The organism is Amycolatopsis sp. 2-15 (assembly GCF_030285625.1).
Classification (GTDB): Bacteria; Actinomycetota; Actinomycetes; order Mycobacteriales; family Pseudonocardiaceae; genus Amycolatopsis; species Amycolatopsis carbonis.
In genome coordinates this window covers 7,867,969-7,922,245 of the sequence record NZ_CP127294.1, presented here as the reverse complement: position 1 = coordinate 7,922,245, position 54,277 = coordinate 7,867,969, and the positions used below count along the sequence as shown (strand labels likewise).

At 71.9% G+C, this 54,277-nt stretch carries 59 protein-coding genes and 1 pseudogene (2 of these 60 running past the window's edge); 43 read left to right on the top strand and 17 right to left on the bottom strand.

The window, feature by feature from the left end; genetic code table 11:
* Window positions 1–986 carry the 5' portion of a class I adenylate-forming enzyme family protein gene (locus tag QRX50_RS39240; protein WP_285968125.1) on the bottom strand. The gene continues 637 nt to the left of window position 1, outside the view, so 986 of the gene's 1,623 nt are visible here — the first part of the coding sequence; it begins with the start codon at window positions 984–986; the stop codon falls past the left edge of the window.
* 121 nt (window positions 987–1,107) lie between these two features.
* Here QRX50_RS39240 and QRX50_RS39235 point away from each other — a divergent pair, with 121 nt between their 5' ends.
* The 9 genes from QRX50_RS39235 (at window position 1,108) to QRX50_RS39195 (ending at window position 9,178) form a co-directional block, all read left to right on the top strand.
* Window positions 1,108–1,836, top strand: coding sequence for a DsbA family protein (locus tag QRX50_RS39235; protein WP_285968124.1), 729 nt, complete (start codon window positions 1,108–1,110; stop codon window positions 1,834–1,836).
* 118 nt (window positions 1,837–1,954) lie between these two features.
* Window positions 1,955–2,533: a TetR/AcrR family transcriptional regulator gene (locus tag QRX50_RS39230; protein WP_285968123.1), complete on the top strand. Its 579-nt coding sequence runs from the start codon at window positions 1,955–1,957 to the stop codon at window positions 2,531–2,533.
* A gap of 143 nt (window positions 2,534–2,676) precedes the next feature.
* Entirely contained in the window at window positions 2,677–3,855 is a 1,179-nt protein-coding gene (locus tag QRX50_RS39225) for a thiolase family protein (RefSeq protein WP_285968122.1), read from the top strand.
* Window positions 3,856–3,900: 45 nt separating this feature from the next.
* The gene (locus QRX50_RS39220; RefSeq protein ID WP_285968121.1) at window positions 3,901–4,647 is read left to right on the top strand and encodes an SDR family NAD(P)-dependent oxidoreductase; all 747 of its coding nucleotides are present in this window, start codon (window positions 3,901–3,903) and stop codon (window positions 4,645–4,647) included.
* 36 nt (window positions 4,648–4,683) lie between these two features.
* Window positions 4,684–5,841 (top strand): acyl-CoA dehydrogenase family protein, encoded by a 1,158-nt coding sequence (locus tag QRX50_RS39215; protein ID WP_285968120.1) that lies wholly within the window; start codon window positions 4,684–4,686, stop codon window positions 5,839–5,841.
* A gap of 76 nt (window positions 5,842–5,917) precedes the next feature.
* Entirely contained in the window at window positions 5,918–6,340 is a 423-nt protein-coding gene (locus tag QRX50_RS39210; protein ID WP_285968119.1) for an ester cyclase, read from the top strand.
* Between the two features lie 3 nt (window positions 6,341–6,343).
* On the top strand, window positions 6,344–7,582 hold the full coding sequence (locus QRX50_RS39205; protein WP_285968118.1) for a chloride channel protein: 1,239 nt from the start codon (window positions 6,344–6,346) through the stop codon (window positions 7,580–7,582).
* Between the two features lie 13 nt (window positions 7,583–7,595).
* Window positions 7,596–8,174, top strand: coding sequence for a TetR/AcrR family transcriptional regulator (locus QRX50_RS39200; protein WP_285968117.1), 579 nt, complete (start codon window positions 7,596–7,598; stop codon window positions 8,172–8,174).
* A gap of 431 nt (window positions 8,175–8,605) precedes the next feature.
* Complete coding sequence (locus QRX50_RS39195) at window positions 8,606–9,178, top strand: class I SAM-dependent methyltransferase (RefSeq protein ID WP_285968116.1); 573 nt, start codon at window positions 8,606–8,608, stop codon at window positions 9,176–9,178.
* Here QRX50_RS39195 and QRX50_RS39190 read toward each other — a convergent pair.
* Complete coding sequence (locus tag QRX50_RS39190; RefSeq protein ID WP_285968115.1) at window positions 9,135–10,427, bottom strand: MFS transporter; 1,293 nt, start codon at window positions 10,425–10,427, stop codon at window positions 9,135–9,137. The genes QRX50_RS39195 and QRX50_RS39190 overlap by 44 nt on opposite strands.
* A gap of 227 nt (window positions 10,428–10,654) precedes the next feature.
* Here QRX50_RS39190 and QRX50_RS39185 point away from each other — a divergent pair.
* The 4 genes and pseudogenes from QRX50_RS39185 to QRX50_RS39170 all read left to right on the top strand — a co-directional run bounded on the left by QRX50_RS39185 (window position 10,655) and on the right by QRX50_RS39170 (window position 14,963).
* Window positions 10,655–11,547 (top strand): annotated as a pseudogene (locus QRX50_RS39185) (LysR substrate-binding domain-containing protein).
* 74 nt (window positions 11,548–11,621) lie between these two features.
* Complete coding sequence (locus QRX50_RS39180; protein ID WP_285968114.1) at window positions 11,622–12,953, top strand: MmgE/PrpD family protein; 1,332 nt, start codon at window positions 11,622–11,624, stop codon at window positions 12,951–12,953.
* Entirely contained in the window at window positions 12,950–13,546 is a 597-nt protein-coding gene (locus tag QRX50_RS39175) for an MmgE/PrpD family protein (RefSeq protein ID WP_285968113.1), read from the top strand. Before QRX50_RS39180 ends, QRX50_RS39175 begins: the two co-directional genes overlap by 4 nt.
* A 283-nt stretch (window positions 13,547–13,829) precedes the next feature.
* Window positions 13,830–14,963 (top strand): hypothetical protein, encoded by a 1,134-nt coding sequence (locus QRX50_RS39170; protein ID WP_285968112.1) that lies wholly within the window; start codon window positions 13,830–13,832, stop codon window positions 14,961–14,963.
* 4 nt (window positions 14,964–14,967) lie between these two features.
* Here the strand turns inward: QRX50_RS39170 and QRX50_RS39165 are convergent, their stop codons facing one another.
* The 3 genes from QRX50_RS39165 to QRX50_RS39155 form a co-directional block, all read right to left on the bottom strand.
* Window positions 14,968–15,693: an alpha/beta fold hydrolase gene (locus tag QRX50_RS39165; protein WP_285968111.1), complete on the bottom strand. Its 726-nt coding sequence runs from the start codon at window positions 15,691–15,693 to the stop codon at window positions 14,968–14,970.
* A gap of 100 nt (window positions 15,694–15,793) precedes the next feature.
* Entirely contained in the window at window positions 15,794–16,699 is a 906-nt protein-coding gene (locus tag QRX50_RS39160) for an AraC family transcriptional regulator (RefSeq protein ID WP_285968110.1), read from the bottom strand.
* A gap of 89 nt (window positions 16,700–16,788) precedes the next feature.
* Window positions 16,789–17,580: a serine protease gene (locus QRX50_RS39155; RefSeq protein WP_285968109.1), complete on the bottom strand. Its 792-nt coding sequence runs from the start codon at window positions 17,578–17,580 to the stop codon at window positions 16,789–16,791.
* Between the two features lie 325 nt (window positions 17,581–17,905).
* Here QRX50_RS39155 and QRX50_RS39150 point away from each other — a divergent pair, with 325 nt between their 5' ends.
* Window positions 17,906–18,664, top strand: coding sequence for an enoyl-CoA hydratase/isomerase family protein (locus tag QRX50_RS39150; RefSeq protein WP_285968108.1), 759 nt, complete (start codon window positions 17,906–17,908; stop codon window positions 18,662–18,664).
* Window positions 18,665–18,670: 6 nt separating this feature from the next.
* On the opposite strand, the gene QRX50_RS39145 is transcribed toward QRX50_RS39150, so the two are convergent.
* Entirely contained in the window at window positions 18,671–19,783 is a 1,113-nt protein-coding gene (locus QRX50_RS39145; protein WP_285968107.1) for a 3-isopropylmalate dehydrogenase, read from the bottom strand.
* Window positions 19,784–19,839: 56 nt separating this feature from the next.
* The gene (locus QRX50_RS39140) at window positions 19,840–20,595 is read right to left on the bottom strand and encodes a FadR/GntR family transcriptional regulator (RefSeq protein ID WP_285968106.1); all 756 of its coding nucleotides are present in this window, start codon (window positions 20,593–20,595) and stop codon (window positions 19,840–19,842) included.
* A gap of 142 nt (window positions 20,596–20,737) precedes the next feature.
* On the opposite strand from QRX50_RS39140, the gene QRX50_RS39135 reads away from it, so the two are divergent.
* Genes QRX50_RS39135 through QRX50_RS39095 form a run of 9 tightly spaced genes read left to right on the top strand, consistent with a single transcriptional unit; the run spans window position 20,738 to window position 29,002 of the window.
* Complete coding sequence (locus QRX50_RS39135) at window positions 20,738–21,898, top strand: ABC transporter ATP-binding protein (RefSeq protein ID WP_285968105.1); 1,161 nt, start codon at window positions 20,738–20,740, stop codon at window positions 21,896–21,898.
* Window positions 21,895–22,791, top strand: a complete 897-nt coding sequence (locus QRX50_RS39130) for an ABC transporter permease (protein WP_285968104.1) — start codon at window positions 21,895–21,897, stop codon at window positions 22,789–22,791. Before QRX50_RS39135 ends, QRX50_RS39130 begins: the two co-directional genes overlap by 4 nt.
* On the top strand, window positions 22,775–23,575 hold the full coding sequence (locus tag QRX50_RS39125; RefSeq protein WP_285968103.1) for an ABC transporter permease: 801 nt from the start codon (window positions 22,775–22,777) through the stop codon (window positions 23,573–23,575). The genes QRX50_RS39130 and QRX50_RS39125 overlap by 17 nt, the downstream gene beginning before the upstream one ends.
* Window positions 23,565–24,335 (top strand): SDR family NAD(P)-dependent oxidoreductase, encoded by a 771-nt coding sequence (locus QRX50_RS39120; RefSeq protein ID WP_285968102.1) that lies wholly within the window; start codon window positions 23,565–23,567, stop codon window positions 24,333–24,335. Before QRX50_RS39125 ends, QRX50_RS39120 begins: the two co-directional genes overlap by 11 nt.
* Window positions 24,332–25,741, top strand: coding sequence for an amidase (locus tag QRX50_RS39115; protein ID WP_285968101.1), 1,410 nt, complete (start codon window positions 24,332–24,334; stop codon window positions 25,739–25,741). Before QRX50_RS39120 ends, QRX50_RS39115 begins: the two co-directional genes overlap by 4 nt.
* 11 nt (window positions 25,742–25,752) lie before the next feature.
* Window positions 25,753–26,571, top strand: a complete 819-nt coding sequence (locus tag QRX50_RS39110; RefSeq protein ID WP_285968100.1) for a polysaccharide deacetylase family protein — start codon at window positions 25,753–25,755, stop codon at window positions 26,569–26,571.
* Entirely contained in the window at window positions 26,568–27,254 is a 687-nt protein-coding gene (locus QRX50_RS39105; RefSeq protein ID WP_285968099.1) for an SDR family NAD(P)-dependent oxidoreductase, read from the top strand. Before QRX50_RS39110 ends, QRX50_RS39105 begins: the two co-directional genes overlap by 4 nt.
* 33 nt (window positions 27,255–27,287) lie before the next feature.
* The gene (locus QRX50_RS39100; RefSeq protein WP_285968098.1) at window positions 27,288–28,355 is read left to right on the top strand and encodes an ABC transporter substrate-binding protein; all 1,068 of its coding nucleotides are present in this window, start codon (window positions 27,288–27,290) and stop codon (window positions 28,353–28,355) included.
* 53 nt (window positions 28,356–28,408) lie between these two features.
* Window positions 28,409–29,002 carry a hypothetical protein gene (locus QRX50_RS39095; protein WP_285968097.1) on the top strand — a complete coding sequence of 198 codons (594 nt, stop codon included), beginning with the start codon at window positions 28,409–28,411 and terminating at the stop codon, window positions 29,000–29,002.
* Between the two features lie 9 nt (window positions 29,003–29,011).
* On the opposite strand, the gene QRX50_RS39090 is transcribed toward QRX50_RS39095, so the two are convergent.
* Window positions 29,012–29,221 (bottom strand): DUF1345 domain-containing protein, encoded by a 210-nt coding sequence (locus QRX50_RS39090; protein WP_285968096.1) that lies wholly within the window; start codon window positions 29,219–29,221, stop codon window positions 29,012–29,014.
* Window positions 29,222–29,269: 48 nt separating this feature from the next.
* Between QRX50_RS39090 and QRX50_RS39085 the strand changes: the two genes are divergently transcribed.
* Window positions 29,270–29,530 carry a hypothetical protein gene (locus QRX50_RS39085; RefSeq protein WP_285968095.1) on the top strand — a complete coding sequence of 87 codons (261 nt, stop codon included), beginning with the start codon at window positions 29,270–29,272 and terminating at the stop codon, window positions 29,528–29,530.
* On the opposite strand, the gene QRX50_RS39080 is transcribed toward QRX50_RS39085, so the two are convergent.
* Complete coding sequence (locus QRX50_RS39080) at window positions 29,488–30,270, bottom strand: methyltransferase domain-containing protein (protein WP_285968094.1); 783 nt, start codon at window positions 30,268–30,270, stop codon at window positions 29,488–29,490. The two genes, QRX50_RS39085 and QRX50_RS39080, sit on opposite strands and share 43 nt — an antisense overlap.
* Before the next feature lie 10 nt (window positions 30,271–30,280).
* The gene (locus QRX50_RS39075; protein ID WP_285968093.1) at window positions 30,281–30,901 is read right to left on the bottom strand and encodes a hypothetical protein; all 621 of its coding nucleotides are present in this window, start codon (window positions 30,899–30,901) and stop codon (window positions 30,281–30,283) included.
* 138 nt (window positions 30,902–31,039) lie between these two features.
* Here QRX50_RS39075 and QRX50_RS39070 point away from each other — a divergent pair, with 138 nt between their 5' ends.
* The 5 genes from QRX50_RS39070 to QRX50_RS39050 are packed head-to-tail and all read left to right on the top strand — an operon-like array spanning window position 31,040 to window position 35,772.
* Window positions 31,040–31,759, top strand: coding sequence for an SDR family NAD(P)-dependent oxidoreductase (locus QRX50_RS39070; RefSeq protein ID WP_285968092.1), 720 nt, complete (start codon window positions 31,040–31,042; stop codon window positions 31,757–31,759).
* A gap of 19 nt (window positions 31,760–31,778) precedes the next feature.
* The gene (locus QRX50_RS39065; protein ID WP_285968091.1) at window positions 31,779–33,080 is read left to right on the top strand and encodes an MFS transporter; all 1,302 of its coding nucleotides are present in this window, start codon (window positions 31,779–31,781) and stop codon (window positions 33,078–33,080) included.
* Window positions 33,081–33,088: 8 nt separating this feature from the next.
* Complete coding sequence (locus tag QRX50_RS39060) at window positions 33,089–34,237, top strand: C45 family autoproteolytic acyltransferase/hydrolase (RefSeq protein ID WP_285968090.1); 1,149 nt, start codon at window positions 33,089–33,091, stop codon at window positions 34,235–34,237.
* Complete coding sequence (locus QRX50_RS39055; RefSeq protein ID WP_285968089.1) at window positions 34,234–35,067, top strand: polysaccharide deacetylase family protein; 834 nt, start codon at window positions 34,234–34,236, stop codon at window positions 35,065–35,067. Before QRX50_RS39060 ends, QRX50_RS39055 begins: the two co-directional genes overlap by 4 nt.
* A gap of 3 nt (window positions 35,068–35,070) precedes the next feature.
* Window positions 35,071–35,772 carry an SDR family NAD(P)-dependent oxidoreductase gene (locus QRX50_RS39050; protein WP_285968088.1) on the top strand — a complete coding sequence of 234 codons (702 nt, stop codon included), beginning with the start codon at window positions 35,071–35,073 and terminating at the stop codon, window positions 35,770–35,772.
* Here QRX50_RS39050 and QRX50_RS39045 read toward each other — a convergent pair.
* A complete protein-coding gene (locus QRX50_RS39045; RefSeq protein WP_285968087.1) occupies window positions 35,765–37,417 on the bottom strand; it encodes an ABC transporter substrate-binding protein in 1,653 nt (550 codons plus the stop codon). The genes QRX50_RS39050 and QRX50_RS39045 overlap by 8 nt on opposite strands.
* An 83-nt stretch (window positions 37,418–37,500) precedes the next feature.
* Here QRX50_RS39045 and QRX50_RS39040 point away from each other — a divergent pair, with 83 nt between their 5' ends.
* The 3 genes from QRX50_RS39040 to QRX50_RS39030 are packed head-to-tail and all read left to right on the top strand — an operon-like array spanning window position 37,501 to window position 38,880.
* Window positions 37,501–37,968 carry a hypothetical protein gene (locus tag QRX50_RS39040; protein WP_285968086.1) on the top strand — a complete coding sequence of 156 codons (468 nt, stop codon included), beginning with the start codon at window positions 37,501–37,503 and terminating at the stop codon, window positions 37,966–37,968.
* Window positions 37,969–38,018: 50 nt separating this feature from the next.
* Window positions 38,019–38,240, top strand: a complete 222-nt coding sequence (locus tag QRX50_RS39035) for a hypothetical protein (protein ID WP_285968085.1) — start codon at window positions 38,019–38,021, stop codon at window positions 38,238–38,240.
* 22 nt (window positions 38,241–38,262) lie between these two features.
* On the top strand, window positions 38,263–38,880 hold the full coding sequence (locus tag QRX50_RS39030) for a class I SAM-dependent methyltransferase (protein ID WP_285968084.1): 618 nt from the start codon (window positions 38,263–38,265) through the stop codon (window positions 38,878–38,880).
* A gap of 49 nt (window positions 38,881–38,929) precedes the next feature.
* On the opposite strand, the gene QRX50_RS39025 is transcribed toward QRX50_RS39030, so the two are convergent.
* Both QRX50_RS39025 and QRX50_RS39020 read right to left on the bottom strand, forming a co-directional pair.
* Window positions 38,930–40,354: a lamin tail domain-containing protein gene (locus QRX50_RS39025; protein WP_285968083.1), complete on the bottom strand. Its 1,425-nt coding sequence runs from the start codon at window positions 40,352–40,354 to the stop codon at window positions 38,930–38,932.
* On the bottom strand, window positions 40,351–41,298 hold the full coding sequence (locus tag QRX50_RS39020; RefSeq protein ID WP_285968082.1) for a PucR family transcriptional regulator: 948 nt from the start codon (window positions 41,296–41,298) through the stop codon (window positions 40,351–40,353). Before QRX50_RS39020 ends, QRX50_RS39025 begins: the two co-directional genes overlap by 4 nt.
* A 96-nt stretch (window positions 41,299–41,394) precedes the next feature.
* Between QRX50_RS39020 and QRX50_RS39015 the strand changes: the two genes are divergently transcribed.
* Both QRX50_RS39015 and QRX50_RS39010 read left to right on the top strand, forming a co-directional pair.
* On the top strand, window positions 41,395–42,285 hold the full coding sequence (locus tag QRX50_RS39015) for an alpha/beta hydrolase (RefSeq protein WP_285968081.1): 891 nt from the start codon (window positions 41,395–41,397) through the stop codon (window positions 42,283–42,285).
* 25 nt (window positions 42,286–42,310) lie between these two features.
* Complete coding sequence (locus QRX50_RS39010; RefSeq protein ID WP_285968080.1) at window positions 42,311–42,571, top strand: cupin domain-containing protein; 261 nt, start codon at window positions 42,311–42,313, stop codon at window positions 42,569–42,571.
* On the opposite strand, the gene asnB is transcribed toward QRX50_RS39010, so the two are convergent.
* Entirely contained in the window at window positions 42,568–44,064 is a 1,497-nt protein-coding gene (gene asnB, locus QRX50_RS39005) for an asparagine synthase (glutamine-hydrolyzing) (RefSeq protein ID WP_285968079.1), read from the bottom strand. The genes QRX50_RS39010 and asnB overlap by 4 nt on opposite strands.
* A 78-nt stretch (window positions 44,065–44,142) precedes the next feature.
* Between asnB and QRX50_RS39000 the strand changes: the two genes are divergently transcribed.
* The 3 genes from QRX50_RS39000 (at window position 44,143) to QRX50_RS38990 (ending at window position 47,107) form a co-directional block, all read left to right on the top strand.
* On the top strand, window positions 44,143–44,898 hold the full coding sequence (locus QRX50_RS39000; RefSeq protein ID WP_285968078.1) for an IclR family transcriptional regulator: 756 nt from the start codon (window positions 44,143–44,145) through the stop codon (window positions 44,896–44,898).
* Between the two features lie 174 nt (window positions 44,899–45,072).
* Window positions 45,073–45,561: a nitroreductase family deazaflavin-dependent oxidoreductase gene (locus tag QRX50_RS38995; protein WP_285968077.1), complete on the top strand. Its 489-nt coding sequence runs from the start codon at window positions 45,073–45,075 to the stop codon at window positions 45,559–45,561.
* Window positions 45,562–46,054: 493 nt separating this feature from the next.
* Window positions 46,055–47,107, top strand: a complete 1,053-nt coding sequence (locus tag QRX50_RS38990; protein ID WP_285968076.1) for a ferritin-like domain-containing protein — start codon at window positions 46,055–46,057, stop codon at window positions 47,105–47,107.
* A 46-nt stretch (window positions 47,108–47,153) separates the two neighbouring features.
* Here the strand turns inward: QRX50_RS38990 and QRX50_RS38985 are convergent, their stop codons facing one another.
* The gene (locus tag QRX50_RS38985) at window positions 47,154–48,482 is read right to left on the bottom strand and encodes an aspartate aminotransferase family protein (RefSeq protein ID WP_285968075.1); all 1,329 of its coding nucleotides are present in this window, start codon (window positions 48,480–48,482) and stop codon (window positions 47,154–47,156) included.
* Window positions 48,483–48,579: 97 nt separating this feature from the next.
* Here QRX50_RS38985 and QRX50_RS38980 point away from each other — a divergent pair, with 97 nt between their 5' ends.
* Entirely contained in the window at window positions 48,580–49,497 is a 918-nt protein-coding gene (locus QRX50_RS38980; protein ID WP_285968074.1) for a LysR family transcriptional regulator, read from the top strand.
* A gap of 41 nt (window positions 49,498–49,538) precedes the next feature.
* On the top strand, window positions 49,539–49,904 hold the full coding sequence (locus QRX50_RS38975) for a PASTA domain-containing protein (RefSeq protein ID WP_285968073.1): 366 nt from the start codon (window positions 49,539–49,541) through the stop codon (window positions 49,902–49,904).
* A gap of 62 nt (window positions 49,905–49,966) precedes the next feature.
* On the opposite strand, the gene QRX50_RS38970 is transcribed toward QRX50_RS38975, so the two are convergent.
* Entirely contained in the window at window positions 49,967–50,161 is a 195-nt protein-coding gene (locus tag QRX50_RS38970; RefSeq protein ID WP_285968072.1) for a hypothetical protein, read from the bottom strand.
* A gap of 66 nt (window positions 50,162–50,227) precedes the next feature.
* On the bottom strand, window positions 50,228–50,506 hold the full coding sequence (locus QRX50_RS38965) for a hypothetical protein (RefSeq protein WP_285968071.1): 279 nt from the start codon (window positions 50,504–50,506) through the stop codon (window positions 50,228–50,230).
* Window positions 50,507–50,518: 12 nt separating this feature from the next.
* Here QRX50_RS38965 and QRX50_RS38960 point away from each other — a divergent pair, with 12 nt between their 5' ends.
* The 4 genes from QRX50_RS38960 to QRX50_RS38940 all read left to right on the top strand — a co-directional run.
* On the top strand, window positions 50,519–50,938 hold the full coding sequence (locus tag QRX50_RS38960; protein ID WP_285968070.1) for a type 2 periplasmic-binding domain-containing protein: 420 nt from the start codon (window positions 50,519–50,521) through the stop codon (window positions 50,936–50,938).
* A complete protein-coding gene (locus QRX50_RS38955; RefSeq protein ID WP_285968069.1) occupies window positions 50,935–51,594 on the top strand; it encodes an SDR family NAD(P)-dependent oxidoreductase in 660 nt (219 codons plus the stop codon). Before QRX50_RS38960 ends, QRX50_RS38955 begins: the two co-directional genes overlap by 4 nt.
* A gap of 77 nt (window positions 51,595–51,671) precedes the next feature.
* Window positions 51,672–53,537 carry a DUF4432 family protein gene (locus QRX50_RS50110; protein ID WP_353074045.1) on the top strand — a complete coding sequence of 622 codons (1,866 nt, stop codon included), beginning with the start codon at window positions 51,672–51,674 and terminating at the stop codon, window positions 53,535–53,537.
* A protein-coding gene (locus tag QRX50_RS38940) for a methyltransferase domain-containing protein (protein ID WP_285968068.1) crosses the window boundary here: on the top strand, window positions 53,534–54,277 show its 5' portion. Its footprint extends 54 nt past the window's final position; the window shows 744 of its 798 coding nt (coding positions 1–744); the start codon lies at window positions 53,534–53,536; its stop codon lies beyond the right edge, outside the window. The genes QRX50_RS50110 and QRX50_RS38940 overlap by 4 nt, the downstream gene beginning before the upstream one ends.

The following is a 54,277-nucleotide window of genomic DNA, read 5'->3' as shown; positions in this document are numbered from 1 at the left end:
GGCAGCTCGCTCAGCCCGTAGAACTGCACGAACACGTCGCCGAACACCGCGCGGGCGCGGGCGAGCCGGTCGGGGGCGATCGGCGAACCGGCGTACACCACGGTGTGCAGCGAGGAATAGTCCCCGGGCCGTTGCTCGGCGGCGAGGACAAGCAGGTTCAGCATCGTCGGCACCATCGGGAGGACCGTCACGTGGTGGGATTCGATCAGGTCCAGCACCACCGCGGGGTCGAACTTGGCGCACGTGAGGTGGGTCGCGCCGCGCACGAAGTACGCCGGCGCCACATATCCGCTCAGGTGGCTCAGCGGCGCGACGTGCAGCACGAGATCGTCGTCGGCCGCCGGGGGCAGTTCGAGGAGTTCGTTGCGCACCATGGCCGCCCAGGCGGCGTGGCTGAGCGTGGCGCCCTTGGGCAGGCCGGTCGTGCCGCTCGTGTAGAGGATCGCGGCGGGGTCGCCGGCGTCGGGCTTCACCGGTCGTGCGGGTTCGGCTGCGCGCAGTTCGTCCAGGGTCGTGTCGCCCGGGCCGCCGGCGACCGTGACGATGAACCGGAGGTGGGGGAGCTCCGCGCGGATCCCGGCGAGCTGCTCGGCCCACGCGGCATCGGCGAACACCACGGACGCGGCGCAGTCGTTGAGAATGTGGCCGACTTCGCGCACGTGCAGGCGCGTGCTGAGCGCGGTGCGCACGAGTCCGCTCGCGAACAGGGCGTGTTCGGATTCGAAGAACTCGAGTCCGTTCGCCACCAAGAGCACACCCCGGTCACCTCGGCGCAAGCCCAGCGCGGTGAGACCGCCGACGACGCGGTGAACCCGGTCGCCGAGCTCGCGGTAGGTGAGCGCGGTGTCGCCGTCGCGCACGGCGATGCGCGAGCCGAACTGGTGGTAGGCCCGATCGTAGAGCTCCGCGATCGTGACCCGCGCGCAGACCGGCCGGCGCACCAGGCCGTCTTCGCCGGGGGTTGCCATGGCTGTCCCGTCGAGCATCGTCGCCCAACCTCCTTCGCCGAGCCCGGTCGTTGGACCGATCGGTCTGAGCACTTCTCCTGGTTGGCAATTATGCTTGTACCGATCGGTATAAACAAGGGTCGTTGGGTACGCTCACCTCATGAGCGAGCCTGATCTGCACTTCTACTTCGACCCCGTCTGCCCCTTCGCCTGGATGACGAGCAAGTGGGTGCGCACCGTCGCGCGGCTGAAGCAGTACGACGTCGAGTGGCGGTTCATCTCCTTGCGCCTGCTCAACTCGCACATCGACTACGCGGCGCACTTCCCGCCGGAGTACGAGGAGTCGCACACATCGGGGCTGAAGCTGCTGCGCGTGGCCGCGCGGATCCGCCGTGACCACGGACCCGAGCCGATCGGCGCGTTCTACGAGAAGCTGGGGCAGGAGACCTTCGAGCAGGACGCCGTCCCCGGTGGCACGGCCGCGGCGGTGCACCGCGGCGTGCGTGACCTCGCGACCACGGCACTCGACGCCTGCGGCCTTCCGCACGAGTACGCCGACGCGCTCGAGGACGACACCTGGGACGCCGTGATCCAGGCGGAGACCGACGTCGCCCTGACGCTGACGGGCAAGGACGTCGGCACGCCGATCCTGCACTTCGAGCCGCCGCGCGGCACCGCGCTGTTCGGGCCGGTGATCAGCCGGCTGCCCGGCGACGACGAGGCGGTGGAGCTGTGGGACCACGTCGTGGCGCTGTCGCGCTTCCCGGGTTTCGCCGAGCTCAAGCGCAGCCTGCGTGAGCGGCCGCAGCTGCCGGCGTTCGGCGTCAGCGCGGACGAAGCCGGCAAGCAGGAAGACTGGCACGGCGGGAGCCGCCGGCAGAAGAAGTGAGGCCCCGGCCGCGCGGTCGTCCGACGTGCGGGGACCTCGCCCTGGTGCCGGGGTGGGGCCATCGGCGGATATCCTTGGATCGTTCGGTCCACGAGGGGTGAAGGCGGGCGTCGGCGAGATGACGGTGACGGGATTCGAGGCGAACCGGGCGCGCGTGATCGGCATCGCGGCCGAGCTGTTCGCGCGCAACGGTTACCACGGCACCGGGATCGCCGAGCTCGGCACCGCCGCCGGCCTCGGGCGGGGCGCGCTGTACCACTACATCGGCAGCAAAGAGGCCGTGCTCTACTCGATCAGCAAAGAGCAGGTCGACTCCATGAACGCCTACGCCGAGCAGCTGCTCGACGAGGACCTCGGTGCCGAAGAACTGGTGCGGCGCATGGCTCGCGGGTTGCTGCGCAACATTGCCGAGCACCGCGCGGAGTGGGCCGTGTTCTTCCGCGAGTACACGGCGCTGACCGGCGAGTGGCGCGACCACGTGATCACCGCGCGCGAGCGCTACGAGGGTTACTGGCGCCAGGCGCTGGACAACGGCGTGCGCGCCAAGGTGCTGCGCCAGACCCCGCGCCTGCTCGTGAAGGGGATCCTCGGCATGCTCAACTACACCTACCTCTGGTACGAGCCCGACGGTGAGCTGACGCCCGACGAGGTCGCCGACATGTTCCTCGACGCGTTGATCGAGGGCATCCGCGCCTGACCGGAGCGCCTTCGGTCTGCCTTCGGCTCGCGTTTCCCGATCGAATTCCGGTCGCGGGCCGTCGTGTGCCAGATTACTTGTACCGACCGGTCCATACAGGTATCGTCCTCGGTGATTCCAACGCCGGAAACCCGGGAGGACCCATGGCTTCACCACGCGACGCGGTGGTCGTCGACGTGCTGCGCACCCCCGTCGGCAAGGGGAAGCCGGGCGGCGCGCTCTCGCAGGTGCACCCCGTGCACCTGCTGGCCGACGTCCTCGCCGGCCTTGTCGCGCGCAACGACCTGGACCCCGCGCTCGTCGACGACGTGATCGCCGGCTGCGTGACCAAGGCGGGGGAGCAGGCCGTGAACCCGGCTCGCAGCGCTGTGCTCGCCGCCGGGTTCCCGTTGTCGGTGCCGGCGACCACGGTCGACCGCCAGTGCGGTTCGAGTCAGCAGGCGGTGCACTTCGCCGCGCACGCGATCCAGGCCGGCGCGGCCGACGTCGTGATCGCCTGCGGGGTGGAGTCGATGTCGCGCGTGTCCATGCACTCGGACGTCCAGGGCGCCGACCACCTCGGCTCGCGCGTGGCCGAGCGGTTCCCCGGCGGACTCGTGGGCCAGGGGATTTCCGCCGAGCTGATCTGCGCGCGGTGGGGGCTGAGCCGGGACGAGCTCGACGCCTTCGCCGTGGAATCCCATCGCCGGGCGGCCGAGTCGCAGTCGCTCTTCGCGGCCGACCTGGTGACGGTCGCCGAGGCGCCGGAGCTCACGGTCGACGAGACCGTCCGTCCGTCGACCACAGCGGACGGTCTGGCCGGGCTCCGGCCGTCTTTCGTGGACGAAGCCGCCGCGCGCCGATTCCCGGAGATCGGCTGGAAGATCACGCCGGGCAATTCGTCGCCGCTCTCCGACGGCGCGGCCGGGGTGCTGCTGATGAGTGCGGCCAAGGCCGCGGCGCTGGGGCTGACCCCGCGCGCCCGGATCCACACGACGGCCGTGGTCGGCGACGACCCGATCCTCATGCTCATGGGTGTCGTGCCCGCCACGCGCGCCGTGCTCGCGCGGGCCGGGCTGACCGTCGACGACATCGACTTGTTCGAGGTCAACGAGGCGTTCGCGCCGGTGTCCCTGGCCTGGCAGCGTGAGACCAAGGTGGAAGCCGAGCGGCTCAACGTCCACGGGGGAGCGATCGCGCTCGGCCACCCGTTGGGCGCGAGCGGGGCCCGGATCCTGACCACGCTCGTCGGCGCGCTGGAACACCGCGGCGCCCGGTTCGGGCTGCAGACGATGTGCGAATGGGGCGGCATGGCCAACGCCACGATCGTCGAACGGCTCTGACATTCGTCACAATTATCCGTACTGACCGATCGGTACAATTATTCCATGAATGCAGAAGAAGTCGGCACGAATGGCCGAGTCGCGCTGGTCACCGGTGCTTCGCGGGGTATCGGCGCCGGGATCGCGCGGCAACTGCTCGACCGGGGATTGCGGGTCGCGGGCACCTACCGCTCCGGCGGGGAGCTCGTCGGGAAGCTGGCCGCGGACGCGCCCGGCCGGGTGCTGCCGGTGGCGTTCGATCTCGCCGCGCCCGACACGGCCGAAGCTCTCGTCGAGCAGGTCGCCGGGCACTGGGGCAGGCTCGACTCGCTCGTGCTGAACGCCGCGGTGTGGCAGGGCGGCAAGCTCGTGCGCGCCGATCCCGGCGACTGGTGGCGGGTGATCGAGGAGAACCTGCGCAGCACGGCCGCGTTGGTGCGCGCGGCGATCCCTTGGCTGGCCGAGGGGGTGAATCCCAGCGTCGTGCTCGTCGGGTCCGCCGTCGGAACGGTCGGCTTCCCCGGCGACACCGCGTACGCGAGCGTGAAGGCCGCAGCGGTGGGTTTCGCCCGGTCGCTCGCGAAAGAGCTTGCGCCGCAAGGGGTGCGCGTGAACGTGCTGGCGCCCGGGTTCGTCGAGACCGACATGACAGCCGCGATCCCCGAGGGTGCGCGGCAGAAGATCGCCGACGCCACCGTGCTCGGGCGCTTCGGCACCGTCGAGGAGATCGCCCGCGCCGCGGTGTTCCTCGCCGAGGACGCCACGTTCTGCACGGGCGCGGTCCTCGCCGCCGACGGCGGCTGGACGTTGTGAAACACCGGCTTTGAACCGAACCACACGGAGGAACCGATGAGCACTGGCCTGCCCGCCGACGACTACCGCAAGCTGCGTGACGCCGTCTTCGCGACGATCTGGGACGAGCTCGACCCGCTGGAGCACCAGATCGAGGACACGGAGAAAATCCCGTACGACGTGGTGCTGCCGGCGCTGCGCGCGTGCGGTGCGTTCGGGCTGATCGTGCCGCGCGAGTACGGCGGCTCGGGACTGTCGATCGCGCAGTACCTGCCGATCCTCGCCGAGTTCGCCAAGATCCAGGGCGGGATCCGGGCGATCGTGCACGTCCACAACTCGTTCGCCCACGCGTTGTCGGAGATCGGGAACACCGCGCAGAAGAACGAGATCCTGCCGGGCGCGGCGACGGGGGAGAAGTCCTTGGCCTTCGCGCTCACCGAACCCGGCAACGGCACCGGTGCCGACCTGTCCACTGTGGCTCGCCGCGAAGGTGACGAGTACGTGCTGAACGGGCGCAAGTGGCTCATCACCAACTCCGACATCGCGTCGCACTTCCTGGTGTTCGCGAAGACGTCCGATGTGGACGTTTCCGCGCTGATCGTGCCGCGGGACGCGCCGGGGTTCACCATCGCGCCGCTGCCGGAGACCATGGGCTGCAAGGGTGCCGAGCACGGTGAGCTGACGTTCACCGACGTGCGGGTGCCGGCGTCATCGCTGGTCGGGGCGGAGGGCGAGGGTGGCGCGCATCTGGAGCGGGCCCTGGAGGTCAGCCGGGTGTTCATCGCGGCCTCTTCGCTCGGCACGGCGACGCGTGCGCTGGAGCTCTCGGTGAAGTACTCGCAGGAACGGGTGACGTTCGGCAAGCCGATCGCGTCGCGGCAGGCGATCCAGCGCTACCTCGCGGAGATGGCCGCGGACGTGTATGCGCTGCGCGGCATGCTGGCCGACGCCGCGGCCAAGTGGGACGCCGGCAAGCGGATCCCGGCCGAGTCGTCGCTGCTGAAGCAGTTCGGGCTGGAGGCTGTCGGGCGCGTGACCGACCGGGCGCTGCTGGTACACGGCGGCATCGGGTACACGCGCAAGTACCCGATCGAGCGGCTGTATCGCGACGCGCGCCTCAACTGGCTGGAGGAGGGCACTCCGACCATCCAGTACCTGGTCGCCGCGCGCGAACTGCTGGAGGGCTACCGGTTCGACGACGCGTTCGCCGGTTAGCCACGGGGGTGTGGTGCTGCTCGCAAAGAGGACCGGTGCGGCCGTCTCGGAGGTATCTTTGACAGCAATGTCAAACATGACTCGGGAGGTAACCGTGCCGAACTCGGCGGAGCTGGTCGAATCGTTCTGGAACGAGGTCTGGAACGCGCACAACGCGGACGCGGCCGACGACTTCGTGGTCGAGGACTTCGTGATCACGAACGCGGGCGTGCGCATCGAGGGCCGCGAGAACTTCAAGGCGTGGATCCGCGCGTTCCTCGAGCAGGTGCACGACCTGGAGCTGGAGATCGTCGAAACGTTCCAGAATCACGACGGCAGCCGCGTCGCCTCGCGGTGGAACGTGCACGGGCGCAACAACGGCGTGCTCGGGTCCGAACCGGACGGTCGCCCCATCTCCTTCAGCGGCACCGCCGTGTGGGAGATCGCGGGCGGCAAGCTGGTGCACAACCACGTCGAGCGGGCTTCGTACGAGCTGCACCAGCGTCTGAACGCGGCCTGACGCGTGCGCTCGGGCCCGCTGCTCCTCGCGGCTGCCCTGGCCGGCGCGGTCGCCGGGATCGCGGCTGTCGCGTTCGGACAGACGGTGGGTGCGCTCCGGTCGCTGGTGGCCGGTGCGCCGCCCGCCGTCGTCGTGCTCGCGCCGGTCGTGGGCGCGCTGCTGTGCGTCGCGATGGTGCGCTTCGTGCCGGACGCCGGTGGTGGCGGGATTCCCCAGGTGCGCCAGGCATTCGCGGGTTCGCCCCTGTGCGGACGCGTCGCGGGTGCCAAGGCGCTGGCGTCCGGCATGATGCTCGGCTCCGGCGGTTCGGGTGGCGCGGAGGGTCCGGTCGTCCACATCTCGGCCGCGCTGGGCTCCGCGTTGGCCCGCGCGGTGCGGCTGCCTCCGGCCTCGGTGCGTCCTGTCGCGGCGGCCGCCGTGGCCGGCGGCGTGGCGGCTTCGTTCGGCGCACCGCTGGCGGGCGTGGTGCTCGTGGCGGAGGTGCTGGTCGAGGGCCTCGGCGGGGTGGAGCTCGTCGGGGTGGCGATCGGCTCGGCCGCGGGCGCTCTCGCGGGCGTTGTCCTGCCGGGAGAACCGTTGCGGCTGCCGGATGCCGCGGTCGGCGGGTCTCCGTTCGGCGGTGTGGTGGCGGGGTTGTTCGGTGTGGTGCTGGCGTGGTCGTTGTTCGCCGGTGCGGCTTGGCCCGCGTGGGTTCGCGGTTTCGCCGGCTCGCGGCGGATCGAGCGCGAGAGCCGGCTGGTGGCCGGTTCGACGCGGGCTGTCTCGGGCCGGGTTCGTGATGTCGTGGCCTGGGCCTGTTCGGGCTGGGTCCGCGCTGTGGTCGGCGGGGTGGCTGTCGGGCTGCTCGTGCTCGCGGTGCCCGGTGTCGCCGGCGTCGGGCAGCCCGGGGCCGCGGCGGGCGGCCTGAGTGTGTTGCTGGTGCTGGCGGTGGTGAAGGTCGTCGCGACGGGAGTGACCGTCGGGGCGGGCGGGGTGGTCGGGACGATCGGGCCGGCGTTGTTCGTCGGGGCGACCGTGGGCTCGGCGTTGCCCATGGCGGGCGGTGCGGCGGCGGGAATGGCCGCGTGCCTGGCCGCGGCTTCGCGGGCGCCGGCGACCGCCGTCGTGCTCGCGGTCGAGCTGAGCGGGCTCGACCTGCTGCCACCGATCCTGCTGGCGGCGGCGCTGGGGTGGCTGGCCGGGCTGCTGACGCGGCACGGCGTCTTCGACGTTCCGGAGCCGACTAGGCTGGCCGGCGGGTAGGGAAAGGGGTTCCATGGCGGGCGTACGCCAGTTCGACGAGCGCGAGGCTCTCTCACGCGCCCTCGACGTCTTCACTGACCGCGGCTTCCGCGCCACGTCGATGCTCGACCTGGCCACCGGCACCGGCGTCCAGCGCGGCTCCCTGTACCACGCCTACGGCGGCAAGGAAGAAATCTTCCTGCGCGCCTTCGGCGCATACACGGCCGCCTTCCTCGCCGGCGCCTCCGCGGCACTGGACCGGCCGACGAAACGCGCGGCCCTCCTGTCGTTCTTCGACTACTGCGTCCAGACCTTCACCGCGGGCACCCCGGCCCACGGCTGCCTGTCCACCCGCACTGCCATCGAAGCGGCCACGGAGTCACCCCGCGCGGAATCCGCCGTGCGCGCCCTGCTGGACGAGCTGGAAACCCTGGTGTACACGAAACTGTCCACTCTGGACGACGGCGTCGAGTCCCCCGTGGACCTCCACGCCGCCGCCCGGCTCGTCGTCAGCACCACGCGTGGCCTCGCGGTGATGGAGCGGGTGCGGTACGAGCCGGGCGAGCTGCGGGAGATCGCGGAAACCTTGGTGACGTCACTGTTCGGTCGCTGAGGCCGAGTCGACGCGTTGCCCGTCACGGCGGAGTAGCGAGCCGAGGATCCCGCGGTTCAGCTCGGTAGCTGCCTGCACGGCGGCGGCACCGACCGTCGAGTTCGGTGATGTCCGTGACGCGGTGCGGTCGGTACTGGGCCGACTGGTGCACGGAGTCGTGCGAGAACACCGAGTTCCAATATTCGTTGCAGGCGCGCAGGACGTCGCGCACGAGTTGCGCGACCGGCCGCATCGGCGTCCAGCTGAATGCCCAGCACGTCGGCTCCCTGATCGCGGGCCCGGAGGCCGGATCGGGGCCGGATGGCTTTGCCATCTCGGCAACAACACTTGCCGCCACCGCCGCCCCCGGGCACGGTGGTACCCGGCGGACAGGTGAAGGCGAGGCAGATGAACACGCAGGCCTGGGACGAGAGGACCGCGGTCGCGCGCAGGTGTTCAGCGGGGAGCCCACCAACGGGGTGCTCGTGGCGGAGGCCGCGGGGCTGGCGCCGGGGGAGGCGCTGGACGTCGGGTGCGGGGAGGGGGCCGACGCGGTGTGGCCGGCGCGCCGGGGGTGGCGGGTGACGGCGGTGGACGTTGCGGAGACGGCGTTGCGCCGGGGTGCGGCGGCGGGGGCGGGCGTGGCCGGGCGGGTGGCGTCGACGCGGGCCGATCTGAGCACCGCCGGGTTGCCGGCCGGGGTGTTCGATCTCGTGTCGGTGCAGTACTTCCCGTTGCCGCACGAGCCGGAGCACGCGGCGCTGCGCCGGTTGCCGGCGTCGGTCGCGCCCGGGGGCACGCTGCTCGTCGCCGGGCACGATCCCGGCGACGAGGGCGTGGACTACGTCGGCTACTACCGGCCGGCCGAGATCGCGGGGCTCCTCGGCGACGAGTGGACGGTCCTGGTCCACGAGTCCCGGCCCCGGGACAGGCCGGGGCCGGAGGGCACGCACCACACCCGCGACGTCGTCCTGCGCGCGGTCAGTGCGGTCGGCTCCGCCGGGGAGCCAGCAACAATGCCGTGAAGGTGATCGCGCACGCGACCACGATGTACAGCGCGATCACCCACGACCCGCCGAAGCCGGCGAACAGCGCGGCGGCGATGAACGGCGCCGGGCCGCTCGTGATGAGCCCGCCGACCTGGTAGGCGACCGAGACGCCCGTGTAGCGGTGTTCGGCGCCGAAGAGTTCGGCGAGGAAACCCGCCATGGCGCTGTAGGTGCTGGCGTGGCCGAGGGTCGCGAGCAGGAACATCGCGAGAAGCACGGCGGCCGGGGCGCCCGTGTCGAGCAGCCAGAAGAACGGGAACGAGACGGCGGCCGAGTACACCGCGCCGCCGAGGAGGACTTTGCGGCGGCCGATGCGGTCGGCGAGGATGGCGACGAGCGGCACAGCCGCGATGTCGACGAGCGACGCGACGATGAGGCACATCAGCACGGTGCCGCGCGACACCCCGGCCTCGTTCGGGCCGTACGACAGCACGAACACGCTCGCGATGTAGAACGGGATGTTCGCGCTGGCCTGCGCGAAGATCCCGACGAGCACGGCGCGCAGTGATCGCCGCAGGGTGTCCTTCAGCGGGAACGCGGGCACGTCGGCGCGCTTGAACTCCGGGGACTCCTCGAGGCGCGAGCGCACGTACAGCCCGACGAGGATGAGCACCGCGCTGGCCAGGAACGGCAGCCGCCAGCCCCAGCTCAGCAGCTGGTCCTTCGGCAGCTGCTGCACCGCGAGGAACGCCGACGCCGAAAGCACGAGACCCGCGGGAACGCCGGCCTGCGGCCAGCTGCCGTAGAACGCGCGCCGGTGCGGCGGGGCGTGCTCGACGGCCATCAGCACCGCGCCGCCCCACTCGCCGCCGACGGCGAAGCCCTGCAGCAGCCGCACGAGCACCAGCAGCACCGGTGCCGCGACACCGATCTGGCCGTAGGTCGGCAGCAGCCCGATCGCGACCGTGCCACCGCCCATCAGCAGCAGGGACAGGAACAGCATGCGCTTGCGGCCGATCCGGTCGCCGAAGTGGCCGAACACGATGCCACCGAGCGGGCGCGCCACGAAGGCGACCCCGAACGTCGCGAAGGCCGCCAGGGTGCCGGCCAGCGGGTTGAGGGTGGGGAAGAACTGGGCGTTGAAGACGAGCGTGGCCGCCGAGCCGAAGAGGAAGAAGTCGTACCACTCGATGGCGGTGCCGATGAAACTCGCGAACGCCACGCGCGCGGGTCTCACCCGCGTCGCCTGTTGCTGCTCGACAACCACAACTACCTCCAACGTCATCGGGGGAGACGGCACGCGAACGGCGCGCCGGTGGTGCCGTCGCGGGCCCTGGGACCAGCGGCGGACGGACCCGGGCCGGCGATCTTCAAGCCCGTGACCTGGGATGTTCCGCGGAACTATAGCCGTACCGACCGATCGGTACAAGCCCTTGTGAGCCGTGAGGCAACGCTCCTTCCCCACCCGGCGCGGCCTGCCGTCCGCACCGGCGCGCAACGGGTGGAACAACGGTGCTGAACGACGAAGTGTCCTTTGGCGACTTCGAGGTTTTCCTCGCGCTCGCCCGGAACGAGCACTTCGTCCGCGCGGCCGACGAGCTCGGCGTCAACGCGACGACGGTGCAGCGCAGCGTCCGCGCCCTGGAGCGCAAGCTCGGGGTCGACCTCGTCGACCTCGTCGAGCACCACGGGCGCCGCGTCCGGCTGCGCGACGCCGGACGGGTGCTCGCGCGCGAGGCGGGCTCGGTGCTGCGCACGCGCGCGGACGCGATCGCCACGACGCGGGCCGCCTCGGGCGATCCGCGGCAGGTGCTGCGGATCGCGCACACGTTCTCCCTCGGGCTCGGGTTCGTGCCGGACGTGCTGGCCGCCCTGCTCGAACGCCACCCCGGCCTGCGGTTGCGCTGCCACCAGAGCTCCGCGACGGACGCGGTCACCCACCTGCTGCGCGGCGACGCCGACGTGGTGCTCGGCTCCGCCGCCCCGGCCGACCCCGACGTGGTGGTGCTGCCACTGTTCACCGAACCCCTGGTGCTCGCGGTGTCGATCGGCGATCCGCTGTGGTGAGCCTGCGCGAGGCGGAGGACCGGTCGTTCGTCGCGATGGCGCCCGGTGCGAGCAGCCGCGCGCACCTGACCGGTGCGTGCGCCCGGGCCGGGTTCGTGCCGCGCGTGACGGTGGAGGGCAGTGACCCGTTCGTCGTCGAGTCGATGGTCGAGGCCGGGCTCGGCGTTTCCGTGGTGCCGGGCCGGATGGCCGACCACCACCACCCGCTCGTCGTGCGGATCCCGATCGCCGACGAGGGGTGTCACCGCACGATTTTCCTGGCGCACCGCAAAAAATCCGCTGTTTCGCCGATGGTACGGGCGCTCACGAGCCTGGCGGTGGCGCGGGGCAGCGGCTGATCGTTGCGATTTTCGCAACGGACCGGTGCGCGGTTGTCGTTGTTCGCGCCGGGCGGTGTTGAAATGATCTTCCGATGGCGTCCGACTCGACCCGGCTCTTCTGCGCGCACGCGCGGAAAGCGGCCGAAGCGCCGCTGCCCGGCGCGGTGGCCCGGGCCGCGCGGCGCAGTCTGCTCAACGTGCTCGGCGCGGCGATCGGCGCGGCCCGCACCCCGGCGGTCGAGGCATTGCTCGCCACGGCGGCCGAGCTCGGGGCCACCGGCGCCGTCGGAGTCCCCGGCCGCGGCGAACGGCTCGACCCCGAGTGGGCCGCGATCGTCACCGGCACGGCCGGGCACCTCGACGACTTCGACGACACCCACCTGGACACCGTGATCCACCCCGGTGCCACCGCGCTCGCCGCCGTGCTGGCGCTCGCGCCCGAAACCGCTCCCGATGGCGCTACGGCCCTCACCGCGTTCGCCCTCGGCTGCGAGGCACAGCTGCGGATCGGGGTCGCCATTTCGCCGAGCCACTACGACCGCGGCTGGCACATCACGGGCACGTGCGGCGTGTTCGGCGCGGCCGTCGCCGCCGGCCACCTGCTCGGCCTCGACGCGACGCGGCTCGGCCACGCGCTCGGCATCGCGGCGACGGGCGCACTCGGCCAGCGTGAGGCCTTCGGCTCCATGACCAAACCGCTGCACGCGGGGAAAGCCGCGGCCACGGGGGTGTTCGCGGCGCGGCTGGCGGCCGTCGGGCTGCCCGCGCCCGACGATCCGCTCGGCCCCGGCGGCGTGCTGCCGGTGTTCGCCGAGCCCTGCTACGAGGAGCTGCGGCGCGCCTGGACCGGCGCGTGGGAGCTGGAGCGCAACACGTTCAAGCCCTACCCGTGCGGGATCCTGGCGCACCCCGCGATCGACGCCGCCGTCGCCGCGTCCGCGTTGATCGGCGAGCCGCGGTCGATCACGGCCGTCGAGATCCGGTGCCACCCGCTGGTCCCGGAGCTGATGGGCCGCGCGCAGCCCGTCGACGGCCTGCAGGCGCGCTTCAGCGCGCGGCACGCGGCGGCCGTCGGCCTGCTCGATGGCGAGGCCGGGCTGCGCCAGTTCTCGGACGAGCGCGCAGCCGCCGCGGACGTGGCCCGGCTGCGCGAGCTGACGAACCTCGTGCCGGTCGCCGAGTGCCCGCGGGACTCGGCGACGGTGCGCGTCGAACGGGAAGGGGAGGATCCGGTGGAGGTTCACGTCGAGCACGCGCGCGGCAGCGAGGCCCGGCCGCTCACCGACGAGGAACTGTTCAGGAAGGTCGACCGCCTGGTCGAACCGGTGCTCGGCATCGGCGCGGCCCGCGAGCTGGCGGCGGCCGTCGACGGGCTCGCCACCGCACCCGGGCTCGGCGCGCTGCTGGACGCGGTGGTCGCGTGACCGAGCAGATCCTGGCCCTCGTCCACGCCCCGGTGGCCGGCTCCCCGGAGGCCGCCATCGCGCTCGCCCTCGTCCGGGCAGCCGAGCCGGCCGACGTGGTGCGCGAGGCACTGGGCCCGGTGGCCGAACGGTCGACCGGCCGCGCCCGCCTTTTCGGGACGGCGGCGGCGAAACTGCACCTCGAGTGGGCCGCGGTGGTCGCCGCGGTCGCCGCACTGGACGGCGCGGCCGACGCCGTCGTCGCCGGCTACGCGGTCGCCCGCGCGGTGGCCGACGGCCTCGGCCCGCACCACGCCGCCGCGGGCTGGTGCCTCGAAACCACGGCGGGCACAGTCGCCGCGGCCGCCGCGGCGGCCCGCGTCCTGGACCTGCGCGGCCCGGCCCTGCGCCGCACCATCGGCATCGCGGCGACGCAGGCCTCCGGCCTGGCCGCACTGAAGGGCACGCCGCTGGGCGCGGCTCAGCTCGGGCACGCCGCCGCCACGGGGGTGGAGGCGGCTTTCCTGGCGCGCAACGGGGTCACCGCGGCGGAGGATCCGTTGTCGGGTCGGCGGGGGTTGTTCGCGTTGATGCGGCCGACGGACGAGTCCTGACCCAGGCGGCGGGCGTGGATGCGGGGTGGTTCGGGTACGCGGTGACTACGTACTGAGGCGGCCGGCAGATGAGTACTGAGTGGACAGTCGGCGACCGTCAGGTGTACCCCTGACTCACTGTGAGCGTGGGCGGCATCAGGGGTATTGCGGAACCCCGCCACCCACCCCTAGCGTGGCCGCGAACGTAGCTTCGGGTCCTGGGGGTCTCATGTCGGTGCGTCGTCGGGTTCTGGTTGCTTCGCGGGCGGTTGTGGCCGCCGCGGTGCTTGTCGCGGGAGCGGTGGTGGCGTCGCCGCCTGCGTTGGCGGCGACGGCGCCGACCAATCTGCCCACGGGGCAGTACACCCTGAGCGCGGACTACCACCAGTTCGACACCGTGAACACCGCGCTGGTCTCGACCTTGGGCACCGCCGCCGTGCACACGGTGATGGACAACGCGAACCACGACCGCACGGCGCTGCCGTCGTCGGTGTCGGTCGCCGGGCTGGCCGACGGGTTCCGCTTCGACAGCGCGGACAACTCCGACTGCGCCAACTACCCGCAGGGCATCACCACCAGCCGCGACGCCGTGGGCACCGCGAACAGCGGCAACTACGACGGCCACCAGCTCGTGCTCGTGAGCTGGTACACCAAGGACGGCTGCGACGGCGCACAGGCCCGCAGCCGCATCACGCTCGTCGACTGGGACGCGACCTATCCCAACAAGTACCGCAAGATCCTCCTCGTCGAGCCGACCGGTACGGCGGCGGCACCGGACTTCAAGGACATCCCGATCCACGCCGGCGGCGTGTCCTGGTACGGCGACTACCTTTACGTCGCCGACACCGGCCACGGCATGCGCGTGTTCGACCTGCGCAAGATCCTCAAGACCAACACCGGTGGCACCGCCGGCCAGATCGGGCACCAGACCGGCAGCGTGTACTACGCCCACAACTACGCCTACGTGCTCCCGCAGGTCGGCACGATCACCTCGAAGACCACGTCGGGCACGAACCTCGCGTGGTCGTCGATCTCGCTCGACCGCGTGAGCAAGTCGATCGTGATGGCGGAGTACACCTGCCAGTCCGGTTGCACCGCGTACCCGAACCGCGCCCCGCGCGCGATCAGGTTCCCGTTCGCCGCGGGCGCGACGACGTTCGCCGCCACGACCACGGCGAGCGAGGCCCTGCAGCTGCCCTGGTACAACCTCAACGGCGTCGCCTCGCACAACAACCGCTGGTGGTTCAACTCCTCGGGCCAAAAGAAGCTCTATTACTGGACCCCGGCGACCGGCCCGGCGACGCACACGTGGATCTCCAGCGGCGAAAGCCTGTCGTACTGGGAAGACACGACCAACGCCGATCTACTGTGGACACTTCAGGAAGGCGCGGGCAACCGCAACGTGTTCGCGGTGACGCAGGCGACCTACGGCGCCTGACCCGTCAGTCGCGGGCGGCTTCCTCGATCGCGGTGGCGAGCCGGTCCGGTGCGGTGAACATGACCTCGTGGCTGCCGCGCAGCTGCACGAGGCGGTACAGCCCGAGCCGGCCCGACATCCGCGGGTGCCAGCCCCATTCGCCGGGCGGCAGGGCGGTGTCCTCGGTGGCGTTGATGTAGCTCTTGGGGAGCTCGCTCGCGTAGAAGCGCGTGAGGTCGAGCTTGTCCAGGAACGGCTGGTACGGCTCGGTGGACAGCTCCTTGTGCGTCGACGCCGCGAGCTCGGCGTCGGCGTCCTGGATGAACGCCTCGCGCCACAGCGGGAACGGCATCGCGACCGAGTTGTCGTCGCTGGCGGCGGCGGTCTGCGCGAACATCTCGCGGTAGTGGGGCGGGAGCTCGTCGTTGAGACTGTTTCCCGGCGCGGGGACGAAGGCGTTCCAGAAGATCAGCCGCTTGAGCCGCTCGGGGATCTCCTCGGCGACGCGGGCGATCACCGTGCCGCCGAAGCTGTGGCCGAGCAGGACGACGTCGTGCAGGTCGGCAGCCGTGATGGCGTCGACGATCGACTGCGTGCAGTCGTTGTGGTCGACGTCCTTGGCCACACCGTTGCCGTGGCCCGCGACGGTCGGGGTGTGCACTTCGTGGCCGCGGTCGCGCAGGTGCTTGGCGACCGGCTCCCAGAGCGGGCCGTCGTGCCAGGAACCGTGGACGAGGACGAGAGTGGCCATGGGGCCTTCCCTTCGCGAGCGGTGATGCGGTGGCGGGGAAGCTAACCCGGGCGCCGGCCGCGCCTGTCCGGAATCCGCGGCCTGGCCGCAATGCGCGGGCTCAGCCCCGGTGCAGGTCGTCGGACGGGGTGGTGCCGAACGTCCGGCGGTAATCGGCCGCGAAGCGCCCGAGGTTGCCGAAACCCCAGCGGGTCGCGACTTCGGCTACGGATTTTCCGGCGCCGGCCAGGAGTTCCGCGTGCACGCGTTCGAGGCGGACCTGCCGCAGCCGGGCCGTCGGGGACGTGCCGAGCTGTTCGCGGAAGTGGTCCTGCAGGGTGCGCGGCGCGACGTCGGCTGCGGCGGCGATGTCGAGCAGGCCGACGGCGGCGCCGGCGTGGGCGTCGATGTAGGCACACGCCCGGCCGACGACGTCGGCGGCGTTGCTCTGCCGGCGGGTCGGGGCGGGGCCGCCGAACGAGTCCAGCGCCGCGACGGCGACCAGCTGCGCCACCGACGTGCCGAACGGCGCTTTCAGCAGGCCGTGGGGGAGCACCTCACGGACGACGAACCGGGTGACCGCGTCCCAGGGCCCGGGGTCGATCGCCAGGCCGGTGCGGATGTCCGCGGTCCGGCCCGAGGCGGCCGCCGCGCGGGCGAGCAGCTTGCCGGGGAGCTTCACGGTGAGCAGCCGGCAGCCGGGGCCGAACGTCAGGGCGTGGGCGGACCGCGCGTCGAGGGCGACGGTCTGTCCGGTCGCGACGCGGGTGTCCTTGCCGACGGTGAGCTCGCCGGCGAGCGGACGGGAGAAGAGCACGAAGTCCCCGAACGGCACGGGATCGACCTGCACGGGATCGCCGCCGTAGGAGAGGGAGAAGACGCCGAGCTCGTCGCCGGACGCTTCGGCGTGGCGGGCGTGGAACGCCGGGCCGCGCGGGGTGAGGTCGTGGGGGCGGTCGGAGCCGGCCACCTGGGCGCGGGCCAGGTCGACATCGCGGGTGTCCAGCCGGACGGTCATGCTCTCCATCGCGCCTCCCGCACCCGGCCGCCGCACCGGATGGTGGGACACGCTACCCCGCCGGCGGGCTCGTTCGCAGCCCGCCGGCGGGGCGGTGGTCAGCCGAGGTGGGAGCTGATGACCTGGTAGTCGTTGCCCACGTTGGTGTACACGCCGGGGAACCCTTCGCGCGCGCAGCCCTGGCCCCAGGACACGATGCCGGCCAGCTTCCCGTCCACGTAGGCCGGGCCGCCCGAGTCGCCCTGGCACGAGTCCTTGCCGCCCTCCGGCACGCCCGCGCAGAACATCGACGCCTTGTCGAAGTTGTCCCCGATCTTCTCGTACGCCTCGGCGCACGTGGCGTTGTCGGCCACCGGCACGGTGACCTTCAGCAGCCCGTCCGAGACGTCGCCGTTCTCCGACGTGGTGCCCCAGCCGACGACGGTGACGTCGGCGCCCGTCTGGTAGGCCGGGTCGTCGGCCGACTGCACCAGCGTGGCGGGCTTGAAGGAGAGGTTCTTGTCCAGCGTCAGCACGGAGTTGTCGTGCTGCATGCCGTCCATGGTGAAGTCGGGGTTCTGCCAGACGTCCGTGACACCCGCCTTCTCGCCCGTGGTGTCGGAGAAGTTGGTCTGCCCGCCGATGATCTCCATCTGGGCGGGTTTCACGCCGTCGGTGCAGTGCGCCGCCGTGAGCACCTTGTTCGGGGCCACCAGGCTGCCCGCGCAGTGCTGCGCGCCGTCCACGTTGAAGATCACCGTGGCGGGGAACTCGTCGATCGTGGTGGGCGTCCCGCCCACGATCAGCGGCTCCTGCCCGGCGGACGCCGCGGGCGCCCCCGCCGCGGCCACCACCCCCGCCGCCACCACCCCGGCCAGCGCGGCCACCACGCGCCTCGCGTCTGCCCTCATTCGCCCTCTCCCTTCGCCGGACCTGCAGGATCTCGTCCCTGAGCAGACCAGAGAGCGCCGGGCGCGGGTTAGCTACGAAAGTCGTGACCTGAAAATTTGCGAAGATGGTTGGTTTTTGTCTGACGGGCTCGAATGCCTTCCGAGTGCCGCCGGCGACTGACGGGGGCGGACGCAGGAAGCCCGAAGGAGGCCGGGGGAGCCCCGGTCGCCCCGGGAGCGCGGGAGTCCACTCAGGACGGTGCTCGCGCGGCGCGCGAGGGCAGCTTCCGGGTCCTTTCGGGTCGTTTGCCCCGGGGCCGCCGGTGTTCGTCCTTAAGATCGGCTCATGCCCAACTGGACCGTGGAAGACCGCGACGGCGTTGCCCTGCTGACCTACACCCGCCCGCCCCGCAACTACCTCGACTTCGCGTCGATCGCGGAGCTCGGCGACCGGCTGGAGGAGCTCGCCGAGCGCTCCGGCGAGGTGAAGGTCGTGATGCTCACCGGCGGCGTCGACGGTTACTTCATCGCCCACGGCGACCTCGAAGACCTCGCCCGCCTCGGCCGCGGCGAGGGCCAGGACGGCCCGCCCGCGTGGCGGCGCGTGACCGACCTCGTGCGCGACCTGCCGCAGCCCGTGGTCGCGGCGATCGACGGCCAGGCCTGGGGCGCGGGCAACGAGCTGGCCATCGCGTGCCAGCTGCGCGTCGCCTCCGAGCGCTCGCACCTCGGCAACCCCGAGGTCAACGTCGGCATCACCACCGGCGGGGGCGGCACGCCGCGCCTGCTGCGCCTGATCGGCCCGGGCCTCGCCGCCGACGTCCTCCTGCGTGGCCGCCTGTTCGGCGCGGCCGAAGCGCTGCGCGTCGGCTGGGTCAACGAGGTCCTGCCGAACGAGGGCTTCGTCGACGCCGCCGTCGAGTGGTGCCGCAAGCTCGTGGAGCTACCGACCAACGCCGTCTACGCCGCGAAGCGCGTGCTGGTGCAGAGCGCGGAGCTTTCGCTGGACGAGGGCCTGGCCCTGGAGCTCGACGAGTTCCGCAACATCACCGGCAACAGCCCCGAGATGCTCGCCCGCATCGACCAGATCCTCGCCGGCCACTGACCTCGCTCAGGCGAGCGCGCTGATCAACGACCGCGCCGGGTCGCCGATCGCCACCGGGTCCACCGTCGTGACGCGGTCGGCGATCCGGCGGCCGAGCTCTTCGGTCGTGGCACCCATGTCCGGGCCCGCCAGCGCGGGGAGCTCGGCGAGCACGGACGCGGCGGCGGCCTCCAGTGCCAGCGCCGCGTCGCGCTCGCCGAGGGTGGCCAGGCAGAGCGCGGCCGACAGCACGGCCGCGGCCGGGTTCGCCCAGCCGCGGCCGGCGATGTCGGGTGCGGAGCCATGCACCGGCTCGAACATGCTCGGCGCGCTGCCGGTGGGGTTGTGGTTGGCGCTCGCGGCCACGCCGAGTCCACCTTGGACGGTGGCGCCGAGGTCGCTGATGATGTCGCCGAAGAGGTTGTCGGTCACCACCACGTCGAAGCGGCCCGGGTTCGTCGGCAGGTGCAGGCACATCGCGTCGGCGTGCACGTAGTCGTGTTCCACGTCGGAATAGCGCGTGGCGACCTCGTCGACGACGTCCTGCCACAGCTGCCCGGCGTGCACGAGGATGTTCGTCTTGTGGCACAACGTCACGCGCCGCCGGCGCCGCTGGGCCAGGCGGAACGCGAACTCGACGATCTCCGTCGTCGCCGCCACCGTGGTCACCGAGTTCTGCAGCGCCACGGCGTGCGGCGTCCCGGCATGGGTCGTCGAACCGCCGCCGGCGTAGAGGCCTTCGGTGTTCTCGCGCAGCACCACGAGGTCGCAGTTCTCCGGCGTCACGCCCTTCACCGGGCTTTCCACGCCGGGGTAGAGCCGGACCGGCCGGACGTTCACCGACTGGCGGAACGCCACGCGCAGCGCCACGATCAGGCCGCGTTCCAGGATGCCGGGCGCCACGCGCGGGTCGCCGACCGCGCCGAGCAGGATCGCGTCGTGCTCGCGCAGCTTCTCAACGGCCGGGTCGTCGAGGACCACACCGGTGCGCAGGAAGTGCTCGGCGCCGAGGTCGAACTCCGTGGTGTCCACGGCGAAACCGAACTTCCCGGCCGCCGCGCGCACGGCGGTGAGAGCGGCGGCGGTCACGTCCGGGCCGATGCCGTCGCCGCCGATCACGGCCAGGTGGTGCTTGCGCATACGCGTCTCCTCTTCGACTGAGGCTTTGACGGGGACTTCTGCGGGGCGGGGGTGACCTACTCCGAGCGGACCGACGCGTCGAGCAATTCCAGTCGGCGCCGTTCCTCGGCCGACAGGCTCTGCCCGTACACGGCCGCGAGACTGTGGCGCGACATCGATGCAGCGGTCTCGGCGTCACCGCGCTCGATCGCGTCGTAGACCGCTTGGTGCGTGCGGACGAACTCGGCGCGCACCTCGTCCGTCTCCGTCGAAGAGTCCACAGTGTCGCGAACGAGGTCCACTATGGCCTCTTCGATCACGTCGTTGATGATGTCCATCAGCGCGTTGCCCGCCGCCTTGCGGATCGCGGCGTGGAACTGGGCGTCGGCGCGCGCGAACGCCTCGGTGTCGCCGGGCTCGACCTCGGCCATGAGCCGGATCGCCTCGGCCATCTCGTCCAGGTGCTCCTGCGTGCGCAGGTGCGCGGCGAGGAAGTTGGCCGTGGACCCGGTCATCATGCGGTACTGCACGAGGTCGACGAGCGAGATCTGCTCCACCTTCACCGCGCCGTTGAGCATCCGCGAGATGCCCTCGGTCATCGACGCCGAGACGCGGGGTCCCTTGTGGCTGCCGGGGCTGGTCTTGATCAGCCCCATGTTCTCCAGGATGCGCAGCGCTTCCCGCACGGTGGACCGGCCGACGGAGAACTGCTCGACCAGCGCGCGCTCCGACGGCAGGTAGTCGCCGGCCTTGAACTGGCCCCCGTAGATGGCGGCCTCGATCTGGGCGACGACCGATTCGAAGGCCCGGCCCTTGGTGACGGGGGTGAACATTCCGCAATCCTCTCGTGCCCACCCGCGTGAGGTCGACGGGGGCGAGCCGGTCGGAGGGAACGTCTTGACCCCGCCCGGGCGCCGATGAATGATGGCTCCCATCAACCTAGCATCTGGTCTGACCAGATGCTAGGAAGCTCGGATGGCACTCCACAACGAAGCGGAGGTGCGCATGCCCGCCACCACTCGGAGCCGGGCCGCGGACGTGGCCGCGGCGGACGCCCGGACGGAAGCCGACGTCGTGCTGGCCATGCGCGGCGTCACGGTCGACTACGGCGCCACACGCGTGCTGCACGAAATCGACTTGTCGGTGCGCCGCGGCGAGCTGATCGCGTTGCTCGGGCCCAGCGGGTCGGGCAAGACGACGATGATCCGCACCATCGCCGGGTTCGCCGAGCCGGCCGCCGGACAACTGCTGCTGCACGGGCGCGACCTCGCCGGCGTGCCGGTTCACCGCCGCAACATCGGCCTGGTCTTCCAGAGCTACGCGCTCTTCCCGCACCTGTCCGTCGCGGACAACATCGCGTACCCGCTGAAAGTGCAGAAGAAAGGCCGCGCCGCCATCAAGGCCCGCGTGGCCGAGCTGGTCGAGCTCGTGCAGCTGGCCGGGCACGCCGGCAAACGCCCGGCGCGCCTGTCCGGCGGGCAGCAGCAACGCGTCTCGCTGGCCCGGGCGCTGGCGATGGACCCCGAGCTGCTGCTGCTCGACGAGCCGCTGTCGAACCTCGACGCCAACCTGCGCCGCGAGGTGGGCGAGGAGATCCGGCGGCTGCAGCAGCGCACCGGGACCACGACGATCATGGTCACGCACGACCGGCAGGAGGCCTTCGGCATGGCCGACCGGATGGCCGTGTTGCGCGAAGGCCGGATCGAGCAGCTCGACACCCCGCGCGAGGTCTACCGGCGCCCGGTCAACGCGTTCATGGCGGGCTTCGCCGGCGACGCGAACCTGCTGTCCGGCACCGTGACCGCGACCGGCGAGCTGACCGAGGTCACCACGGCCGCGGGCGTGCTGGTCACCGGCGACGAAGCCGCTCCGGGCGCGGACGTCGTGGTGCTCGTGCGTCCCGAGGACGTGCGGATCGAGCCGCCGGCCCCGGCCGGGCCCGGGCTACTGGCCGCGACGATCGCCGAGAGCTTCTTCTACGGCAGCTCGCTCGTCGTGCAGGCCGACGCCGCCGGAACCAGGATCCAAGCCCTCGTCACCGGCACGGCGAGCACTCGGTTCGAGGCGGGACAACAGGTTTCGCTGCGTGTCGACGCGCGCGACGCCGTGCTCCTTCCACGCGGAGCCGGCGCATGACGGCCACGCTCACCCGACCGGCCACGCCGCCGCGCGCCACCGGAAAGGCCCGGAAAGCCCCGTCCCGCCGGGTCTTGCTGCTCCTGCTGCCGATGCTGGTGATCTTCGCCGTCGGGTTCGCGGTCCCGCTCTACTTCGTGGTCCGGTTCTCGTTCGAGCACTTCGACGCCGCCGGCGGGCAGACGTGGGGTTTCACCTTCGAGCAGTTCCTCACGATCTTCACCACGCCGCTGTACGGCAACCTGATCCTGCGCACGCTCGGCCTCGCGCTCGCGACCACCGTGATCTCCGCGCTGATCGGGTATCCGCTCGCGCTGGCGATCACGCGCGGCCCGCGGCGGCTGCGCGGTCCGCTCATGGCCGTGGTGACGATCCCGATGCTCACCAGCGTGGTCGTGAAGACGTTCGGCTGGCAGGTGCTGCTCGGCAGTGACGGGTTCCTGCAGCGCGCGCTCGACGCCGTCGGGCTGTCGTCGGTGAAGCTGCTGAACACGCCGACCGGCGTCGTGGTCGGGCTCGTGCACACCTACTTCCCGTTCATGGTCATCAGCCTCGTCGCCGCGTTGTCGGCGCTGGACCGCCGCACGGAGGAAGCGGCCGCGGCCATGGGTTCACCGCCGGGGCAGGTGTTCCGGCGCGTGACGTTCCCGCAGTCGCTCGATGGCCTGGCCGCCGGGTCGGCGCTGACGTTCGTGACGAGCATGAGCGCGCTCATCACGCCGCAGATGCTGGGCGGCGGCAAGGTGTCCACGATCGTCACGGTGATCTACCAGCAGGCCACGACAGCGCAGGACTGGCCACTCGCTTCGGCATTGGGTGTCGTGCTGCTGGTGATCACCTTCGTGATCCTGTCCCTGCAGACCTGGGCGGTGCGTCGTGCGACGCGCGGGTGAGCGCCGGCGGGCGGGCACGATCCTGTTCGGCGTGGTGATCGCCGTGATCGTGGTCTTCGCCCTGGCGCCGCTGGCGGTCGCGATCGGCTCGTCGGTCACCGAGACCGGGTACCTCACCTTCCCGCCACAGGGCTTCACGCTCAAATGGTTCGCGGCGGCCGCGGACGACCCCAAGTTCCTCGAGGCGCTGTGGACCAGCCTGGAGCTCGCGGCCACGACCACGGTGCTCAGCGTCGTGGCGGGCGTGCTCGCGAGCTACGCGATCGTGCGCCGCCCCGGCGCCGTGACCGGGGCACTGGAACAGGTGCTGCTGTCGCCGATCCTGCTGCCCGGGGTGGTGCTGGGGCTCGGCATCCTGTTCGCGCTGTCGTTGTCGGGCTGGCTCGGGACCTTTCCCGGCGGCCTGCTGGCGCACGTGATCATCGCCTCGCCCTTCGTCACGCGGTCGGTGCTGGCCGGGCTGCGGCGCCTCGATCCGGCGCTGGAGGAGGCTTCGCGTTCGCTCGGAGCCGGCGCGCTGCGCACGTTCGGCCGGATCGTGCTGCCGTCGCTGCGCGGCGCGATCGTCGGCGGCGCGGTGTTCGCGTTCGTCATCTCGTTCGACGAAGCGGTGGTCACGCTGTTCCTCACCGGCAGCGGGTTCACCACGCTGCCGATCACGATCTTCACCTACGTCCAGTACTCGAACAATCCGACGATCGCCGCGGTCTCGACCGTGATCGTGCTGGTCTCCGCGCTGCTCGTCGGGCTCGTGACGCGAGGGGGCACCCAGGATGAGCGCTGAGGGCACGCGGCCGGTGGCGGTGGTGACCGGGTCGTCGTCGGGCATCGGCCGGGCCTGCGCGGTCGAGCTGGCGCGCTGCGGCTGGGACGTTGTCGTCCACGGCCTCGAAGCCGACGCGGGGCTGGCCGAGACGGTCGAGCTGGTCGGCGGCGAAGGCGCCGCCGCCGCGCCCGTCGCGGGCGACATGCGGGAACCCGCGGTGGCGCAAGCGTTGGTACGCGCCGCCGTCGAGCGGTTCGGCCGCCTCGACGGGGTGGTCAGCAACGCCGGGACCGGGCTCACCAAAACGTTCGCCGAGCTCGGTGACGACGACTGGGCCACGCTGCTCGAAACGCACCTGCTCGGCGCGACGCGGCTGCTGCGGGCGGCGCGGCCGCACCTCGTGGCCGCGCGCGGCGCCGTGGTGACGATGTCGAGCCTCGCCGCCGGCCGGGCGCTGACCGGCCGCGCGGGTTACGGCGCCACCAAGGCCGCGCTCGAAGGCCTGACCCGACAGCTGGCCGCCGAGTGGGCGCCCGACGGCGTGCGCGTGAACGCGATCGCTCCCGGCACCATCCTGACTCCCTTGGTACGCACCAACTTCACCCGCGGGCTGCTCGACGAGGGCCAGGTGCTGCAGCGCACCCCACTGGGCCGGCTCGGCGAGCCCCGCGAAATCGCCACCGCCGCGCGGTTCCTGCTCTCGCGCGACGCGTCCTACATCACCGGCCAGACGCTGTCCGTCGACGGCGGCTGGTCCATCTGGGGAGGATGGTCATGATTCCCGAACGAGCGCTCGAGCTCCGCAACGCCGTCGTCGACGGGGTGCTCTCCGCCGGTGAGGTCCTCGACGAGACACTGGCCGGCATCGGGAAGACCGACGCGTCGCTGCACGCGTTCCTCACCGTCGACGAAGAGCACGCGCGCGAACAGGTCCGCGAGCTGGACCGCCGCCGCGCCGCCGGCGAGGAACCCGGGCCGCTGTGGGGCGTGCCGTTCTCCGTCAAGGACGTGTTCGACACCCGCGGCGTGCGCACGACCTACGGTTCGCGCGTCTACGACCACCACGTGCCCGACCGCGACGCCGAACTGGTGCACCGGATCCGCCGGGCCGGCGGGATCCTCGTCGGGAAGACCAACACCCCCGAGTTCGCGATCTACATCCGCACGGTCAACGACCTGCAGCCCGAAACGCGCAACCCGTGGGACCCCGCCTGCACCACGGGCGGGTCGAGCGGGGGCGCGGCGGCGTCGATCGCGGCCGGGCTGACCACGATCGCGGTGGGCAGCGACGGCGGCGGCTCGATCCGCGTGCCCGCCGCGTTGTGCGGCTGCGTCGGCCTGCTGCCCTCGCGTGGTGCGCTGCCCCGAACCGGCGGCCGCATCGGCACGCGCCGGTTCTCCGCCGGTGGTCCGATCACACTCGACGCACGAGACGCGCATGTGCTGTACCAGGTGATGGCCGGACCGTACGCCGGCGACGGGCTCAGCCGCGGCCTGCTGCCGACCGGGATCCGGCAGCCGGCCGGGATTCCGGTGACGCCGCGCGTGCGGTGGATCGGCGACAGCGGCGTACCCGGCGCGGACGGCGAAGTCGTGGCCACGGCTTACGAAGCCGCCGCCGGGTTCGCCCGCGAAGGCGGTGGCCGGCTCGACGAATCGGTGCCCAGCCTGGACTCGCCGCGGTTCAGCGAGGCGTTCTACGACATGATGCAGGCCGACCGGTTCTCCACCGGCGGCGAGGAGATCTTCCGCGACGAGAAGGCCAACGCGCTGCTGACCGACTACGGCCGGCACCAGTTCGCGCGCGGCTCGGCCGTCACCGGCGCCGCGTACTCGGCCGCGGTCGAGACCCAGCTGAAGGCCGTGGAACATCTGGAACGCCTGCTCGAGGGCGTGGACGTGGTGGCCACGCCGACCGTGCCGTTCACCGCGCCCCGGATCCCCGACGGTGATCTCGAACTGCCGGAAGACGCGCGACGCGGGTTCGTGGCCTTCACGTTCCTGCTCAACTACACCGGTTTCCCGGCGGTGACGGTGCCGTGCGGCACCGTCCGGTCGATGCCCGTCGGGCTGCAGCTGATCGGGCGGCCCGGCTCGGAGGACGTGCTGATGTCCTACGCCGCGACGTTCCAGGACCGCGTGTTCCGCCTGCCGCTCGTGCCCGCCCTGTCCCCGTCGCGTTAGGAGCGCCGCCGATGCCCACTCCCGTTCTGCTGACCTTCGACCTCGACGCCGAGCTGCTGTGGACCGCACGCGACCCGGCCGGTGACCGGAAGCCGGTCTGGCTGTCGCAGGGCCACTACGGGCCGAAGGTCGGGCTGGCGCGGATCCTGGCGCTGCTCAAGCGGTACGAGCTCGCGGCGACGTTTTTCGTGCCGGGCCTCGTGGTCGAACGGTACCCGGCGCAGATCGAGGCCATCCTCGAAGCCGGGATCGTGATCGAGCACCACAGTTACACCCACGAATGGTCGGACAAGCTGGGACCCGAGGCCGAGCTTGAGGAGTTCCACAAGGGCTGGGACGCGATCGTGAAGGCGACCGGGCGCGAGCCGCGCGGCTGGCGCTCGCCGGCGGGCGAGCTGACCGCGGATTCGGTGCGGTACCTGGAACAGTTCGGGATGACGTTCTCGTCGAACCTCTTCGACGCCGACACCGCGCACCTGCTGGCCGACCAGGGACGCACCACCTCGATCGTCGAGCTGCCCTTCGCGTGGGTCCTCGACGACGCGCCGTTCTTCCTCTACAGCAACCGGTTGCCGGGCCGCACGATGGCGGCGCCCTCGGCCGTCGCCGAGTCGTGGACGCGCGAGTACGACGGGATTTCGCAGGAGGAGGGCACCCACTTCATGCTGGCCATGCACCCGCAGGTGATCGGACGCCCGTCGCGGCTGTGGGCGCTGGAGGAGACGATCAAGCACATCCTGGCCGCCGGCACGGGTGAGTTCGTGTCCTGCGCGGACTACGCGGACCGCGTGCGGCCGGCGCTGCTCGCGGAAGCGGGGCTGGCGCCGTGACCGGGGTCGCCGTGGTCACGGGCGGCGCGAGCGGCATCGGCGCGGCGGTGGTGGAAGGGCTGGCGAAGCGCGGCTTCTCGGTCGTCGTGGCCGATGTGGCGGCTTCGCCACCCACGGATGTGTCCTCTTCGGACAGTGTCGCCGCGCTGGCCGTCCGGGTGGCCGCCGAGCACGGCCGGTGCGACGTGCTGGTGAACTGCGCGGGCGTGGTCGCCGTCGGCGACGTGCTCACGGTGTCCGAAGAGGACTGGACGCGCGCCTTCGACGTGAACGTCACCGGCGTGTGGCGCACGGCGCGCGCGTTCATCCCGTTGATGACCGGTGGGGGAGCGATCGTGAACGTCGCCTCGGCGGCCGCGTTGCGCGCGATCCCGGAGATGCCCGCCTACGTCGCGTCGAAAGCCGCGGTGGTCGGGCTGACACGGGCGATGGCGATCGACCACGCGCCGCAGGGCATTCGCGTGAACTGCGTGTGCCCGGGCCTCGTCGACACCCCGCTCGCGCGCCGCACCCAGGAGCAGCGCGGTGGCGAGGCGCGCGCGGCCGTGCGGAACTTCGAACCGTACCTGGTGAAACGCACCGCCGAAGCGGCCGAGATCGCCGAGGCCGTGGTGCTGCTCGCCACCAACCGCTACGCCACCGGCGCGACGCTCGCGCTCGACGGCGGCCGTTCCCTGCACTAGCTCCCCACCGTGCCGACCAGCTAGGAGACCACCATGCCGACCCTCGACCGCCGGGGCTTCCTCCGGCTCACCGGCGCCGCGGCGGGCGCCGCCGTGCTCACCGCCTGTGGCCCCAACATGGCGGGCAAACCCGGCTCGTCCGGTGGCGGGCTGAAGATCAACAGCTTCGGCGGCACGTTCCAGAGCGCCGTGCAGAGCACCGTCGCCGATGCGTACACCACCAAGACCGGCGTCGGCGTCGACCTGATCACCGCGATCTCGAGCGACGCGCTGACCAAGATGCGCGCCGCGAACAACGCGTTCGACCTCGCCTACCTCGACCTGGCGCCGCTGTACCAGGCGAAAGCCGCCGGGCTGCTGCAGAAGCTCGACCGCGCGCAGCTGCCGTCGCTGTCCGAGCTGTACCCGCTCGCGGTGGACTCCGGCGGCTACTGGGTCGCCGAGCTCGCGTCGATGACCGGCATCGTCTACCACACCGAGCGCGTGAAGACGCCGCCGAAGTCGTGGAAAGACCTGTGGGACCCGAAGTACCGCGGCAAGGTCGCGATCTCGAACGTCAGCGGCACCGCCGGCTACCACTTCCTGGCCATGGCCGCCCGGCTCAACGGCGGCAGCGAGACCGCGATCGACCGGGGTTTCGCCGCGATCGCGTCGCTGAAGCCGAATCTCGCCGCCATCTACAGCACTCCCGACGAGATGAGCAAGCTGCTCACGAGCGGCGAGGCCGACATCGGCGTCTGGTACGCCGACCGCACGAGCGCCCTGAAATCCAGCGGCGCGCCCGTCGCGTTCGTCCGGCCCCAGGAAGGCGCCACCGCGATCCTGTCCGCGATGTGCCTGCCCGCGGCGAGCAGCCGCGCGAAGGACGCCCACGCGTACCTGGACTTCCAGATCTCCTCGGCCGTCAACGGGAAGTTCGTGCAAGCGATCGCGGAAGGCCCCACGAACAGCAAGGTGACGCTGCCGCAGCAGTTCCTGAGCGCGAACTACGTGCCCTACGGCCAGCAGGAGATCTCGTCGCTGATCCAGCTCGACAGCGAAGCGATCTCCAAGAACCTCTCCGCCTGGATCACGCGGTGGCAGCAGGAGGTCGCGGGCTGAGCCGCGCCCGAAACCTGCTTGTCCCGCCCGGCGCGGGGCCGTAATTTGGGACAATGGGGCGGATTCCGGCGGTGGCGCAGGCGGCGGTCGTGGGTGCTCCGGGCACCGCGTACTGGTGGCTGCTGGTCGCCGGCAGCGGCGCGATGGTGCTCGGGTTCGTGGTGAGCACGGTCTGCTACCGGGCGGCCTGCCGGTGGGGGTCCCGGGGCTTCGAAACGAGCAGCCTGTTCGTGGGCTTCGCCGCGGTGGCGGGGATGGTCGCGGCCCTGTGGGGTGGGATCGAGATCGTCTCCGAGGCGCCGAGCGGCCCGCCCGCCGGCACCGGCGAGTTCCTCCTCCTGCTCGTGGCGGCCCTCGTCATCGGGGCGGTCCTGGCCGGGATGATCGCGCTGGAGCGCACCGCTCGGGTTCCGCCGGAGCTGGTCTCGGTCGTGTCACTGGACCCCGTGCCGGTGGTTCCCCTCGCACTCGCCGTCCTCGCCGCGGTGGGGACGGCCGTGCTCGCGGCACTGGGCGTGGCCGGCGTCCTGCACCTGAGCGTGATGACGACCGTGGCGTGGGTATACGTGGGCGCCGGGCTTCTCTTCGTCGGGGCGCTCGTGCTCATCGCTCTGATGTGGACGTTGGCCGCGATCTTCGACGCGTGAGCACCCGGTTCAGATCTGGGTGAACACGCCGATCGCCGTGCCCAGGATGGCCGTGTTGCAGAAGAACGACACGACGCCGTGGACCAGGACCGTGTAGTGCAGCTGCCGGTCCTGGACCTTCACATCGGACGCCGCGAAAGAGGAACCGACGGTGAACGAGAAGTAAGCGAAGTCCATCAGGTTCGGGCGGTCCGTGCCGGGGAACGACAGAACCGGCACGTCCGCGCGCTGGTGGTACAGGGTTACCGCTGGTACGACACGAACCACGTGAAGCGGTTGTTCCGCTTCGGTTTCGGGCTCACCTACCCGTCCTTCGCCTACCGCGACGCGACCGTGCTGCCGGATCCGCGCGGCGGCCTGAACGTCGGCGTGACCGTGACCAACACCGGCTCCCGCGCGGGCGCCGTCCTGCCGCAGGTCTACCTCGGCGCGAGCCCCGACGTCCGTGAACCCGGCCGATCTGTCGTTGCGGCGGACGGTGGATGTCACGGGGCGACCGCGGTGAACAGGTACCGGTTGAGGCTGTAGAAGTACGCATTGCGGTCGGCCCGCTCCCGCAGGTCGGCGAGCCACGCTTCGGCCTCGGCCGTCGTGACCCCGCGGCGGCCGGCGACGAACTCGGCGACGATGTGCATCTGGGTCGCGCTGAAGGAATCCGGTGTCAGCTCGGGGTTCAGGATCGGGTGCACGTGGTGCCCGGTCACGCTGAAGCCCGCGCGCTTCAGCAGCGCGGACAGCTCGCGCGGCAGGCGCGGGTGCGCGAGGTGCTCGTCCCACGCGTCGAGGACCCGGCGGTGCCGTTCGAGGTCGGAGGTGTGCCACACGAGCGAGTCGGCGTCGGTGTCGAGGATCAGCGCCCGCCCGCCGGGCTTGAGCACGCGGCGCAGCTCCGCCAGGGCGGCCGGCACATCGGGCACGTACTCGTAGACCTGCGTGGACACGGCCGCGTCGAACGTGTCGTCCGGGTAGGGCAGCGCGGTCGCGTCGCCCTCGTCCAGGTGCACCCACGGCAGCTCTCCGGTGCGCGCGGCGGCCAGCGCGTTCATCGCGGCGCTCGGGTCGAGCCCGTGCGCCGCGCCCGAAGGGCCCACCGCCCGCGCGATCGACTCCAGCAGGTACCCCGGCCCCGACCCGACGTCCAGCACCCGCTCGCCCGGCCGCGGCGCCAGCAGCGCCAGCACCACGTTTCGCTGCGCCACGACGTCCGGGCTCGCGTACAGCCGGTCGGTGCGCTTCGCGCCTTCGTCGTCGAACTGCAGCATCGCCATGCGCCCGACCCTACGACGAGAGCAGGTCCATCGAGAACCCGAAGACAAAGATGGCCAGGCCGATCCATTTCAGTCGCGACTCGAGACCTTCGCGGGTCCTGAGCTGCCCGAGCGTGGTCACCACGAACGCCTCGACCAGCAGCAACCCCAGCACGTACCCGCCGCCGCCCAGCACAACGCCCCCGACGAGTGGGGAGAGGATGACGATGAGCATCAGCTCGATCGGCAAGGGCATGGGGTCGTTCGGCGGTGCGTACGCGTAGTGAGTTTCGGCGAAGAGAAAGAACGCCAGTACGGCGGTGCCGGTGAACCACGCCACCCGCAGCCCCTTCTCGTGCGCTTCCGGGCGGGCCGCGACCGGGGCCGCGCCGGCCGGGACCGGGCGGCGCAGAACAGCCCACACCCAGTAGGGCACCCACCGCGCCAGCCTCCGGCGCCGGTGGCGCAACGAAGCGTGGAAGGTCTCCATCCGCTTGCGCCCCAGCAGGTCGATGACGACCGTCAACCCGCCGAGGAACTCCAGCGTCTTCCCGATCCGGCCCCACCACAACACGGCGAGGCCGAACACGCGCAGCTGCGCCGTGTCGTGGCCGGCGAACCATTCGCGCCACGCGTGCAGCAGATCCCACATCCCGACCCCCAGTGGTCGCTGCGATCTTCGCAGCCGAGTCAACCCCCGTGGCGACGCGCATCGGTCGAACGACCGATGCCGGGCCGGGCCCGCCCGCCTACCTTCCCCGGCACCGTCGTCGATCGGGAGGAGACACGAGTGGACACGCTGGCGGTGGTGACCGGCGCGGCCGGAGGGCTCGGGGCCGGCTTCGCGGACCGCTTGGCCCGTGCGGGGGCGACCGTCGTCCGCGCCGACCTGCGGTTCGACGGCGCCGACAAGGACCGGGTGCATCTCGACGTGACCGACCCGGCGTCGTGGGAGCGGCTGCGCGACCACGTGCACGAGCACTTCGGGAGCGTCGGGCTGCTGGTGAACAACGCGGGCGTCAGCGCGCGCGACGACCTGCTGTCCACCTCCGACGACGACTTCGCCCGCGTGCTGGCCGTGAACGCGTTCGGCCCGTGGCGCGGCATCAAGACCTTCGCCGACGACCTCGCCGCTACCCGGGGCGCGGTCGTGAACGTGGGCTCCATCTACGGCGTCACCACGCCCCCCGGGGGCGAGGGGACCGTGCCGTCGTCCGTGGCCTACCAGATGAGCAAGGCCGCGGTGCACCAGCTGACCAAGGTCGCCGCCGTGGAGCTCGCGCCGCGGGGGATCCGCGTGAACGCGGTGCTGCCCGGGGTGTTCCGCACGGCGCTACTGGAACACCTGCCGCCCGAGGCGTTGCGCGCCCGCGTCGACGGTGCCCCGATGGCGCGCGCGGGTGAACTCGGCGAGCTCGCCGACGTGCTCGCCTTCCTCGCCGGCCCGGAGTCCTCGTTCGTCACGGGCGCGCTGGTGCCCGTCGACGGCGGGTACCTGGCGGCGTCCTGACCCTTCCCGAGGAGGAACCATGACCGCGCACCCCGCGCACGCCGCCACGGAGGCGGACACCCCGAGACTCCAGCTGAGGGCCGTCGTCTCGAGCAGCATCGGCAATCTCCTGGAGCAGTACGACAACCTTGTCTACGCGTACTCGGCCGTCTACCTGTCCGCGCAGTTCTTCGCCGGTGACTCGTTCTCGTCGCTGCTCTCGACGTTCGCCGTGTTCGCGGTCGGTTTCCTCGCCCGGCCGGTGGGCACGGTGGTGTTCGGTCACATCGGCGACAAGGTCGGCCGCCGGCCCGCGCTGATCCTGAGCGTGATCCTCATGGGCGCCGCGACCGTGCTGGTCGGCCTGCTGCCCGGCTACGCGACGATCGGCCTGGCCGCCCCGATCCTGCTCGTGGTGCTGCGCCTGTTCCAGGGCTTCGCGGTCGCGGGCGAGTGGGCGGGGTCGGCGACGATGCTCGTCGAGTACGCCCCTCCGAAGGCCCGCGGCCGCTACGGCAGCCTCAACCAGGTCAGCACCGCCGCCGGCTTCCTCGTGGCCGCCGGGGTCGTCGCGCTCAACTCGCTGTTCTGGACCGAGCAGAGCATGAAGGACTTCGGGTGGCGCGTCCCGTTCCTGGTCGGTGCGCTGACGGCCGTCGTGGCGCTCGTGCTGCGCTTCGGCCTCGAAGACACGCCCCTCTACCGTGCGGAGAAGGCCGCGGGCGAGGTGAGCGCGAGCCCGCTGCGGCTGGCCCTGCGCACGCAGAAATCCGCCATGGCGCTGGGCTTCTTCTTCACCGTGAGCTGGACCGTCGCGTACTTCTTCTTCCTCACCTACCTGCCGACGCACCTGAAAACGCAGGTGAAACTCGACTCCGGCACGGTCGAGGCCTCGAACCTCGTCGCGCTCGTGGTGCTGACCGTCGCCATCTACCTCTTCGGTGTGCTGTCCGACCGGATCGGGCGCAAACCGTTGCTGCTCATCGGGTCCGGTGGCTTCATCGTGCTGACGTTCCCGGTGATGTGGCTGTTCCAGACCGGCAGCACGGCCGGCGCCTACCTCGGCCAGATCCTCATCGCGCTCGTCCTCGCCGCGTTCTCCGGACCCGGGCCGGCGGCGCTGGCCGAGCTGTTCCCCACCAACGTCCGCTACTCGGCGCTGGGCATCGGTTACAACTTCTCCGTCATGGCCTTCGGCGGCACCGCCGGCTTCATCGCCACCGCGCTGATCGACGCCACCGGCAACGCGCTCGTGGTGGCCGCACTCCCGACCGCCGCGGCGATCATCACCTTCGTGGCCGTCTGCCGGATGCCCGAGACCTACCGGACCGAGCTGAAATGAGCACCGCCATGACCACTCCGCGAATGATCGTCGTGCAGGGCAGCTACCGGCAGATGGGCGAGCAGCTCGGTGCGCAGACCGCCGAGCTCATCGAACGCAGCCTCGCCACCTACGTCGGCCGCTTCCACGACGACGCCGGCCTGTCGGAGGCCGACATCGACCGCTGGGGCCGGATCTACCTCGACGTCGCCGAGTCCTACGTCCCCGAGATCGCGGCGATGCTCCACGGCATGGCCGAAGGCTCCGGCCACCCGGCGCACCGCCTGGCCGCCCTCAACGCCCGCACCGAAATGCTCTACGGCACCGGATACCGCGACGAAGGCTGCACGTCGGTGTCCGTGCTGCCGCGCTACACCGCCGACGGTCACACGCTGCTCGCGCAGAACTGGGACTGGCACCCGGAGCAGGCCGAGGTCACGTTCCTGCTGGCCACGCGCGACGAGTCCGGGTTCTCCGTGCTGTCGCTGACCGAGGCGGGCATGTTCGCCAAGAGCGGCCTCAACTCGGCGGGCCTGGGCGTGTGCGCGAACCTGCTGATCTCCGACCTCGACCACGGCGGGCGCGGCGTGCCGTACCACTACCTGCTGCGCGGCGTGCTGCAGTCGCCGACGATGTCCGTGGCGCACAAGCGGTTGCTGCCCGTCGAGCGCATCTCCTCGGGCAACGTGCTGCTCGCCGACGCGGGCGGCGAGTCCGTCGACTTCGAGCTCGCGCCCGGTGTCTTCGGCACGCTGCTGCCGGAGCAGGGGCTGATCACGCACTCCAACCACTTCCAGGCGAACCTTCCGCTGCAGGACAAGAAAGCGGCCACGAGCGCGTTGACGCAGCTGCGGCCGGCCCGGGCCCGGCACCTGCTGGAGCCCGCGCTGGACGAGCGGCGCGTGCGGGTGGCCGACGTCGTGGCGACGCTGCGCGACGAGTGGTCGTTCCCGGACGGCATCTGCCGCCACCCTGACCCGGACGTGCCTGCGTCCGAGAAGTTCTGCACGGTGTACTCGCTGGTCATGGACCTGACCGAGCGCGTGCTCTGGATCGCGCCCGGCCCGCCGAGCCGGCACGCCTACACCCGCTGGGACCTCGACCGGCTCTTCGACGGCAACCGCGCCGACGTGGCCGTCCGCACCGAGTTCGAGCCCGAGGAGGCCGCCGTCGCATGAGCCCCACTGTCTGCTTGACGTTCGACTTCGACGCCATCTCCCTGTGGATCGCGCGCGGTCAGGTGACGCCCGGGCCGGTGTCGCGCGGGGAGTTCGGCGCGTACGCGATCGGCCGCATCCTGGACCTGCTGGGGCGCCACTCGGTACCGTCGACGTTTTTCATTCCCGGACATACTTTGGAGACGTATCCGGCGCAGTGCTCGGCCGTTGCCGCGGCGGGGCACGAGATCGCGCTGCACGGCTACGCGCACGAACCTGTGTCCACTTTGGATCGTGACGCCGAGCTGGCCGTGAACCGGCGCTCGGCGGCGTTGATCGAGGAGCTCACCGGCGCGCCGCCCGCCGGGCACCGGACACCGAGCTGGGACTTCACCGACAACACGATCGAGATCCTCGGCGAGCTCGGCGTGGAGTACGACTCTTCGTTGATGGGCACGGATTTCGAGCCGTACTTCGCGCGTTCGGGGGACTTCAACGATCCCGACCGTGCCTATCGGTTCGGGGCCGCTTCCTCGATCGTCGAGCTCCCGGTGTCGTGGACGCTCGACGACTACCCGCACCTGGAGTACCTGCGCCTGCCACAGGGCGTAATGCCGGGGCTGCAGGACGCGGACGCGATGTTCGAGCGGTTCCTGCGAGACGTACGCTACATGACCGAGACCGTGCCCGACGGCGTGGTCACCGTGACGCTGCACCCGCAGGTCGTCGGGCGCGGTGCGCGGATGGCAGCGCTGGAGCGGTTCGTCGTCGGCTGCCGGGCGCTGGGTGTGGCGTTCGAGCGTTGCGTGGACGTCGCCAGGCGGTTCCGGCCGGTCCTCGAAGGACGGTGACCGGTGGCGAAATCGGCGCTGCTGCTGGGTTCCCGCGGTGGGCTCGGCCGGGCCATCGGCTCGCGGCTGACCTCGGACGGGTGGACGGTCGTCGGCGCGGACCTGCCCGAGCTGGATCTGGCGCGGCCCCAGGTGGCTTCGGCGGTGGCCCGGTTGCAGAGTGAGCACGGTGGGTTCGACGCGCTCGTGCACGCGGCGGGGCTCTATCCGGCGGCGCCGGTGTCGAACGGCGACGAGGACCTGTTCGACCGGGTCCTGACAGTGAACGCGCGCTCGGCGTTCGCGGCGGGCGCGCAGTTCGTGCGGGAGTGCGTGGCCGCGGGCCGGCCCGGGGCGATGGTGTTCGTCAGCAGCGGCGCGGCGACGCGGGCGCGGCCGGGCACCGCCGTGTACGCCGCGTCGAAGGCCGCCTTGGACGCGTTGGTGCGGGCGTTCGCGCTGGAACACGGGCGCGACGGCATCCGCTGCAACGCCGTCGCGCCGGGGTTCGTCGACGTCGGCTCGCAGGTGAATCCCGTGCCGCGCTCGTACGTCGAGGGTGTCGAGGCGGCGAGCGTGAGCGGGCGGCTGGGCCGTCCCGACGAGATCGCCGCCGCGGTCGCATGGCTGCTGAGTGAGGACGCGTCGTGGGTCAACGGGCGCTCGGTGCCCGTGGACGGCGGGGACGGCATCGGGTCGGTCACCGCGCCGTCGTGGCTCAGCTGAGCAGCGCCGGGGCCAGGCGGCGGTGGGTGCCGCCTTCGATGCGGTAGACGAGGTGGGGGTGGCCGCGGGTCGGGTCGCCGGTGTCGTCGGGGTAGCTGAGGCCGCGCTGGCCGCGGCCGAGGAACTGGTGCGCGCCGGTGACGCCGAACGACGCGACCGACCGCAGCTGCCGCCGCACCGCGGCGAAGTCCCACGGCCGGCTGACCTGGCTCCACACCTGGGCGAGCACGTTGACCATGTCGAAGTGCACCGCCGCGGCGCCCAGGCCGGGTTCGCCGCCGTAGGCCGCGCGGTAGCGCTGTTCGAACGCGTGGCAGGCGGGGCTGTCGACGTTGCCGATCACCGTCGACCACAGCAGCCCGTCGGACAGCGAGCGGAACCGGCCCGTGAAACCGGGGGAGGCCGGCGACCAGGCGACGTGCACGAGCGTGCGGTCGCGCAGCGGTTCGGCGGCGGTGAGGAACGCGCGCAGCGTCGGCTCCGGGAAGCTCGACAACGAGACGGCGTCGGCTTTCGCCCGCTCCAGCTGTCGCACGACGCTGGTGAAGTCGCGGGTGTGGTCGGGCACCGGCTCGGCGAGCACCAGCTCCCAGCCCGCCGCGGCGGCGTGCCGCTCGACCTGCTCCGGGATCGACGCGTCGAACGTGCTCTCGCGCGGCAGCACGGCCAGCCGGCGGCGGCGCCCGTGGTCGAGGTGGGGGAGCGTGCGCAGAAGCCCTGGCACGTAAGCGGATTCGGTGGAACAGACCTGGAACACGGCGCCGAGGCCGCGCGGGTCGGCGTGCACGTCGTCGGACAACGCGGGCCCGGTCATGCTGTGCAGCACGGGCGCCCCGGCCGCGGCGGCCGTCGCGATGGCTTTGCGCGCGTAGCCCAACGGGAAGTTGCCGAACACGACGGCGTCCACGCCGCGCGCCGTCAGCTCCTCGACGGCGTCGAGCAGGCCTTCCGGCGTCGCCCCGAGCACGAGGTGCTCCACCTGCCGCCCCGCGACGCCGCCCCGCGCGTTGAGCTCGGTGACGGCCAGTTTGTCGCCGCGGCGCATCGCCACGACCTCCGGTCCGGCCGCTGCCGCGTAGACCGCGCCGATGAGCGCCGGGCGGGGTTTGGTGGTGCGTGGATTCGCTCGGGGTTTCTTGTGCAGGAGGGACAACAGCGTCGCCGGCAGCACCAGTTCGCCGTCGGGCAGGGGTGCCGCGTAGGCGTCGTGCTCGGCCAGCAGCGTCGCCACGGTGACGCGCGAGTTCGTGCCGGTCTTGGTGAAGATGTGCTCGAGATGCGTCGCCACGGTCCGCCGTGAGCACTGCAGCGCGTCGGCGATGTCCTGGTTGCCCAGCCCACCCGCGACGCCCGTGGCCACCTGCAGCTCGCGCACAGTCAACCCGAACGGCGCGGCACTGTCGACCACGTCCAGCCGCGCCAGCCGCTCACCGCCGTCGGTGACGTCCACGGTCACCCGGCGCACCACGTTGTCCGCGACGTCGAGGTACTGCACCACCTGCCCCCCCAACGCGCGCACGGCCCGCTCGGCCACGGTGACCAGGTCCCGCCGTCTCCGGAAGAACGCCTGGTCACTGCCCGTTCCGGCCCCGGCTTCCGGCTGCAGCCACCGCCGCGCCGTGACGTCGTGCTCCCGCGTCACCACCAGCCGTCTCCCTTCGTGGGGCAGAGGGGGAGTATCCCAAACGCGGGGCAGTTCGGCGCTGTCGTTCGTCGTCGCTGGGTAGGATGCTTCAGGACGAATCGGACGTATGGGGGAGTGCGATGGGATCTGCGGCGTTTCCGGGTGCCGGGCTTGCCGATTCGGACTACGGCGGCGCGCTGACGGCGTTCTTCGACCACGGCATCCTCGTCGTCGAGGACGTCGAGACGCCGGGCCGCCACGAAGACTGGGATTCCGACACCGAGCCGTTCCACCTGGATGTCGACTCCCTCTACGTCGCGGTCCTCGCCTCGGTTGACGGTCCCGTTCGCGTCGACGTCTTTCATTGCGGACCTCCGGCGGAGTTCACCGACGGGCTGGTGCTGAAGCTCGAGGGCGTTCTCGAGACGCCCTCGGCCAGAGTGGTGGTGCAGGACCTGGACGATCACGCCGAGCTGCGCGTCGGCGTGTTTTCCCGCGCGCAGGACCTGAAGGTGTTCGTCAATGACAGCAAATGGGTCGACCGGGTTGTGATCGTCCTGACGGCACGGTGAAGCACGGTCGCTGCTGGTGTGGGCTGCCCGGATCGGGCAGAGTCGGCGGTATGCGTAGATTTCTGACCGCCGGGTTGCTGGCCGGCTCGTTCGCCCTGGTGACCGTCGTCGTGCCTGCCACCGCCTCCGCTGACGCCCCGCCCGGCTGGTGCCTCGGCCCGGCCCCGTGCACCCGAACGACCGACGGCTGGTGCCTGGGGCAGAGTCCGTGCACGGCGACCACCGACGGCTGGTGTCTCAACCCCTCCGAAGACGTTTGCCGGCGCTACTGACTGCCCGAGAGGAGCGCGCCGGATGACCGACTCCGCCTGGCTCCGCGCTCAATGGGACAAATACGCCCCGCACTACGACCGCAGCATCGGCTTCCTCGAACGCGTCCAGTTCGCCGGCGGCCGTGAATGGGTCTGCGCGCAGGCGGGCGGAGACGTGCTGGAAGTGGCCATCGGCACCGGGCTCAACCTCGGCCGCTACCCGCCCGGTGCCCGCGTGACCGGCCTCGACCTCAGCCCCGCCATGCTGGAGGTGGCGAAGCGCCGCGCCGACGGCCTCGGCCGGCCCGTGACGCTGCGCGAGGGAGACGCCGAAGCCCTCCCGTTCCCCGACGCGAGCTTCGATACCGTCGTCTGCACGCTCGGCCTGTGCGGCTTTCCCGACGACCGCGCCGCCCTCGCCGAGATGCACAGGGTCCTGCGTCCGGGTGGCGCGCTGTTGCTGCTCGACCACATCGGCAGCCACCACCGCTCGCTGCGCTGTGCCCAGCGCCTCCTGGAGCGCGTCACCCTCCGTCAGATCGGCGACCACCAGACCCGCAGGCCCCTGCCGCTCGTCATCGCGGCGGGTTTCGAAATCACGCGGGCGGAGCGGCTCAAATTCGGGACCGTGGAACGGCTCGCGGCCCGGAAGCCGGCCTGAAGACGACTGTGGTCCCGGCCAAGCGGCCGGGACCACAGTCAGTAAGACGTCAGCAGCTGATGCTGCCCTTCCTCAACGCGTGCCCGCCGTCGTTGCTGTCGTCGGACCAGTAGACCGGCTTCGAGCCGCCCGAGCATTCGCTCGCGGGGCCGACGGAGAAGCCCTCGTTGTTGTAGTTCGACATCCCGCTCGGGCGGTTGTACACCGCGGCCGTCGTGAAGGAGCCCGACGACACCTGGAAGGTGCGGTGCTGCCCGTCGCACGTGTCGTCGCAGACGGCCCACAGGCGGGAGGCCTGTGGTTCCCACTGGAGCTCCATCACGCCGTCCATGCCGCTGCTGAAGGAGGCGACGCGGGTGAACGTGCCGGAGTCCTGCAGCACGTAGCCGTAGATCATGCCCGTGCCCTCGACGCCGACGAAGAACACGCCGCCGGTGTGCGAGCCGTAGCGGCTGGGGGAGTAGGCCGCGCCCGTGGCGGAGTCCTTGAAGCCCGCCGCGGTCAGCGACGCGTCCGGCACCCAGGTGACGCCCTCGAAGCCCGAGTTGGAGTCGACGGACGGCAGGTCCGACGTCAGGTTCCACTCCTTGGCCGCGTTCAGCGTGGTCGCCGAGCCGCTGACGTCGTAGCGCAGCACGGAAAGCCGGCTGGTGCCGGACTTGTCGTCGTCGCGCTCGGTGGCCACGAAGACGCCGGCCGAGGAGCCGGAGCCGGTGACCGTGACGCCCTCGTCGTCGGGCGTGCCCGAGCCGTTGGGGAAGTGCAGCTTCTTGCCCGAGGACCAGCCGGACGCGGTGTCCGGCTTCCACCCGCCGGAACCGTTGGACACCAGGCGCCACAGCTTCCCGGAGTTCTGGGCCGCCCACAGCTCGCCGCCCTCTTGGTACAGGCTGGAAAGGTCCTCGCCGAAGACGTTCGACGCGTCGGCCGTCGACACCGAACCGCTGCCCGGCCACGCGACCGGCGACGTGCCCTGGCCCGAGCCGCCACACGCGTTGGGCCCGCCCAGCGTCAGCGCGGACGCCTGGCGGAACGAGCCCGTGCCGTCGGGGCAGCGCGACCACGACGGGTCGGAGTGGTCGTCCCAGCTGAAGCTGTCGACGAGGGTGCTGCCGTTGGCGAGGTACAGGCGCGCCTCGTCCTCGGAGCCGAGGCCGAACTCGTCGTGCACGTCGAACGCGCGGAACGCGCCCGGCGCCAGTGTGGTGCCGGACGGGATCTTGAAATTCGAGCCGTTGTCGTCGTCCTTGAGGATCCACCCCGAGAGGTCGGCGGTCGCGGTGCCCTTGTTGTAGAGCTCGATCGAGTCGTTGACGTCGCCGGTCGTCACCACCTCGTTGATCCGGACGTCGTCGGCGGGTGCCGCACTGGCCGCGGGCGCGGTGAGCGCACCGAGGACCAGCACGGGTCCGGCGACGGCGACGAGGGGACGACGGAGGCTGCGGTGCCACCGGCGAACGCGTGAATCGGTCACGGAATCCGTCCTGGGGTCGGGGAACAGGGCCACCCGACAGTTCCGACCCGGTCCGAACGCGCGCCCTCCCTCGGATGATCGCGGCGTGAACGCTGGAAGAACGCGCGAACTCGGTGGTCGTCGGCGCCCAAGCCGGCCAGGGCGGCCACGTCGGTGTTGTCGCGGGCGGCATCGCCGGGCACGTGCGCGAGCAGGGCCAGCGCGCCCAGCGAGCGGTAGTCCACGACGGGCTGGCGTGAGGTCGTGAAGCGCAGCGCTGTCCGCGCGGACAGCCACGAGCGCGGCAACGGCCCCGGAGACCCGATCCCCGCCCGCACGTCCGGCGGGAAGCGCGAAGCGTCGACGGCGGTGAGCAGCAGGACGCCCACCTCGCCCAGCGGAGCCGCCTTCACCGGGCGCGCGGGGCACACCAGCGCGCCGAGCTGGTCGAGCGGCAGCGGCGAGCGCACGGCGACGACGCGCACCGGGGCCTCCGTCGCGAAGCCGAGCAGGCGCAGGGCCCGCGCGCGGGCGGCGTCGTCGGTGCCGGGGCTGATGGCGAGCTCGACGAGGGCCGGGTCGGCCATGGTGGTGCGGGCGGGGCCGTAGCGTTCGACGACGGCGGCCGCGGCGATGGCCAGGCGGTCCAGCAGCAGCCGGTCGAGGGGGAGCGGCGACGGGCGTTCCAGCCAGACCGCGCCGATCTGCTCGTCGTCCAGGGTGATCGCGACCGTGGTCGACGCGCGGCCGGCGGAGGGCGCGGGGCCGTCCGGGGCGACGCGGAACGTCTGCCCGGTGCCGTCGAGCCGGATGCCGGCCACGCACTCGGCCAGGCCCGCCGACGCCCGGGCCAGCGCGGCCAGGTCGACGCGCCGGCGGATCAGCGTGTCGTAGAACATCACGACGCGGATCGCGCCCTCGGCCTCCGAATCCAGCTGCGACAGCCGGACGACCAACGCCTCCATACCCGGCAGCGTACGCGGCGAGCGTCGCGTCCTCAGGCGATTTCACGCGACGGCCGGCGGGCGACGCGGTGCTCGGGCAGCGGCAGGATCGTCGGCATGAACCCGGAACTCGAAGCCTTCCTCCCGCTGTTCCCGCCCGCCGACCTGGACGATCCGGTCACCGCCCGCGAGAAGCTCGCCGGCCTGTCCGCCTCCGCGCCGCCGCCCGACACCTCGGGCCTCACGATCGAGGACCACACCGTCGACGGCGGCGTCCCCGTGCGCGTGTACCGGCCGCGGCAGGCCCACGGCGCGGTCATCTGGCTGCACGGCGGCGGCTTCGTCATGGGCGACCTCGACACGGAGCACCCGTGGGCCGCGCGCGTCGCCGACGGCGCCGGCGCCGTGGTGATCTCCGTCGGCTACCGGCGGGCTCCGGAACACCCCTTCCCGGCCGCCGTGGACGACGCGTACGCGGCGCTGACCTGGGCCGCGAAGAACGCGACGGAGCTCGGCCTCGACCCGGCCCGCATCGCCGTCGGCGGACACAGCGCGGGCGCCGGGATCGCCGCCGCCCTCGCGCTGCGGGCCCGCGACGAGCACGGGCCGACGATCCGCTTCCAGCTGCTCAACCAGCCCGAGCTCGACGACCGCCAGGACACCTGGTCGGCGCGCACCTTCACCGACACGCCGTGGATGACACGCGACAAACTCGCCGCGACCTGGCGCCACTACCTCGGCGACACTCCCGGCACGCCCTACGCCGCCCCCGCGCGGGCGGCCGACCTCTCGGGCCTGCCGCCCGCCTACGTCGCCACCGCCGAGTTCGACCCGCTTCGCGACGAGGGCATCACGTACGCGCTGCGCCTGCTGCAATCGGGCGTGTCCGCCGAGCTGCACCAGTGGCCCGGCACCTTCCACGGCTCGCAGGCGATCCTGTCCGCCGAGGTGTCGCAGCGCCAGATCGCCGAACTCGCCGCCGCCCTCCGTCGCGGCCTCGCCGACTGACAGCGAGCCCGACGACTGGCACCTGATGACCTTCCACGCCGCCACCGACGCCGACGTCCACTCCGACCACTGGGAAATCCACGCCGCCGCCGACGAGCTCGTCTGCTGCCTCACCGGCGGCTTCCGCCTGTACCTCCGCGACGACGACACCCCGGCCACACTCACCCCGGGAACCGCGGCGATCGTCCCGTGTGGACGGTGGCACCGCCTCGAGCTCGACGCCCCCAGTGACCTCCTGTCGGTCACGGTCCCGCGCGGGACGCGGATCGAACCGCGCGCGGCCTAGGCCACGGCGAAGCGCGTGAGGACGGAACGCGGCCGGATCCGCGGCAGCGCACGCCGGAACGCGCGGTAGTACGAGAGTTCCTCTTTGGACCGCACCTGCGCGTCGCGGTTCGCGGAGAGGTCGGCGTCGCTCACGCGGCGTTCCCAGTACGGAGTCAGCAAGTCCTCGGCGCCGCTGCCGCTGCCGAACTCCAGCTTCCGGCGCCACAGGATCGAGCCGGGCAGCCAGCCGGTGAAAGCGCGGCGCAGGTGGCTCTTCTCGACGCCGTCCGGGCCGAGCACCTTCACCTCGTCCGGGAGTGACATCGCGTGGGTGACCACGGCGGTGTCGAGGAACGGCACGCGGGCCTCGAGGCCGTGGGCCATCGTCACGCGATCGCACCGCTGCAGGTTGAGGCCGTGCAGCAGGCCCACGGTACGCACCAGCTCCCGCCGCAACGCGCCCGGCGCGGGGTGCTGCTCGTGGTAATAGCCGTAGCCGGCGAAGAGCTCGTCGGCGCCTTCGCCGGTCAGCACCGCTTTCACGTGGCGCGACGCCAGCTCGGCGAGGAACCAGTTCGGCACGGCGCTGCGGATCAGCCCCGCGTCGAACGATTCGACGGAGGCGACCACGTCGTCCACCACGTCGATGGCCTGGGCCGTGTCGAAGACGGCCTCGTGGTGGTCGGTGCCGAGGAACCGCGCGACCTCGCGCGCGGCCGCGAGGTCGGGGGAGTCCTCGGTGCCGACCGAGAACGTCTTCAGCCGCGCGCCGCGGCGCGCGTACTCCTGCGCGGCGACGGCGGCGACGACGCTCGAGTCGAGACCGCCGGAGAGGAAGACCCCGACCTCGACGTCGGCCATGAGGTGGCGCAGGACGGAGTCGACGAGGACTTCGCGGGTCCGCCGTTCCGTGTCCCGCGCGTCCACCTCGGCCGGGGTCACGGCTTCGGCGAACCGGACCAGGCCGTCTTCCGGCGTCCACCAGCAGCCCGGGGGGAACGCCGCCACAAGGGGCTGGACCTCGATCGGGAAGGCGCGCATCTCCGAGGCGAACAGCACGGTGCCGTCCGTTTCGGCCCAGTACAGCGGTTTGATGCCGAGCCGATCGCGGGCGGCGACGAACCGGCCGTCGGGTGTCGCGGCGCACAGCGCCCACATGCCCTGCAACCGGTCGAGCGCCTGGGGGCCGTGCTCCGCGAGGAGGGCGAGTGCCGATTCGTTGTCCGACCCCGTGCCGAACCGGTACTGGCGCAGGCTTTTCCGTAGCTGGGCGTCGTTGTAGATCTCGCCGTTGCACACCATCGCCCAGCCGCGCGGCCCGGCCAGCGGCTGGGCCCCGTCCGCCAGGCCGACGATCGACAACCGGTTGTGCCCCAACCAGGTCTTGTCGCCGACCGGTGCCTGGCCGCTTTCGTCCGGTCCACGGTGGACGATCCGGTTCAGCATTTCCCGCCCTGTTTCGGGGAGTTCCGGGCCGGGGGAGGAGGAAAACCACGCGACGATTCCGCACATGGTCACCACGCTAGGCACGACCGTGGGTATTCAGCAACGAGAGTTGCGCTCCGCGCACGCCGGCCTGACCATGGTGGGATGGCCAACGACAGTCTCACCAGCGTCCACCGGGCCCTGAAAGTGCTCACCGCGCTGGGCTCGAGGCCTCTCGGCGTGCAAGCCGTCGCCGACGAGATCGGTACGGAGAAGACGCAGGTCTCCCGCACGTTGAAGGCGCTGTCGGAGGAGGGTTTCGTCGAGCGCGACCCGCGGACCCTCGAATACGCCCTGGGCTGGCGCGTCTTCGCCCTCGCCGCCGCCGGCACCGACAACCGCCTGCGGCACAACGCCGCGAAGGTGCTGCGCGGCCTCACTCGCGACCTGGGCGAAGCGGCGTATCTCACAGTGCGCGAGGGTGCTTCGGCCCTGACGGTGCTCAGCGAGGTGTCCGGGCGTGGCATCCAGGCCCGCGAGTGGGTCGGGCGAACCAGCCCGCTGAACTGCACGTCGAGCGGCCGCGCTCTCCTGCTGGGCCTGGACGCCGATGAGGTCGCGGAGATCCTTTCGGGCCCGCTGCCGGGCATCGGCAAAGCGCCGCGCACCGTGGGCGCCGTCCTGAAGCGGCTGCGTCAGGAACATCGAGCCGGCTACGTCGTGTCCGCCGAGGAGTACGAGGTCGGCCTTACCGCCGTCGCCGCCCCGGTCCTCGGCTTCCAGGGCGCCCCCATCGCCGCGGTGAACGTCTCGCTTCCGTCCTTCCGCCTGACGCCGGACGGTCTGACGCACGTGATCGCGGCCGTCGCCGCCGCGGCGGCGAGCTTGTCGAGCGGTAGCCGGGGCCTTTCGGGCACCTAGAGAACGCGAACGGTTCACCACGGTGGCTGATCCCGCGGTCGTACCGGAATCCCGTCGACGCATCACGGCGCGGTAGCGCTCGCCACGTTTCTCCGTGGGGCGGCGGATTCACCCGGTGCCACTCCGGCGAGAACAGTAGGCTCCGCTGGGGAAACAAATACCGGGGAGGGCCCCATGCCCGTGACCGACCGTCCGCCGACGGGGCTGCTGCGGCGGCTGCTGCGAGCGCCGATCCCCTTGTACCGCTGGGGGTTCGGGCGGATCTTCGGGTACCGGCTGCTCTACCTCGCGCACCGGGGCCGCGTGTCCGGTGACCGCCGCGAGGTCGTGGTCGAGGTCGTGCGGCACCGGCGCGAGTTGCCGGAGCTGACGGTCGTCGCGGCATGGGGTGGGGTGCCGCAGTGGTACCGGAACCTCGAGGTGGCGAAGCCGATCGAGGTGCGGTGCGGAGGCTACCGGTGGCGGGAGCCCGCGCGGAGGCTCCTCGAAACCCGCGAGCTCGACGGGATACTGCGGGAGTACCGCGGTCTGCACCCCCGCGCGTGGGCGAAGATCGGGCCGAGGCTCGGGTTCCCGGCGGACCCCGGCGATCCACTTTGGACGCAGGCGGTGGAGCGGGTGCACGGCGTGGCGTTCACACCGGACCGCGCGGGCCTCGAATGAAGTCGCCGAGCGCTACGGTTTCCGGTGTCGTGCCAGGAACTCGCCGACGATTCGGTCCTCGTTCAGCCAAGCCCCTGGACAGTGGTCGGAGTGGACGCGGATGGACGTGCCCGGCCGCGTGGTGACCGTGACCGCCGGCCCTGCCCAGCGGGGGCGGTCAGGACCTCCTCGTCGCGCGGGACGACGGCTCCCTGGTGGGCTGCCGCTACCGCCCCGGATCCCGCCGGGAATCCTGGCACCCGGTGAGTTCCCCGGCCCCGTCTCCGACGTGACGTGCGGCAGCGTGGGCGCGGGCCACCTCGAGCAGTCCCACGACGGTCTGTGTCACCGCTGGCGGTGGCACGACGGAGTCTGGACCGACTGGCAACTGCTCTGAACCTTCGCCGCGAACACTTCGCGAAACACTCTCGACACCGTAGCTGTCACAGATCCGCCGGCCGTCTTGTCCTGCCTCGCGAACCGCACTCGCGATCCGCCGAGACGAGAGGCCAAGATGGACACCAGTGCCGCCCCCGTCACCGCCATCGACAGCGTGGCCGAGCTCCGCCGCCACCTGCAGTGGGCGATCGAGCTCGAGCACGCGACGATCCCGCCGTACCTGTGCGCGCTGTATTCGCTCGGCCCAGGCCGCAACGCCGAGGCGGCGCAGGTCGTCGGCAGCGTGCTGGCCGAGGAGATGCTGCACCTGGCGCTCGCGGCGAACCTGCTCAACGCCGTGGGCGGTGAGCCGAAACTCGACACACCGGAGCTGCTGCCCGCGTACCCGCACCCGCTGCCCCACGGGGACGCGTCGTTGCAGGTTCACCTCGTGCCGTTCGGCGCGGAGGCGCTGGAGCTGTTCCTGCGGATCGAGCAGCCCGAGTCGGCCGACGCGCCGCCGCAGGCCGACAGGTACGTGACGATCGGGCAGTTCTACGCCGCCGTGCGGGCCGGGCTGAAGAAGCTGTGCGAAGAGCTGGGGCAGGAGGCTGTGTTCTCCGGCGACCCGACGCGCCAGATCGGCGAGCTGCACCTCCGCAGCGGCGGCGGCAGCGTGATTCCGGTGCACGACCTGGATTCCGCGCTGGCCGCGCTCGCGGAGATCGTGGAGCAGGGCGAGGGCGCCGCGCGCACCGAGGTGTGGGACGGCGATCGCGACGTCTTCCACCCCGACCGCGACGAGGTCGCCCACTTCTACCGCTTCCAGGAGCTCAAGAACGGCCGCCGCTACGCCGAGGGCGACACCCCGCAGAGCGGCCCGACGGGCGAGGAGATCAAGGTCGACTTCGACGGCGTGCTGCCCATGCACCGCAACCCGAGCACGGCCGACTACCCGGAGGACAGCCCGATCCGCCGGGCGCAGGTGGAGTTCAACAACACCTACTGCCTGCTGCTGTACCTGCTGGAGGAGGCCTTCACCGGCGACCCGGGCGGGCTGGGCGCGACCGTCGGCGTGATGTTGCAGCTGAAGGCGCAGGCCCAGGCGCTCATGAAGATGCCCACCGGCGACGGGAAAACGACGGCGGGGCCGACCTTCGAGTACGTGCCGCCGGAGCAGCGGTCGTAAGGCGCAGGGGTGTGAGTGCCGGCGGCGCACCGGCACTCACACCAGTCTACAGGGCGGCGCGCGCGTCGCCGATGGCTTCGTCCAGAATGGACAGTCCGAGCGAGATCTCCTCCTCGGTCGCCGTCAGCGGCGGCGCGATCCGGAAGACGCCGCCCATGCCCGGCATCTGCACGATGTTCATGTGCAGCCCCAGTTCCAGGCAGCGCCGCGTGACGAGGGCGCCCAGCGCGTCCGAACTTTCCTTGGTGGTGCGATCCACCACGAGCTCCAGACCGGCCAGCAGCCCGCGGCCGCGGATGTCGCCGACTACCTCGTGGCGCCCGGCGATCTCTTCGAGCCCGCTTCGGAGGAACGCGCCGAGCGTGCGGGCGCGTTCGTCGAGCCGGTCGCGGGTCAGCACGTCGAGCACGGTGTTGCCGACGGCGGCCACGAGCGGGTCGGAGACGTGCGTGGTGAAGAACAGGAACCCGCGTTCGTGCGCCTCCTGCTCGATCTCCGCGCTGGTCAGCACGGCCGCGAGCGGCAGCCCGGCGCCGAGCGTCTTGGACACCGTCAGGATGTCCGGCACGATGCCGTCGCGCTCGAACGCGTACCACGTGCCAGTGCGGCACAGGCCGGTCTGCGCCTCGTCGAGGATCAGCAGCATCCCGCGTTCGCGGCACTTCTCCCGCAGCGCCGCGAAATACCCCGGCGGCGGCTCGATGATCCCGCCGGAGCTGAGGATCGGTTCCACCAGGCACGCGGCGAGACTGCCGACCGACTGCGCGTCGATCAGGTCGAACGAGAAGTCGAGCTGCCGGCGCCAGTCGAGCGTGCCGTCGGCGTGCGTGAAGTCGGGGCGGTAGGTGTTGGGCGCGGGGATGGCGAAGTTGCCCGGGGTCGCGGGGCCGTAGCCCTTGCGCCCGGCGCTGTAGGTCGCGGAGGCGGCGGCCTGCGTCATGCCGTGCCACGAGCGCGCGAACGACACGATCTCGTGCCGGCCCGTGACGAGCTTCGCCATGCGGATCGCGGCCTCGTTCGACTCGGCGCCGGTGGTCAGCAGCAGCGCCTTCTCCAGTGGCGCCGGCAGCGTCTCGGCCAGCCGCCGCGCGAGGTCGACGACCGGGTGGCTCAGCATGCCGCTGAAGAGGTGGTCGAGCGTGCCGATCTGGCGCCGCACGGTCTCGACGATCTCGGGGTGCGAGTGGCCGAGGATCGCGCTCATCTGGCCGGAGGTGAAGTCGAGGATCTTCCGGCCGTCGGCGGTGTGGAGGAAGCTGCCGGCGGCGCGTTCGATGATCTCGTGCGTGAACGCGCCGCCGTAGCGCACGAGGTGGGCTTCGGCGTCGGTCCAGAACGTCTCGGTGGACAGCGGGACAGTGGTCGGAGCAGCCATGTCCCCGACGGTAGGTCCGCGCCGAGCGACACGTCCAGCTCACAATTCCGGACGTTCTGTTCGGCTGAACCGTACAATGCCCGTGCACAATAAAGCAGTGCTGAACCCTTGGCGCCTGCGCCTGCTGAGCCGGCTCGACACCCTGGGCACCATCCGCGCGGTGGCGAGCGCGTCGAACCTGAGCGCGTCGAGCGTGTCGCAGCAGCTCGCCGTGCTGGAGACCGAAACGCGCACCAAGCTGCTGGAACGCACCGGCCGCCATGTCCGCCTGACCCCGGCCGGGCTGATCCTCGCGCGCCGGGCTCGCGCGATCCTCGACCACATGGACACGGTCGAGTCGGAGCTGCGCGGCCTCGGCGACGAACCCGCCGGCCTGGTGCGGCTGGGCGCGTTCCAGAGCGCCGTCCACACGCTCTCGGTGCCCGCCGTGACTCGGCTGGCCGCGGCCCACCCGGACCTGCAGGTCGAGGTGCTGCAGCTGGAACCGCACGAGAGCATGCCCGCCCTGCGCGTCGGCGACGCGGACCTCATCATCACGACCACGGACTTCGTCGAGCAGCCGCTCGACCCCGACGTGGACCTCGTGCCGCTCGCGACCGACCCGATCTTGCTGGTCATGCCGCCCGACCACCCCGCGACCCGCCGCGGCGCCGTCGACCTGGCGGCCTTCGCGGACGAGCCGTGGTCGCTGGACCTGCCGCAGTCGTACATGGCCAACCTGGCCCTGCGGCTGTGCCGGCAGTCGGGTTTCGAGCCGCGCGCGGTGTGCCGCTTCAGCAACTACATGCTCGCCCTGCAACACGTCGAGGCCGGCTTGTCGATCACCCTGCTGCCCGGCCTGGCCGTCGACCCCCGCTACCGCGTGACGACGCGCGAGCTCGCGTCACCGGTGACGCGCACGATCACCGCCGCCGTGCGCCGCGGCTCGCCCCAGCGCGCGGCGGTGCAGGTCGTGCTGGACGCGCTGCGGAGGAATCCGCCGGTTTCGGCCGGTGGGCCGGGAGCGGATGTGTGACGCTGGGTCAGCAGGCGCACCCACGAGGAAGGCCACGGATCGTGAACCAGCTCGGGAAAGCCGCCCTCGTTCTGCTCGCCACGGCCTGCGGCGCCCAGCCTGGCACCAGCGGCACGCCGGCCACGACCGCCGAAACCGCGAGTGCTCCGGCGACGTCCGAAACAAAACCTCCCGAGACCACGACGCCGGCCGAGATCACCGTCCCCGACGTGTCCGGCATGAACCACCAGGACGCCCAGGACAAGATGCAGGCCGCCGGTCTCTACAACCTGCGGGAAGTGGACTCGTCCGGGCAGCACCGCGCCATGATCCTCGACCGCAACTGGTGCCAGACGGGACAGGACCCCAAGCCTGGTACGGCCGTCCCTGCCGGCACGGTGATCACCCTCTACGCCGACAAGTGCTGAACCCGGCACCTGCCTGGGACCCGCGCGCCCGCCCCTCCCCGGCCGGGCGCGCGGGAGTCATTTCAGCGGCTCGCGTTGAACTCGAGCACCTCGTCGAGACGCGTCGACCACGCCGGGGACGTGCGGCGCAGACCCACTACGAACGGTGCCGGCCGCGGGGTTCGCTGCGCCGGCAAGGCGCCCGGTTTGGTGCGCCACCACCGGTTCACCGCGCGTCGGTGGTCGCTCATGCCGTTCAGCCCCTCTCGTCCGGTCATGATCCACTTTGGCAGCGCGGGCGCGATCGCGCATCCGTCCGGGCGGCGGGCCGGGTGGTCTGGGAATCAGGTGTGCACGACGGTCACAATCTCGTCGACAATCTTGTCACGGAAGAACTCCGAGTGACGCCAGCAGCTGCACGAGCGCTGCAGGACGCGGCGCGCGGTGGTGAGGTCACCCCGCTCCAGGGCGGCTTCGCCGGCGGCGGTGGTCTCCTCGGCGGTGCGGCTCCACTCGCGCTGCCAGACCTCGCCGTCAGTGCTCGTGCGGTCGATGCGAGCCGCGGTGCGGGCGCATTCGAACAGGTCCGAACCGCCGACGGCGACCTGCGCGAGCAGGCGCATGGTCTGCACCCGGTGCGGTACTGCCCGCTGGTGTACGGCTACACCGGTTATCCGCTGCTGTCCTTTCAGGACGCACCGGCCGGCCCGGCCGGGATCGGCAGCGTGCTCGGCGGCACCGGTCTCGCCGTGTCGCGCAAGGCGCCCGCGGACGAGGCACGAGCGGTCGCGCGGCGGCTGATCGCGGCCGACGTCCAGACGGAGGTGTTCCCGGCGTTCGGCGGGCAGCCGGCCGACCTTCGCGCGTGGACTTCGCCCGGGTTCCACGCCGACACCGCCGCGACGCTCGAACGGGCGTGGGTGCGGCCCCGGAAGCCGGGCTACATCCGGTTCCAGGCCGAGGGTTCCCGCCTGCTGCGCGACGGGCTCGCCGCGCACGCCCCCCGGGTCCACGACCGGCTCGTGGTCCGCTACCGCGAATGGAGGGACGCATGACCACCGCACTCGTCACCGGCGCCGGCGGTGCGCTCGGCCGCGCGACCGTGCTGCGGCTGGCTTCGCGGGGCAACGCTGTCGCCGCGCTCGACCGGGACGCCGACGCACTCGCCGAGACCGCGCGCCTGGCCGGGTCGAAGGTGCTGCCGCTCGTCGTCGACCTGCGGGATGCCGACGCCTTGCGGGCCGCGATCGAGCGGACGGCCGTCGAGCTCGGACCCGTCGGGGTACTGGTCAACAACGCGGCCGTGTACCCGAGCCGGCCGTTCGTGGAGGTGGAGCTCGCCGAGTACGACGAGGTCCACGCCGTGAACCAGCGGGCGTACTGGGTCGCCGCGCAGGCGGTGGCGCCCGGCATGGTGGCCGCGGGCGGCGGCGCGATCGTGAACATCGCGTCGATCACGATGCACGGCGGCTGGTCCGACCTCGCCGCGTACGTGGCGACGAAGGGCGCCGCGGCCGCGTTGACGAAGGCGCTCGCGCGGGAGCTGGGCCCGCACGAGATCCGCGTGAACTGTGTGTCGCCGGGAGCGTTTCCCACGGCGGCGGAGGAGATCCACGACGACCCGGAGGCGTACCGGGCGTTCGTGCTGGAGCGGCAAGCGCTCAAGCGGCGGGGCCGGCCCGAGAGCTGGCCGCGGTGGTGGCGCTCCTGACCGGCCCGGACGCGTCGTTCGTGACCGGGCAGACGATCGAAGTCAACGGTGGCTGGGTGATGACATGACCGACCTTTATGGACAGACGCACGACCGGCGCGCGCTGGCGGCCCCGCGGTGGTGCGGGCGGCGTGCGGCTGGTGACGCTCGCGGACGGCGCCGAGCGCGGCGTGCGCGCCCTGGAGTTCCGCACCGGCAGCGGGCTGGCGTTCGAGGTGCTCGTCGACCGGGCGATGGACCTCGGCGCGGCCGAGCACGCGGGGCGCGCGTTCGGCTGGCACTCGCGCACCGGCGTGCGGCACCCCGGCCTGCACGAGCACGCCGACGAGGACGGCTTGTCGTGGCTGCGGTCGTTCACCGGGTTGCTGGTGACCGGCGGCCTCGACCACACGCTGTTCGGCGGCTCGGTCGAGTCCGCGGGCTACCGCTACCCACCGCGTGAGACCGTGCGGCACGGGTTGCACGGGCGCGTCGCCAACATCCCGGCCTCGCTGCACGGCTACGGCTCGACGTGGGAGGGCGACCGGTGCGTGCTGTGGGCCGAGGGCGCCGTGCGGCAGGCGGCGGTGTTCGGCGAGAACCTCACGCTCACCCGGCGGATCGAGGCCGATCTGGGCGGCAATGAGATCCGGCTCGTGGACACCGTGCACAACCCGGCGTTCGAGCCGATGCCGCACATGTTCCTCTACCACATCAACCTCGGCTGGCCCCTGCTCGACGAGGGCGCGCGGTTCGTCGCGCCGGTCGAGCGCACGGTGTGGCAGTCGGACAGCGTGGCTTCGCAGGGGGTGGACCCCCTGGTGTTCCCGCCGCCGATCCCGGGGTTCGTGGAGCAGGTTTACGAACACGAGCTGACCAGCGGCACCGCGGCGATCGTCAACGAGCGGCTGGGTCTCGCGGTGAGCGTGCACTGGTCTCAGGACGAGTTCCCGTGCTTCTTCGAGTGGCTCAACCTGCGGGCAGGCAACTACGCGGTGGGGCTGGAGCCGTCGACGCACCACGTCGGCGGCGAGGCGGCCGCGCGGGCGGACGGCAGCATGACGTGGCTGGAACCGGGGGGAGTCGCGCACCTACCGCACGGCGTTCCGCGTGGAGGAGCTCTGAACCACGTCGACGCCCACCACCACCTGCGGCACCCGGCGGCGCACCCGCAGCCGTGGCTCGACCAGCCGGCGCCGGCGCCGATCCGCCGCCCGTTCACCGTGCGCGACCTGCGCCTGGCGACGCTCGGCACCCGGGTCACGTGCACCGTGCTCGTGCAGGCCGTCGGGTCGGCGGCGGAGACGGAGCAGCTGCTCGCGCTGTCGGATCCGCTGGTGGCCGGCGTCGTCGGGTGGGCCGACCTGACGACGCCGGAGCTCGACCTGGCGCGCTTGCGCGGCACGCGGCTGGTCGGCCTCCGCCACGGCGTGCAGTCCGAACCGGACTCGCGGTGGCTGTGCCGGCCGGACGTCCGCGCCGGCCTGCGCGTGGTCGCCGCCGCGGGTTTGACGTTCGACCTGCTGATCCGCCCGGACCAGTTCGACGCGGCGCTCGAGGCCGTGCGGGCGGTACCCGAGCTGACGTTCGTGCTCGACCACCTGGGCAAGCCGCCGATCGCGTCGGGGGAGACGGAGCCGTGGGCTTCCCGGCTGCGTTCGCTGGCCCGTGAGCCGAATGTCGTGGCCAAGCTTTCCGGCCTGGTCACGGAAGCCTCGTGGCCACAGTGGACAGTCGCGGACCTGCGCCCGTACGCCGACGTCGCGCTGTCGTCGTTCGGCCCGGCGCGGCTGATGTACGGCTCGGACTGGCCGGTGTGCCTGCTCGCCGGCACCTACGGCGAGGTCTATTCGGTCGCCGACGCCCTCACCGCGCACCTGACCGCGGCCGAACGCTCGGCGATTTTCGGGGGTACCGCCGAGCGCGTCTGCGGTCTGTCGCACGGTGCACAATCACCGCCATGACCTCCCCGGACGAGGGTTACCTCCTCGACAACGCCCAACCGGAAGCGGGCTCGCGCTTCGACGCGCTCAGCGCGCTGTTCGACGCGTCGACGTTCCGGCACCTCGACGACCTGGGCCTCGCCCCGGGCTGGCGGTGCTGGGAAGTCGGCGCCGGCGGCCCCTCGGTGGTGACCTGGCTCGCCGACCGCGTCGGCCCGAGCGGCCACGTGCTCGCCACCGACCTCGACACGTCCTGGGCCACCACCGCCGCGAGCGACGTCGTCGAAATCAGTCGCCACGACGTCGGCCTCGACGCACCCCCGCCCGGCGGCTTCGACCTCGTCCACGCCCGCCTGGTCCTGGTCCACGTGCCCGACCGCGAACGCGCCCTGCGCACCCTGGTCGCCGCCCTGCGCCCCGGCGGCCGCCTCCTGCTGGAAGACGCCGACCCGGCGCTGCAACCCCTGATCTGCCTCGACGAACGCGGCCCGGACGAGGCGCTGGCCAACCGCCTGCGCCGCGCCTTCCGCGAGCTCCTCGCCTCGCGCGGCGCCGACCTCGCCTACGGCCGCACCCTCCCGCGCGTCCTGCGCGAAGCCGGACTCACCGACGTCACCTCCGACGCGTACTTCCCGATCACCTCGCCCGCCTGCACCGCCCTGGAAGCCGCGACCGTCCGCCAGATCCGCGGCGACCTCGTCGCCGCCGGCCTGGCGACGGACGCCGAGATCGACCGGCACCTGGCCAACGTCACGTCCGGC

Bases quoted from the DNA above. Each gene is read 5' to 3' on its own strand.
- QRX50_RS39030 (WP_285968084.1), top strand. From the start codon at position 38,263: ATGACCGACTCCGCCTGGCTCCGCGCTCAATGGGACAAATACGCCCCG.
- QRX50_RS39235 (WP_285968124.1), top strand. From the start codon at position 1,108: ATGAGCGAGCCTGATCTGCACTTCTACTTCGACCCCGTCTGCCCCTTC.
- QRX50_RS39075 (WP_285968093.1), bottom strand. From the start codon at position 30,901: ATGTGGGATCTGCTGCACGCGTGGCGCGAATGGTTCGCCGGCCACGAC.
- QRX50_RS39145 (WP_285968107.1), bottom strand. From the start codon at position 19,783: ATGCGCAAGCACCACCTGGCCGTGATCGGCGGCGACGGCATCGGCCCG.
- QRX50_RS39065 (WP_285968091.1), top strand. From the start codon at position 31,779: ATGACCGCGCACCCCGCGCACGCCGCCACGGAGGCGGACACCCCGAGA.
- QRX50_RS39020 (WP_285968082.1), bottom strand. From the start codon at position 41,298: ATGGAGGCGTTGGTCGTCCGGCTGTCGCAGCTGGATTCGGAGGCCGAG.
- QRX50_RS39140 (WP_285968106.1), bottom strand. From the start codon at position 20,595: ATGTTCACCCCCGTCACCAAGGGCCGGGCCTTCGAATCGGTCGTCGCC.
- QRX50_RS39080 (WP_285968094.1), bottom strand. From the start codon at position 30,270: ATGGCGATGCTGCAGTTCGACGACGAAGGCGCGAAGCGCACCGACCGG.
- QRX50_RS39055 (WP_285968089.1), top strand. From the start codon at position 34,234: ATGAGCCCCACTGTCTGCTTGACGTTCGACTTCGACGCCATCTCCCTG.
- QRX50_RS39015 (WP_285968081.1), top strand. From the start codon at position 41,395: ATGAACCCGGAACTCGAAGCCTTCCTCCCGCTGTTCCCGCCCGCCGAC.
- QRX50_RS39135 (WP_285968105.1), top strand. From the start codon at position 20,738: ATGGCACTCCACAACGAAGCGGAGGTGCGCATGCCCGCCACCACTCGG.
- QRX50_RS39225 (WP_285968122.1), top strand. From the start codon at position 2,677: ATGGCTTCACCACGCGACGCGGTGGTCGTCGACGTGCTGCGCACCCCC.
- QRX50_RS39110 (WP_285968100.1), top strand. From the start codon at position 25,753: ATGCCCACTCCCGTTCTGCTGACCTTCGACCTCGACGCCGAGCTGCTG.
- QRX50_RS38990 (WP_285968076.1), top strand. From the start codon at position 46,055: ATGGACACCAGTGCCGCCCCCGTCACCGCCATCGACAGCGTGGCCGAG.
- QRX50_RS39165 (WP_285968111.1), bottom strand. From the start codon at position 15,693: ATGGCCACTCTCGTCCTCGTCCACGGTTCCTGGCACGACGGCCCGCTC.
- QRX50_RS39155 (WP_285968109.1), bottom strand. From the start codon at position 17,580: ATGAGGGCAGACGCGAGGCGCGTGGTGGCCGCGCTGGCCGGGGTGGTG.
- QRX50_RS39230 (WP_285968123.1), top strand. From the start codon at position 1,955: ATGACGGTGACGGGATTCGAGGCGAACCGGGCGCGCGTGATCGGCATC.
- QRX50_RS39190 (WP_285968115.1), bottom strand. From the start codon at position 10,427: ATGACGTTGGAGGTAGTTGTGGTTGTCGAGCAGCAACAGGCGACGCGG.
- QRX50_RS39220 (WP_285968121.1), top strand. From the start codon at position 3,901: ATGAATGCAGAAGAAGTCGGCACGAATGGCCGAGTCGCGCTGGTCACC.
- QRX50_RS39120 (WP_285968102.1), top strand. From the start codon at position 23,565: ATGAGCGCTGAGGGCACGCGGCCGGTGGCGGTGGTGACCGGGTCGTCG.
- QRX50_RS39215 (WP_285968120.1), top strand. From the start codon at position 4,684: ATGAGCACTGGCCTGCCCGCCGACGACTACCGCAAGCTGCGTGACGCC.
- QRX50_RS39095 (WP_285968097.1), top strand. From the start codon at position 28,409: ATGGGGCGGATTCCGGCGGTGGCGCAGGCGGCGGTCGTGGGTGCTCCG.
- QRX50_RS39035 (WP_285968085.1), top strand. From the start codon at position 38,019: ATGCGTAGATTTCTGACCGCCGGGTTGCTGGCCGGCTCGTTCGCCCTG.
- QRX50_RS38955 (WP_285968069.1), top strand. From the start codon at position 50,935: ATGACCACCGCACTCGTCACCGGCGCCGGCGGTGCGCTCGGCCGCGCG.
- QRX50_RS39010 (WP_285968080.1), top strand. From the start codon at position 42,311: ATGACCTTCCACGCCGCCACCGACGCCGACGTCCACTCCGACCACTGG.
- QRX50_RS39060 (WP_285968090.1), top strand. From the start codon at position 33,089: ATGACCACTCCGCGAATGATCGTCGTGCAGGGCAGCTACCGGCAGATG.
- QRX50_RS39115 (WP_285968101.1), top strand. From the start codon at position 24,332: ATGATTCCCGAACGAGCGCTCGAGCTCCGCAACGCCGTCGTCGACGGG.
- QRX50_RS39100 (WP_285968098.1), top strand. From the start codon at position 27,288: ATGCCGACCCTCGACCGCCGGGGCTTCCTCCGGCTCACCGGCGCCGCG.
- QRX50_RS39130 (WP_285968104.1), top strand. From the start codon at position 21,895: ATGACGGCCACGCTCACCCGACCGGCCACGCCGCCGCGCGCCACCGGA.
- QRX50_RS38995 (WP_285968077.1), top strand. From the start codon at position 45,073: ATGCCCGTGACCGACCGTCCGCCGACGGGGCTGCTGCGGCGGCTGCTG.
- QRX50_RS39160 (WP_285968110.1), bottom strand. From the start codon at position 16,699: ATGGAGAGCATGACCGTCCGGCTGGACACCCGCGATGTCGACCTGGCC.
- QRX50_RS39040 (WP_285968086.1), top strand. From the start codon at position 37,501: ATGCTTCAGGACGAATCGGACGTATGGGGGAGTGCGATGGGATCTGCG.
- QRX50_RS38970 (WP_285968072.1), bottom strand. From the start codon at position 50,161: ATGACCGGACGAGAGGGGCTGAACGGCATGAGCGACCACCGACGCGCG.
- QRX50_RS39210 (WP_285968119.1), top strand. From the start codon at position 5,918: ATGACTCGGGAGGTAACCGTGCCGAACTCGGCGGAGCTGGTCGAATCG.
- QRX50_RS39000 (WP_285968078.1), top strand. From the start codon at position 44,143: ATGGCCAACGACAGTCTCACCAGCGTCCACCGGGCCCTGAAAGTGCTC.
- QRX50_RS39180 (WP_285968114.1), top strand. From the start codon at position 11,622: ATGGCGTCCGACTCGACCCGGCTCTTCTGCGCGCACGCGCGGAAAGCG.
- QRX50_RS39150 (WP_285968108.1), top strand. From the start codon at position 17,906: ATGCCCAACTGGACCGTGGAAGACCGCGACGGCGTTGCCCTGCTGACC.
- QRX50_RS39200 (WP_285968117.1), top strand. From the start codon at position 7,596: ATGGCGGGCGTACGCCAGTTCGACGAGCGCGAGGCTCTCTCACGCGCC.
- QRX50_RS38985 (WP_285968075.1), bottom strand. From the start codon at position 48,482: ATGGCTGCTCCGACCACTGTCCCGCTGTCCACCGAGACGTTCTGGACC.
- QRX50_RS38965 (WP_285968071.1), bottom strand. From the start codon at position 50,506: ATGCGCCTGCTCGCGCAGGTCGCCGTCGGCGGTTCGGACCTGTTCGAA.
- QRX50_RS50110 (WP_353074045.1), top strand. From the start codon at position 51,672: ATGGACAGACGCACGACCGGCGCGCGCTGGCGGCCCCGCGGTGGTGCG.
- asnB (WP_285968079.1), bottom strand. From the start codon at position 44,064: ATGTGCGGAATCGTCGCGTGGTTTTCCTCCTCCCCCGGCCCGGAACTC.